The organism is Burkholderia sp. NRF60-BP8 (assembly GCF_001522585.2).
Lineage (GTDB): Bacteria > Pseudomonadota > Gammaproteobacteria > Burkholderiales > Burkholderiaceae > Burkholderia.
Map to the genome: position 1 here is coordinate 2,171,551 of NZ_CP013372.1, position 57,671 is coordinate 2,229,221.

Here is a 57,671-nt window from a genome sequence, read left to right on the forward strand (position 1 = left end):
GCTGGCCTGCAGCGACGGCAGCAGCGGCAGCAGCTTCTTGCAGACCGGGCACGTCGGCGACAGGAAGAACAGCAGCGTCGCCTTGCCCGATGCGTCGATGCCGCCGACCTTCACGTGAGAGCCGCGAATGTCGGTCAGTTCGAACGTCGGCGCGATCGCGCCGACCGCCGGCCCCTTGTCGATCATCAGCGCGCCGGCCGGCATGATGCGTTCGTACAGGATGCCGATCTGGCGCACCAGGGCGAGGCAGATCGCGCCGAGCGCGAGAACGGCCACCCACAGCAGGGCGGTGGAAACGGTGAGAGCGGTTTGCATCATGAATTCCTCAGGTGGGCAAGGCGCGGGACGTTGGCGAGCAGCACGTCGACGGTGAGCAGCGCGCAGACGATCAGCAGCACGGAAAAGAACAGCGTCAGGTAGTCGAGCCACACGACGGCGCGCGTGCCCGGCTCGACGAACGCGGTCGCGGCCAGCGCGACGAGCAGCAGCACGCGGCCGACATGCAACCAGCCGATGCCGCGCGGTGCGTCCGCACGGGCGGCGGTGAAGCCGGAACAGCCGCAGTCGATGTCGGTGTGGCCGCGCAGCAGGTTGATCGCGAGGCCGGCGGCGAACGCCAGGAGCAGCGCGATCAGCGCGATCGCGCCGGCCGTGCGCGTATCGGGAAACAGCAGCGCCGCGGCGCCGATCGCTTCTGCCAACGGAATCGCGAACGCGACCGGCGCATTTAGCGCATCGGGCAGCAGCCGGTAGCCGGCGAGCGCCTGGCGGAACGCGGCGGGCCGGCGCATCTTCGCGAAGGCGCCGAGCAGCACGACGGCGGCCGCGCCGGCCTGCGCGCTGGTGGCGAGTACGGGATCGAGGGTCATCGCGGCCTCACGGGTTGACGAGCAGCGACGACGTATTGCCGATCTGCTTCTCGACGTGCCGCAGCGCGCCGGTGCGCGCATCCATCACGACGAGGTCGGAGGTCGCCGTCAGCCCGTAGAACAGCGGCTTGTCGTCCTCGCTGACCTGGATCGACACGAGCGGATCGACCTTCTGCTGTGCGAGATCCCAGCGCGCGACGCGCTGCTTCGACTTCAGGTCATACACCCACACCTGCGTGCCGGGATCCTTGTGCGAGCCGTCGGCGCCCTTGTGCATCAGCACGTAATAACGGTTCTGCTTCGCGTGCACGGCCGTCTGCTGCATGCCGCCCGGGCGCCAGCCTTCCGCGCGCTCGGCGTCCGTCAACAGCGGCCACGGCTTGCCGAACGCCGGCTTGTCGCCGCTGAAATCGGCACTGCGCACGTTGCCGCCGTAGGTGGTGAACAGATAGTCGCCCTGGTACCGCGACGCGTTCACGAACGCCGGATCCTTGTCGACGTCGATGAACGCGTCCGACATCGTGCGCTTCGTTTCCTTGCCGTTCGCGTCGAGCGTGACGGTCAGCGCCTTGCCGCTTTCGCACAGCGCGGTGAAACGGTCGTTGCCCGACGGATACGCGAGCACGCACGCGGCCATGTCGATCTCCGACAGCACCCGCTTCGAGACGGCGTCGATCACCGTCACCGATGCGGCCGGCGTGATGTTCGCGACGTACAGCCGCTTGCCGTCGGCGCTGAACGCGGTGTTGTACGGCGACGGCACGTGCTGCGCATGCTTCGCCGGAATCACGATCTCGCCCGCGTGATCGAGGGTCGCGTTGTCGATCATCTCGACGACGTCGGTGCGCGTGCCGTGCGAGCCGCGCGAGAAGTAGGTCGTCGCGACGAAGCTGGTCTTGCGGTCGGGCGAGATCGCGAAGCCGGGGGCGAAGCCGCCGTCGATCTGGCCGAGCAGTTTCTTCGCATCGGCGTCGTATACGTAGATGCGCCCGTCGGTCATCGACGGCATCGAAATGTCGACGATGTAGAGCGCGTGCGGATGCCACGGCGGCATCTTCTGCACGACCAGTTCTTCGGGTTTTTCCGCCGCGTTCGCGCCGCCGGCCCATGCCGCCGCCAACGCCAGCGTCGCCGCGAGCGCCGCGGTTCGCCGCCTTGTCCTCATGCCGCCTCCAGTGGGGGTTCACGTGATGTGGAGCGACTGTAGTTCGACAATAAAGCCGGCCGGCACCCGGACCGGCAACGCGTGCGTGCCGATTCGGGATATTGGAAATGCGCGTGAAAGCCACGCGGGCGCGTGCCTTCCGACCCTCCGAAGCGCGGGCGCGGAATAGCGCTCCTCCGTATTGCGCCGACCGCCCGGTCGGTTTAGTCTTGCGCGGTCCGAACGATCGCCGGAGGCGCCATGCGTGTGTTACATCAGAGGTTCGACGACGCAGACCGGCATGCCGCGGCGCTGCGCGGCTGGGATCAGCGTTACGACCAGATCGGGGCCGGCCCGTATCGCAGCGTGGTCAAACACGCGGTGCTCGACGGCGTGCAACTGTTCCAGGAAACGGCGAACGTGCGCATCATCCAGCGCGGATGCTTGCCGCCCGGCCATACGGTATTCGGGATGCCGCTCGCCGGCTCGGGCGCCTTCGCCTTCGGCAATGCGCGCGTCGAGCCCGGTACGATCGTGATGGCGCGCGGCGGCGTACCGTTCGAACTCCATTCGCCCGACGACATGTCGATGATCGGCGTGGTCGTCGAACCCGAGTTGATGCAGCAGATCGAAGATGCCGCCGGCGTCCGGCTGGACGCACGCGCGCTGCGACGCGGCGTGGTCGAGGTGCCGGTCGCCGCGCGCGAGCGCGCGAGCGTGCAACTCGCCACGCTGCTCGAACGCGTGCTGTCGGCGCCCGATACGTTCGACGCGGCACGCGTGCAGCGCGCGATGCGCGCCGACATCGGCAACGTGCTGGTCGATCTCATGACCTACCGGATACCCGAGCCGCCGCACCGGCTCACGCACGCGTGCCACGCCGACATCGTGCGCCGCGTGCACGACTACGTGATCGACCACCCGGAAGCACCCGTCGACATCCTGAGCCTGTGCACGCAACTGCGCGTCAGCCGGCGCACGATGCAGAACAGTTTTCAATCGGTCGTGCAGACGACGCCGCTCAACTACACGCGCTCGCTGCGCCTCGCGCAGGTGCGACGCCTGCTGCTCGACACGCGGCAATCCGACCTGCCGATCAGCGAAGCGGCCGCACGCTGGGGCTTCATTCATCTCGGGCATTTCGCGAATGCTTACAAGGCCCAATTCGGCGAATTGCCGTCGACGACCGCGCGCCGGACGGTGCATCGTGCAAAAACGCGCTGAGCGCCCGCAAAACCCGCGATAATCCCGGCTCGAACGTCCGGCGCCCGCGAGCCGGGCGAGCCCGCGCCGGCCCGCTCGTCGCGACGCGCGGCACGCACCGATCACCTGCTTGCACCCCACACCCCGATGCCCGAGGATTTCCACTTCCTGTTGCTGCCCGGCTTCTCCGCGCTCGGCTTCATGTCCGCGGTCGAGCCGCTGCGCGTCGCGAACCGCTTTCGCACCGAGCTGTATCGCTGGCACGTGATCAGCCTGGACGGCGCCCCCGTCGCCGCGAGCAACGGCATTCCGGTCGCCGCCGAAGCCGCGTGCGCGGACGTCCCGCAGGTCGATACGGTGTTCGTCGTCGCGGGCTTCGATCCGCTCGTGTGCTACACGCGCACGCTCGGCGACTGGCTGCGCCGCCAGCACCGGCATGGCGCCACGCTGGGCGGCATCGATACGGGCAGCTTCGTGCTCGCGGAAGCCGGGTTGTTCGACGCATCGCAGCCGCTGACGCTGCATTGGGAAGCGCTGGCCGCGTTCCGCGAGCGCTATCCCGGCCTGAACGCGACGCAGGAGCTGTTCGAGATCGACGACCGGCGCATCACGTGCGCGGGCGGCACCGCGTCGATCGACATGATGCTCGACCTGATCGGCCGCCGGCACGGCGCCGACCTCGCGGCGGCGATCTCCGAGCAGTTCGTCGTCAGCCGCATCCGGCAGCGCTCGGACAGCCAGCGGCTCGAGATCGCCGCGCGCTACGGCGTGCACAACCGCAAGCTGATCCAGGTGATCGGAACGATGCAACGGCACATGGACACCCCGCTCGGCTCCGACGCGCTCGCGCGGGAAGTCTCAATCACGCGGCGCCAGCTCGAGCGGCTGTTCAGCGCGATGCTGAACGACACGCCGACGCGCTTCTACCTGAACCTGCGCCTCGATCGCGCACGCGAACTGCTGCAGCAGACCGACATGAGCATCACGTCGGTGTGCGTCGCGTGCGGCTTCGAATCGCCGTCGCATTTTTCGCGCACCTATCGCGCGCGATTCGGGATGAGCCCGCGCAGCGACCGGCGGCCGACGCGCTGATCGTCTCGGCTTTTGATCACAATCCGGCGCGGTATTGCGCGTTCCGGCGGCGTTTCCCACCGTTCGCTGAACAATGCCGGCGACTGGTCGACGAACCGAAGCGGTCATCGAAAATAATCTGGAATGTCGTTGAAAATATTCTGTAACATACCAAACAAAGTTAGATAGGCAGCCTAACGACTCGATCGACGGGCTCGACGGACGTCGGGTCACGCAGGCTGCCAACCGATATCCAATATCGATCCGAGGGGTATGACATGACGATGCTCGATTCGCCGTCGCCGCACCTGCCTGCCGTTCGCTTCTCCTCCGCTTCGCCTGCCCGCTTCTTTTCGACCTGACATTTAGGTTTCCTTAGTCAGTCGACACCCCAACACCGCTTCGCCGCACCGGTTCCATCGAACCGGCGCGCGGGCCGTGTCGTGCCTGCTCGCCACGAGCGCGCGGGCGTGTCCAACCGTTGAGATGAGGATCACGTATGCAGACATCACGCAAAGCATTGCCGCTCGCCCTGAGTCTCGCGCTCGGTTTCGGCATCGTCGGCGGCACCCTGGCCGATACGAAAGCGCCGAATCCGCAGGCCGCGAGCCTGCGCGAAAGCCTGACGCGCGGCGTCGCGCCGCCGGCCGCGAAGGCCGACACGGCCGTCGGGCAGTTCCGCGCGGACGGCGTCGCCGTCACGCTGTACAACCCGGCCTATCGCGCCAAGAAGGCCGCCGCGACGCCCGCGGCCACCGCGCGCGACTTCGTCGCATCGCAAGCGGCGCAGCTCGGACTCGACGCGACCGCGCTCGCGAGCCTCGTCGTCACGTCGGAACGCACCGACGCCGACTTCACCGTCGTGCGCCTGCAGCAGCAGGCGGCCGGCTTGCCCGTGTACGGCAGCGACATCGCGGTGACCGTCGCGAAGGACGGCCGCATCCTGTACGTCGCGAGCAACACGATCAACGGCGTGGTCGCGACGACGCGCAAGTCGCAGGCCGTCGACCAGCAACAGGCGTTCGACCGCGCCCGCGCGTATCTCGGCGCGAGCGGCTTCACGCATCTCGATGCGCAACTCGTCGCGTTCGTCGACAAGGCCGGCACGCATACCGCGTGGAAGGTGCGCGGCCGCCCGCAGGACGGCCCGAAAGGCGACTGGGAGCTGCTGATCGATTCGGGCAGCGGCGAAGTGCTGCGCGCCGAGGACAAGGCGTTCTACGCGACCGAAGGCACCGGCTTCGTGTTCCGCCCCGATCCGCTGTCGCCGACGAAGAGCAGCTACGGCAGCACGGGCTACAAGGACGGCAACGACGCCGATTCGACGCAGCTCACGGCCGCGCGCGTACGCGTGACGCTGAAGGATCTCGCGCAGTCGGGCACGCGCTACACGCTGACGGGCCCGTACGCGGCATGCGTCGATTTCGATGCGCCGCTCGACAAGGCCTGCCCGTCGCAATCCACGCCCGCGTTCGAATTCACGCGCGGCAACCTGTATTTCGAGGCCGTGAACGCGTACTACCACATCGACACGTTCCTGCGTTACGTGAACCAGACGCTCGGCATCAAGGCGCTGCCGTACCAGTACACGGGCGGCGTGCAGTACGACCCGCACGGCGAATCGGGCGACGACAACTCGTCGTACTCGTCGAGCAGCGGCCGGCTGACCTTCGGGCAAGGCGGCGTCGACGACGCGGAAGACGCGGACGTCGTGATCCACGAGCTCGGCCACGGCATTCACGACTGGATCACCAACGGCGGCCTGTCGCAACAGGAAGGCTTGTCGGAAGGCACCGGCGACTATCTCGCCGCCGCGTACAGCCGCGACTTCAACCAATGGAGCCCGACCGATGCGCAGTATCACTGGGTCTACAACTGGGACGGCCACAACGAGTTCTGGGGCGGCCGCGTGACCAACTGGAACGTCGGGCGCACCTATGCGCAGGCGCGCGGCGCGGAGATCCACACGGCCGGCCAGTACTGGGCGTCGTGCAACCTCGTCGCACGCGATGCGATCGGCGCGCAGGCGATGGACAAGGCGTTCCTGAAGGGGCTGTCGATGACCAACGGCTCGACCAACCAGAAGGCCGCCGCGCAAGCGGTGCTGACGGCCGCATCCGCGCTCGGCTACAGCAGCGCGCAGCTCGCCGCGATCGGCAACGCGTACAACAAGAGCTGCACGTACGGCGTGACCGTCCCGCAGAAGTCGTAACGCCCGCAGCAGGCGGGAGCGCATCGCACGATCTGCGGCGCGCTCCCTTCATCGACATCGCCATCCTCACGAGATCGAACATGCCTACTCTGAAATCGACCCGCCTGAGTGCCGCGCTGGGCGGCATGCTGCTGACCGCCGCCGCGCACGCGGCGCCCGTCTGGATCACGCTCGGCGACACCGCGTTGCGCCAGCTTCAACGTATCGACGCGACTGCAACCGCGCAATACAGCACGACCGTCGAAGCCGGCAAGGCCGACGACGGCGCCGCGCGTCGCGAAACCGTTCACGTCGTCGAGATCGACGATTCCCGCCTCGGCGAGCTGGCCCGCGCCGTCCACCGCACGCGCGGCCACGGGCCCGGCTACGTCGTGCACGACTCGTTCGACGACGCGCGGCAGGCGCTCCAGCCCTTGCCTGCGGCGCTCGCGAAACAGGCCGCCCCCGCGTACACGGTGTCGAACGTGCCGCAGATCGGCACGTGGGTCCAGCAACTGCAGGCCAGCAACATCGTCGGCACGATCACGTCGCTGTCGGGTTTCACGAACCGCTACTACACGACGTCGCACGGCGTCGCCGCGTCCGACTGGCTCGCGTTGCAGTGGAAGCAACTGGCGGCTTCGCGCGCCGACATCGCCGTCGAACAATTCGCGCACACGGGCTTTCCGCAGAAATCCGTGATCCTGACGATCCGCGGCAGCGATCCGGCCGCGGGCACCGTCGTGCTCGGCGGCCACCTCGATTCGACGGTCGGCCGCACGACGGAAAACACGCGCTCGCCCGGCGCCGACGACGATGCGTCGGGCATCGCCAGCCTGACCGAGGCGCTGCGCGTGCTGCTCGCGAACGGCTACCGGCCGAAACGGACGATCAAGTTCGTCGGGTATGCGGCCGAGGAAGCCGGCCTGCTCGGCTCGAAGGCGATCGCGAAGCAGTTCCGCGCGCAGAATGCGAACGTGGTCGGCGTGCTGCAGCTCGACATGACGAACTACAAGGGCGATCCGAAGGATATCTACCTGATCACCGACTACACGAACGCGGCGCAAAACGCCTACCTGACGAACCTGGCGAAGACCTACCTGCCGGAGCTTGCGATCGGCACGTCGCAGTGCGGGTACGCATGCTCGGATCACGCGTCGTGGAATGCGCAGGGGTATCCGGCATCGTTCCCGTTCGAGGCCGACCAGAACGACAGCCCGTACATCCACACGGCGAACGACACGCTGGAAAACTCGGATCGGCAAGCGAACCATGCGCTGAAGTTCGGCAAGCTGGCGCTTGCCTATGCGGTCGATCTCGGCGGCATGGCCGGTGCGACGGTCAAGCGCTGAGCGTTCCGCGTCGAGCGGCTCGCACGTTCGCAGCGAAACGGGCGCTCACCCGCACGGGTGCGCCCGTTCGAATGCCTTTTCTCCGTCCGGCTAGAATCGTCGTTCGACCACTCGCCACACGCTTTCCCACCATGACCGAACCCACCCGCTCCATCGACGACCTGTCGCCCGCCCGCGTCACGACCGCGTTCGATCTACCCGGCCATACGACCGTCCGCTCGCTCGGCGTCGCACAGGGCATCGTCGTGCGCTCGCGCTCGATCGTCGGCTCGTTCGGCGCGTCGCTGCAGACGATCTTCGGCGGCAACATCACGCTCTATACGTCGCTGTGCGAAAAGGCGCGCGAGCACGCGTTCGACAAGATGCTTGCCGATGCGCGCAAGCTCGGCGCGAACGCGATCGTCGCGATGCGCTACGACTCGACCGAGATCGGCTCGGGCGTGACCGAGGTCATCTGCTACGGCACGGCCGTGCGCGTCACGCAGGATGCGTGACGTGTGATGCGCGTCACGCGTCGCGTTCGAGCGACTTCATGTGCGTGAGCTGCGGAAACAGCCGCATCCACGCGAGCGCGACGGCGATCGTCGCCGCGCCGCCGACGACGATCGCGGCCGGCGCGCCCCACCACGCGGCCGTCACGCCCGACTCGAATTCGCCGAGCTGGTTCGACGTGCCGATGAACAGCGAATTGACCGCGCTCACGCGACCGAGCATGTCGTCGGGCGTGCGCAGTTGCACGAGCGACAGGCGCACGACGACGCTCACGACATCCGATGCGCCAAGCGCCGCCAGCGCGACCAGCGACAACGCAAAGTGCCGCGACACCCCGAACACGATCGTCGCGATGCCGAACGCGATCACGCCGCCGAACATCGCGCGGCCCGGCCGGCCCTTCAACGGGAAGCGCGTGAGCCACAGCGTGCCCGCGAGCGCGCCGACCGCCGGCGCCGCGCGCAATGCGCCGAGCCCCCACGGGCCGACCTGCAGGATGTCGCGTGCGTAGATCGGCAGCAGCGCGGTCGCGCCGCCGAACAGCACGGCGAACAGATCGAGCGACAGCGCACCGAGAATCGCCGGTTCGCGCCGGATGAACGCGATGCCCGAAAACACCGAGCGCAGCGTGACCGGCTCGCGGGCGGGTGGCGCGCCGCGCAGCGGGATCGTGCCGCTCAGCATCGCCGCGATCGCGAAGGCCGCCACGCTCGTGCCGAACGCGACGGGTGCGCCGACGCCATAGAGCAACCCGCCGAACGCGGGACCGAGAATCTGCGCGGCCTGGTTGGCGGACGTCGACAGCGCGGTCGCGCGCGGCAAATCGGTGCGCGGCACGACGGCCGGCAGCAGCGACGACACCGACGGTGACTCGAACGCGCGAGCCGTGCCGACGATCGCCGCGAGCGCATACACGGCCGGCGCGGCCAGCCACCCTTGCACCGCACCGAGCAGGAACACGCCGGCGGCCAGTGCCTCGACGCCCTGGCAGATCGTCGCGATGCGCCGGCGGTCGTAGCGGTCGGCCACCTGCCCGACGACCAGCGTCAGCGCGAACATCGGCACGAACTGCGCGAGGCCGACCAGACCGAGCGCGAACGCGCTGTGCGTGAGCGCATACACGTACCAGCCGATCGCGACCGACAGGATCTGGAAGGCCAGCGACGACATCACGCGCGTGCCCCAGAAACGCCGGAACGGCGCGTGGCGAAACAGGTTGGCGGGTAACGGGGATAACGGACTGGAATCGGGCACGGGGGTGGTCATCGGGGTCTCGGCAGCTGGCTGTGCGCCCCGCAACCGTTCGGGAAACGACGGCGCACGCGGGTGCGCGCGGCAACGGGGCGGACGCGGCCAAACCGCGATGATATGCCAACCGCCGAAAACCGGCCGGGCGCCGGCCGCGCGTGCCGTCGAGCCGGCGCCTCGCACAAAAAAAAGCGCGAACCGCGGTTCGCGCCAAAGAGAGACCTCGCTGAAGACGTCACACCAACCCGCCACTCCGCTCAGAACGAATGCCGCATCCCGATCCGTACGTCGGCCTGCGTCTGCGTCGTCGACGGCGTGAAGCTGTAGCCGATCACCGCATCGACGCCCTGCGACGCGCGCAGGTAGTCGCCGGAGATGTACACGTCCGTGCGCTTCGACAGCAGATAATGCAGGCCCGCCGTGCCCTGGTTCCAGTGATGGCCCTCGAAGCGCGTGTGCTGGTAGCCCGCGATGAAGCTCAGCGCCGGCGTGAACTGGTACAGGCCACCGCCTTCGTACACCTGCATGTGCGACGACTGGCCAAAGCCCTTGATCGTCGTGTACGAGTAGTTGGCGTCGAGCGTCAGCTTGCCGATCGTGTAGCTCGTGCCGATGCCGAACGTGCCCTGGCTGTCGACGTCCATCGGCGTGTTCGCGAACAGATCGGTGCGCGCGCCGGTCGCCGGATCGACCGTGACGGTCTGCTGGCCGAGGAACGTATGCGTGCCGATCATCGCGTACGGGTCGAACGCGTAGATGCCGTTCGGATTGTTCAGGCGCGTGTACGCGGCGCCGATCGAGAAGTCGCCCTTCGTGAAGCTCGCGCCCGCGCTCCATGCGCTGTTGCGATGGAAGTTGCCCGCGACGTTGCCGAACGAGTACATCGCGCCGAACTTGAAGCCGCTCATGTCGCTCGACAGGAACTTCACCGAATTCGGCAGGCGGTCGCCGTTGAAACGGTCGAAGTCGCCCTGGTGGATCGCATAGCCGCTGCCCCATGCCGAAATGTTGTAGATCGACACGAGTTCGTTCGTGATGTCGAGCTGGTTGCCGAACGACAGCGTGCCCCAGTCGTTTTGCAGGCCCACGTACGCCTGCCGGCCGAATTCGGCGCCGCCGAAGCCGAGTTGCCCGTTGCCGAGATGGAAGCCGCTCTCGAGCGCGAACACGGCCTTCAGGCCGCCGCCCAGGTCCTCGGTGCCCTTGAGGCCGAAGCGGTTTCCGTAGGCGACGCCGTCGTCGAACTTGACCACGTGCGACCCGCCCGTGTTATTCACGTACGTGATGCCGGCGTCAAGAATCCCGTACAGCGTCACGCTGCTCTGCGCGTGCCCGATGGCGGGAATACAGGCCGCGCATGCAAGCGCGGCGGCTACGGCGACTTTCTTTTGCTTCATTGTCGACCACCCTCCCTGAACCGTTCGATGGAAAGAACCGTGGCCTGGCGCGTGCCGCGATACGCCGGCTGATTCGAATTCGGTACGTCTGCTGGCTCCGGCATTTCGTTTTCCGCAATAACGCAGCCATTGGCGAAAAATACAAACCCATATTTCGCGTCACCCGTCTGAAGGCGACACTAAATGGTCACGATGCGACGGGTCGGGAAAACACGTAGACGGGCGGCACGGTAAAAACCGGCCGCCCCGGGGAGGGAAATCAACGACCGTCGAGGGCCGCACGCACGGCCGGCAGGCCCGGCGCGCCGGTCGCCGTCGTCACGCCGTCGAGCCAGCCGGCGACCAGCGCCGGCTCGGCCTTCAGCGCATGCTGCGCCGCGAGCGCGGGCGACGTCTTGTGGTCGAGCATGTCGGCGATCATCCGGTTCTCGACGTCGACGGAGAACGTCATCTGCCGGAACAGCCGCGCGAGGTTCGTGCACTGGCCGGCGAACCCGGCACGCGCGACCGTGTTGACCGTCGCGCCGCCGTAGTTCGGGCCGAAATACGCATCGCCGCCCGACAGATACGTCAGACGGAACTTCGTGTTCATCAGATGCGGCTCCCACGCGAGAAACACGATCCAGCGCTTGTCGCGCACCGCCCGCTCGACCTGCGTGAGCATGCCCGTCTCGCTCGATTCGACGAGCGACCAGTTCGCGGACCCGAGCGCGTGGTCGGACAGCATCCGCTTGATGTTCTGGTTCGCGGGCGCGCCGGGCTCGATCCCGTAGATCTTGCCGCCGAAGCGGTCCGCGTAGCGCGCGAGATCGGCGAACGTATGCACACCGGCGGCGGCCACGTAGTCGGGCACCGCGAGCGTGAACTTCGCGCCGCTCAGGTTCGCGTGCAGGACGTCGATCGACTTCTCGTCGACGAACGGCTTCACGAGCGGCGCCTGCGCGGGCATCCAGTTGCCGAGGAACACGTCGACCTGCCCTTTCTTCAACCCCTGGTACGTGATCGGCACCGACAGGTTCGCCACGTCCTGCCGGTAGCCGAGCGCCTTCAGCACGACGCCCGCCATCGCATTCGTCGCGTCGATGTCGGTCCAGCCGGGCGCCGCCATCCTGACGTCGCCGCACGTCTGCGGATCGGCGGCATACGCGGGCTGCGTCGCCACCCCGCACGCGGCGGCCGCAGCGAGCGCCGCGCCGATCCTTCGGATTGCTGCATTGCCTTGCCGTTTCATGGTTCGCTTCCTCCGTCGTTCTTCAATGATCGCGATGCGGTGCGCTCAGCGCCCGACGCGCGGAAAACGCGCCATCGCTTCGAGCGTGTCGAGTTCGATGTGATTGCGCATGTAGCGCTGGCTCGCGTCGGTGAACGGCTGCCAGTCCCACGCCTGAATCCGGCCCTGCGTCGTCGCCGCGTAATGGAAGCGCCGGCGCCGCTGGCTCGCGCGCACCTGACGGTCCAGTTCGGGCAGGTTCCAGCGCTGCGCGGCCTCCGCGCGGAACGCGGCGAGCACGTCGGCGGCTTCCGGCCGCCCGGCGAGGTTCGTCAGTTCGCGCGGGTCGTCCGACAGGTTGTAAAGCTGGTCGGGATCGGCCGGGCAATGCACGTATTTCCAGTCGCCGCGGCGGATCATCACGATCGGCGCGAGCGCGCCTTCCGCGAGGTATTCGCCGAGCGCGACATCGTGCGCGGGCGTGCCGTTCAGGTGCGCCACGAGGCTCGCGCCGTCGACCGGGTCCGGCCAGCCGCCGGCGGGCGCGGCGCCGGCCAGCTCGACGAGCGTCGGCAGCAGGTCGACGTGCGACACGGGCCCGCGCACGCGCGCGGCGTCGAAGCGGCCCGGCGCATGGACGATCAGCGGCACGCGGCAGCCGCCTTCGAAGAACGTCATCTTGTACCAGAGCCCGCGCTCGCCGAGCATGTCGCCATGGTCGGACGTGACGATCACGATCGTGTCGTCGGCGAACCCGCATTGCTCGAGCGCGGCCAGCACGCTGCCGAACTGCGTGTCCACGTAGGACGTCGCGCCATAATACGCGCGGCGTGCGGCGCGGATCTGCGCATCGGTCGGCGGCGTACGGTCGTTCTCGCAGACGAAACGCAGCCGCTGCGAATGCGGATCGCTTGCGGCCGCATCGAACCGCACGGCCGGCATGTCGATTTCATCGTCGTCGTAGCGATCCCAGTATTCGCGCGTGATCGCATACGGATCGTGCGGATGGGTCAGCGACACGACCATGCAGAACGGCCGTGCATCGCGGCCGGCCGCGCGCTCGCGCGCGACGTCGTACAGCTTCTGCTTCGCCGCGAATGTCACTTCGTCGTCGAAATCGAGCTGGTTCGTGCGCACGCACGGGCCGGCGTCGAGCACCGAGCTCATGTTGTGATACCAGCTCGGCCGCTCGGTCGGTTGATCCCAGTCCGGCACCCAGCCGAAATCCGCCGGATAGATGTCGGTCGTCAGCCGCTCCTCGAAGCCGTGCAACTGGTCGGGTCCGCAGAAATGCATCTTGCCGGACAGCATCGTCCGGTAGCCGCCCGCGCGCAGGTAGTGCGCGAACGTCAGCGTTTGCGCGGGCAATTCGGCGGCGTTATCGTAGGCGCCGATTCCCGACGGCAGCTTGCCGGTCAGCAGCGAGAAGCGCGACGGCGCGCACAGCGGGCTCGCGCAGTACGCGGCGTCGAACACCACGCCTTCGGCGGCGAGCCGGTCGAGCGTCGGCGTGCGGGCGACGCGGTTGCCGTACGCCGGCAGCGCGAACGGCGTGAGCTGGTCGGCCATCAGGATCAGGATGTTGGGTGTCGGGTTCGTCATCGGCGGTCGTGGGGAAAGCGGTGTTCGAATGGAACGGCTCGCCGCCCGGGCAGCGAGACGTCCGGCATGACGGAGACGGTCCGCAGAAACTGCCGCGCGCAAGGGCCGCGCTGGCTAGAATCGGGGAGTGCGTTGCGCGGCGGCGCGCGAAGTGCCTGTGCCGTACCGTCCGCTGCACTATCGCCCGCCCGAATTCGCGCGGGTAGGCGTCCGGCCCTTATGGGGCCATTAGAGGGACTTATGTCGAAATCCGAACCGTTACCGTCGATGCAGGCGCTGCGCGCGTTCGAATCGGCCGCCCGGCTCGCGAGCTTCACGGCCGCCGCGCGCGAGCTCGGCTCGACGCAGCCGGCCGTGAGCCAGCAGGTGTATCAGCTCGAAGCCGAACTCGGCGTACCGCTGTTCGAACGCAGCCCGCGCGGCGTCACGCTGACGGCCGACGGCCAGTGCCTGTACGAAGCCGTGCGGCTCAGCCTCGACACGCTGCGCGGCGCGACCGCGACGCTGCGCGCGCGCCGCGAGCACGGCGCGCTCACGATCGTCACCGATTTCGGCTTCGCGACCTACTGGCTGATGCCGCGCCTGGCCGGGCTCAAGCGCGTGATGCCGGACGTCGACGTGCGCGTCGTCACGTCGCAGGACTACGACGCCCAGCGCGACCACGGCGACATCGCGATCCTGTTCGGCGACGGCCACTGGCCGTCGTGCACGGCCGCGCGGCTGTTTCCGGAATCCGTCACGCCCGTCTGCTCGCCCGCGTTCCGCGACGCGCACCCGGGCGTCGCGCGGCCCGAGCACCTGCTCGCGCTGCCGCTGCTGCACGTGCAGCCGACGCGCCCCGAGCGCTGGCTGTCGTGGTCGGGCTGGTTCGACGCGCACGGGCTCGAACCGCCACCCGCCGCCCGCGGCGTGACCTTCAACAGCTATGCGCTCGTGATCCATGCGGCGCTGCTCGGCGAAGGCGTCGCGCTCGGCTGGTCGCCGCTCGTCGACGAGCTCGTCGCGGCCGGCCAGCTCGTGAAGCTGGTCGACGCGCCCGTCGTCACGCCGCGCGGCTACTTCCTGGTGCGCCCGCCGCAGCGGCCCGAGCCGGATGCGACCCACGTGTTCCGGCGCTGGCTGCTCGACGCATGCGCGGCGGCCTGAGGCCGCGCGCCCGCCCCGGCCCCAGCCCGCTGGCGCACCGATACCAGCCACACGGCGCGTTGGTTCTATCCGCGCCGATATCGTCCTGATTTACTTGAGCCTCCCGCTACCCGCGCGGCGCGGCGCTTCGTGCGCCGCCGCGCGGCCGTGCGCCCCTGCCATCCGAGGAGTCTCATGACCGCCGAGCACCGCCCCGATCAATTCGTCCTGACACTGTCGTGCCCGAGCGCGGCCGGCCAGGTCGCCGCCGTCGTCGGCTTTCTCGACCGCCATCGCTGCTACGTCGATGCGCTGAACGTGTTCGACGACGATCTCAGCAATCGCTTCTTCGTGCGCTGCGTCTTTCATCCGACGGATGAGACGCTGCAGATCGACGCACTGCGTCAGGAATTCGCGCCGATCGCGGCCGGACTCGGCGGCCACGACGGCGACATCCAGTGGGCGATCCACGACGTCAACGCGCGGCCGAAGGTGCTGATCATGGTGTCGAAGCTCGAGCACTGCCTCGCGGATCTGCTGTTCCGCTGGCGGATGGGCGAGCTGAAGATGGACATCGTCGGCATCGTGTCGAACCACCCCGACTTCGAGCCGCTCGCCGCACAGCACGGGCTGCCGTTCCGGCACTTCCCGATCACGGCCGAGACCAAGGCGCAGCAGGAAGCGCAATGGCTCGACTTCTTCGAATCGAGCGGCGCCGAGCTCGTGATCCTCGCGCGCTACATGCAGGTGCTGTCGCAGGAGACGAGCGCGAAGCTCGCGAACCGCGCGATCAACATCCATCATTCGTTCCTGCCCGGCTTCAAGGGCGCGAAGCCGTATCACCAGGCACATGCGCGCGGCGTGAAGCTGATCGGCGCGACCGCGCACTTCGTGACCGACGATCTCGACGAAGGCCCGATCATCGAGCAGGTCGTGGAGCGTGTCGATCATGCGCTGCGACCCGAGCAATTGCTCGCGGTGGGACGCGACGTCGAAAGCCTCACGCTCGCGCGTGCGGTGAAGGCGTTCATCGAGCGGCGGGTGTTTTTGAACGGCGATCGGACGGTGGTGTTTTCGTAAGCGGGTCGCAGCCGCACTCGAACGCGACGGAAACGAACGAGGCCCGACCGGTAAACCGGTCGGGCCTCTTTTGTCGTCGTGTTGCGACGGCGCTTCACGCGACGGCCCCGCGTATGCTCTACGAAGCCATCACGTGCTGCGACACGCACGCATTAACGCGTCACTTCACCCACGCGAAGTAATACGACAACCAGATCGTCAGCGCAGCACCGATCAGCGCCACATACGGCATCAAGCTCAGCCACGGCGCGCGCTTCGGCACTTCGAGTTCCATGTCGCGCTGCATCTGCGCGGGAAAGCGGCCGCGATCCTGCCAGTAGTGGCGATAGAGGAACACCGGCACGATCAGCAGCATCGCGATCAACCCGTTGCGCAGCGTGCCTTCGCCTTGCAGGTTCGCACCCGCGCCGACGTAGACGAGGTTCGCATAGCCGCAGATCGCGCCGCCGACGAGCAGCCACGTCGGGCAGCGGAACGGCCGATCCCAGTTGCCGCGATCCATCCGGTGGATCCAGCCGGACTGAAGATTCAGGAATACGAACAACATGTAGCAGACGTTCGAGATAGACAGCACCGTCATGTAGTCCGACATCATCAGCAGCACGAGGTTGAAGCCGAGGTCGGTCCACATCGCGCGGGTGGGCGAGCCGTGCTCGTTCACGTGCGACAGGTACTTCGGCAGCCAGCCGTCGACCGACGCCTGGTACAGCGTGCGCGACGAGCCCATCATCGACGTCATCACGATCAGCAGGATCGACAGCATCAGCATCACGACGACCGCATTCGCGACCCACGCGCCGCCGCCGACGATCTTCGCCATCGCGGCCGCGACGCCGGTGCCGTCGCCGATCGCCGGATCGAGCATCGCCTGCGTGCCGAGCGCGCCCTGGAACGCCATCGGCACGAGCGTCATCACGACCAAGCACAACGCGCCCGACCAGAAGATCGCCTTGGCGGTGTCGCGGCGCGGATCGCGGAATTCGCGCGTGTAGCAGACGGCCGTCTCGAAACCGTACGACGCCCAGCCGGCCATGAACATCGCGCCGAGCGCCATCGTCACGCCCTGCCCGTTCCACGAGCCGAACGTCGCGGCGGTGAGGTTGCCTTGTGCATCGTGACCGAGCGGCAACAGCGGCAGCAGGTTCGACATCGGCACGTCGCCGGTGACGAACGGCACGATGCCGACGATCAGGAGCGGCGTGAGCGATGCAATGCCGAGAATGCGCTGCGTGCGTGCAGCCTTCGACGCGCCGCTGTGCTGAAGCTTGAACGTGATGAGGAGCAGAATCGTCGCGATGATGAATGTCGCGTTGATCCGCAATGACAGACCGGGCTTGATGAAACCGAGATCCGCAACCTTGAGCTGCCAGTGCAGCACCGCCGCATCGGCGGGAAAGAGACTCGTGAGCGCATAGCTCGCCGCGAGCCCGCAGCCGAGCGCGAGCATCGGCGACCACGCGAGCCAGTTGCACCAAACGGAAACCGGGGCAATCAGTTTGCTGTAGCGAACCCAGCCGATCGCGCCGTACACGGACGCGCCGCCCGATTTATGAGGAAATAGCCCCGAGATTTCCGCATAAGTCGCGCTTTGAATCAGGCCCATCGTGATCGCGGCGATCCAGATCGCCCACGCGGGCTGGCCGATCGTCGCGCATACGCCGCCGATCGTGAATAGCACGCCTGCCGGCACGCCGCTCGTTACCCAAAAAGCGTCTTTCCAGGTCAGGCCACGATGCAGCGTGTGGCCCGTCGAATCATGTGAGATGGTTGCCTCGACATCACTGGTGCGATTCGCACGCAGTCCTGCTTGACTCATCCAATTCCTCCTGTCGATCAGTGTCAGCGCTTTGGCGCTTACTCTGGTCCCATGCAAAGCTGTGATGACTCCACGCAAGGGCGCTAGTGTAACAACTTACGCGCTTTTTTGCAGAATCCGCAAAAGAATTCCGGGATATGGCCGCATGACATCCTGATTATTTCGGATTCCTGCGTGCCATTCCCGGCGTGTTTTTTATGACGATTGGTGCGACATATATCGGAATGCTTACTGTGCGCCTTCCGTCCACGAATTCACGCGGTCGGCATGCGCCGCAATCCACGCATCCGCGGCCGCTTCCGGCTTCGAGCCGTTCTGGATCGCGAGCATCACGCTGTCGATTTCACCCGGCTTCCACTGGAATTTCTTCAGGAACGCGACGACCGGCTTCGCCTTGGTTTCGAGTCCCGGATTCACGACGCTGTCGACGTGCTCGGCGCCGCCGAACACCTTCTTCGGATCCTCGAGGAAGCGCAGCTTCCACTTCGCGAACATCCAGTGCGGCGCCCAGCCCGTCACGATGACCGGCTTGTTCGCATTGACCGAACGCGACAGCTCGGCCGTCATCGCGCTGCCCGAGCTCGGCATCAGCGTGTAGTTCAGCCCGTAGCTCTTGATCGCGTCGTCGGTCTTGCGCATCACGCCGGCGCCCGCATCGATGCCGACGATCCGGCCGCCGAAGCTGCCCTTCTCCGCATTGAGGTCGTCGATGCTCTTCGCCTTCACGTACGCGGGCACGATCAGGCCGATCTTCGCATCGGGAAAATTCGCGCCGAGGTCGACGACCTTGGCCTTGTACTCGTCCCAGTACGAGCCGTGCGTGACCGGCAGCCACGCGGACAGCGTCGCATCGAGATCGCCGCGCGCGACGCCCTGCCACATGATCCCGGCCGCCACCGGCACGAGCTTCACCTCGTAGCCGAGCTTCTTCTCGATGACGCGGGCCGCGACGTTCGACGTCGCGACGCTGTCGTCCCAGCCTTCGACGTAGCCGATTTTCAGCGTCGGCTTCGTATCGGCGAGCGCCGATGCGCTCAATGCCACCATCGCCGACAGGGTGCCGGTCCACAACAGTTTTCCGAACAGCTTCATGGTCGATCTCCTTGGTCTGCGCACCGTGCGCGTTGTCTCTCTAGGTTCTTCAACCACAAATCCGCGGTATCGTTGTTTTCCGACGGATGCTTGTCCGGATGCGACGCACCCGGACAGCCGACGGCGAGTTTCGACTACTTGTCGATCACGAGATCCGACAGCGGCTTGCTGCAGCACAGCAGCACCATCCCCTGATCGATCTCGCGCTGGCGGATGCCGCCGTTGTGCTTCATGTCGACCTGCCCCGACACCAGCTTCACCTTGCAGGTGCCGCACATGCCCTGCGTGCACGATGCCGGCAGCCGCACGCCCGACTGGCGCGCCGCGTCGAGCACGTGCTGCTCCGAGCCGCACGAGATCTCGCGGTTGCTCTTCGCGAAGCTGACCGTGTACTGCTTCGTGCCGGCGTCGCCGCCTTCGACCGGCGGCGCGAGATCGGCGAGCAGCTCGTCGCTCGCCGTCTGCGCGAGCGTCTCGAACGAGAAGCTTTCCTCGTGATATTGCTTGCGATCGAAGCCGGCTTCGTCGAGCAGGTCGCGCACGGCCTTCATGTAGGGCGCGGGGCCGCACGTGAAGATCTCGCGTTCCATGAAATCCGGCGCGATCAGCTTCAGCAGCGGCAGCGTCAGGAAGCCCGTGACGCCCGGCCAGTTGGTGCGCGCGCCGACGCGCTCGACGACGAACGACGTGCGGAAATTCGTGTGGTTCGACGCGATCAGATCGAGCTCGCGCGCGAAGATGATGTCGTCCGGCGTGCGTGCACTGTGCACGAACAGGATGTCGCGATCTTCCGCGAGATCATGGTGCGCGCGGCTCATCGACATCAGCGGCGTGATGCCCGAGCCGGCCGACAGGAACAGGTACTTGCGCGCCGGATGCCGCGCGCACGTGAATTCGCCGGCCGGGCCGAGCACGCGCACCGACGCGCCCGGCTGCAGGTTGTCGTGCAGCCAGTTCGACACCTTGCCGCCCGGCACGCGCTTCACCGTGATCGAGATCGTGTGCGGCCGCGCCGGCGACGACGAAATCGTGTAGCAGCGGTTGATCGTCTCGCCGTCGATGTCGAGCTCGAGCGTGATGAACTGCCCGGGCTCGAACGAGAACGTGCGGCCCTGCGGCGAACGGAAGAAGAAGCTCTTCACGTCGTGGGTTTCCTGCCGCACGTGGCAGCACACCAGCGTTTCCTCGACGTCGCTCGTCCAGCGCTCGGGCAGCGCGTTCCAGAAGGCCGGGTGCGTCACCCGGCTGTCCGCCGGCTCGAAATTGGCCGCATCTCGCATCATGTCTTGCTCCGCTTATACGCTGCTAAGTACTACGCGCCGGTTTTTTCGGCGAGCCGGCCGATGTACCAGGCCGAGAATTTTTCGACGAGACCTTCCGTGTACGGCGAATACGGGCCCGGCTCGTACGCGCTGCTGTTCGCGCCGCGCTGCGAGAATTCGACGAGCGCGCGATCCTGGTCGTTGGTCGCGTTCCACACGGCCGTGAGGTTCTTCACGTCGTAGTCGATGCCTTCCTTCGCGTCCTTGTGCACGAGCCACTTCGTGCGCACGAGCGTCTTGCCGGCCGACAGCGGAATCACCGAGAACGTCACGATGTGATCGCTCATGAAGTGGTGCCACGAATTCGGCTGGGTCCAGAACGACAGCCCGCCGAGATCGGCCCTGTCGAAACCGCCGAGCAACTTCTTCGACGCGACCTTCGCGTCGAGCGTCTGCGATTCGCCGTCGCGGTCCAGCGGCAGGCGTTGCGTGCGGAAACCCGTCACGTCGAGCAGCTTTTCGATTTCGGCGGACGGCAGGCCCATCTCGGCCCACTCCTTGCCGCGCCGCACGCAGGTTTCGGCGAATGCGTCCATGCCTTCGGCGTTCGCGTCGGAGCGCTGGTAGCCGAAGCCGTATTCGTACAGCGAGATCGTCAGCTCCGGATGGTTCGCGACGCAGTGATAGCACTCGCGGTTGTTCTCCATCGTGAGCTTCCAGTTGCCTTCCTCGATGATGTCGATCTGCGCGGCGATCTTCGTGTTCGGCAGATCGTGCGGCAGCAGGTACGGCTCCATCTCGGCCCGCATCTGCGCGAAATCGACCGGCGGCTCGTCGGCGAGGCAGATGAAGATCAGGCCCGCGAGGTTCTCGACGTGCACCGACTTCAGGCTGTGCTTGCACCGGTCGAACTTCTCGCCCATGTGCTCGGCGAACATCAGTTGGCCCGTCAGGTTGTAGGTCCAGCTGTGGTACGGGCACACGATGTTGCCGACCGAGCCTTTGTCCTCGTTGCACAGGCGCGCGCCGCGGTGACGGCACACGTTGTGGAACGCGCGGATCGCCATGTCGTCGTCGCGCACGATCAGGATCGAATCGCTGCCCAACTGCACGGTCACGTAATCGCCCGGCTCGGGAATGTCCGGTTCGATCGCCACCTGGATCCAGTGCTGGCGGAAAATCGCCTCCATGTCGAGCGCGAAGATGTCCTCGCTCGTGTAGAACGGTGCGTCGAGGCTGTGCCCTTCCTTGCGCCGCTCGATCAATGCACGAATGTCTGCCGATACTTTCATCGTTTGCTCCGGATTCCTTGCATCCCTGGGTTTCTTGCCGACAGGCATCAAAATCAGTAGTCGATGAGCTGATGCTCGCGCAAATACGCGAGGATCACTTGTGCTTTTTCGACCGAACTCCCTTCATTTACGACGTTGCCGCCGCGGCTTTCGGTCGTCGTCGCGGACAGCATCCGGGCATGCCCGGAGCGCTTCTCGGCGGCGACCAGCTTGACGGGCTTACGCTCGACCGGGCCGACCGTCCACGCGGCCGCGTCGGCGTCCGCACCGGGCGCCGCGAGCGCGGGCCGAATCGCGCCGGCGCGCAGCCGCGCATACGCATAGCGCGGCTCGACGCCGGCGAGCGGATGCACGGCGACGACGGCCGGCAGCGCCGCGTCGACACGCCGCCGCAGCCCTTTCGGCAAAAATTGCCGAACCGCCGCGCGACCGCCTTCGACCGTCACGTCGACGGCCGAGCCGACGAGCGGATAGCCGAGCGCCGCGGCGACACGGTACGGCAGCATCCCGGTGTCGTACGCGCCCTCGGCGCGCGTGCCGGTCAGCACGAGGTCGTAGCCGTCGACACGCGCGGCGAGTGCGTGCACGGCGTCGTCGCCGTCGCGGCAGGCCAGCACTTCGACCTCCCGCGCACCGAGCGCCAGATAGTCGGCAAGCGCCGCATTCGCGGGGTCGCCTGCATGGATCACGTCGAGCGTCGCGCGATGCTTGTCCGCGAGCTGGCGGCCGGTTTCGAGCGCGGCCGCATCGTTGCGGCTGTAGCGCGCGACGCCGCTGACCGGGTGCCGGCCGACGGACACGAGCACCGCGATGCGTTGCAAGGGGCGAGGGGCGTTCATGCGGCGACTCCTTCGGGTTCACGGGTACCGACCGCGGCCGGCGATTCGCCGCGCGCGGCCCGCGCGGCCTGGACCTGTTCGATCAGCGCGGCGATCGTCGCCTGCGCGTCGCCGACCACCGTCAGGTTCGCGCGCTTCGCGATCGGCGCGCTGCCGTCGAGGTTCACCGCGATCACGTGGCGGCAGTCCTTGATCCCCTGCAGGTGCTGCACCGCGCCGGAGATGCCGAACGCGATGTACACGCTCGCCTCGACCGTCTTGCCGGTCGCGCCGACCTGCTTGTCGCGCGTGAAGTGGCCGTTGTCAACCGCGACGCGGCTCGCGCCGATCGCCGCGCCGAACACGCCGGCCAGCCGCTCGAACGCGCCGATGTCGGACACGCCGTTGCCGGCCGACACGATGAAATCGGCTTCCTCGAGCGCGACCTGGGCCGCGTCGATTTCGTCGAGACCGAGATCGCGATACGGCTGCGCGGCATCGCGCGCCGGGCGGATGAAATCGGCGGCGACGCGTTCGCCCGCGCCGACGAACGGCAGCTTCGCTTCGACCGCGTTCTGCGCGAGCAGGATCACGTCGGGCAGCGCGCGGGTGGCAAACGCACGTCCCGCCTGGGCATACGCGCCGACATGCTTCGCGTCGATTTCGACGACGTGAGTCGCGACGCTCGCACCGGCGGCCGCCGCGTAACGCCGGCCGAGATCGCCGTCGCCCGTCGCGTTGTCGGGCACGAACACGTGTTTCGGCGCGAGCGCGGCCACGCAGGCCTGCAATGCTTGCAATTCGCTTTCGGGATCGAACGCGCGGCGTTCGAAGCCGGCCAGCTCGAGCAGCTTGTCGACGCCGAGTTCGGCCACGTCGTCCTTCAGTTCGCCGAACGCGAGCAGCGCGACTTCGGTTTGCGCATCGGCGAGCACGGCCGCGGCGGCGATCGCCTGCCGCGAATGGTCGTCGAGCGCGCCGCGTTCGCTATGCGCGACCACCAGCATCACGTGCTTCGGGTCCTGCAGCGCGCGGCGCGGCTTCGCGGCCGCGGCGCCACGACCGTGCGCGGACCACTGCGCGGCGTTCGCATCGGCGCTGCCTTCCTCGCCGAGCGTGATGCGCTTCAGGCCGGCGGCCGTGATGACGAACGGCCGGCGCGGATCGATTCGTTTGATCGTATTCATCGATTCACTCCAGCGAGGCGGCGACGAGTTCGGCGACGTCGAGCACGTCGGGGCGCGGGCCCACGACGCCTTCGAGCATGGCCGTGCAGTTCGGGCACGCGACCGCGACCACGTCCGCGCCGATCGTGCGCGCGTCGGCGATGCGGATGTCCGGGATGCGCTGCTTGCCCGGGATGTCGGTCAGCGGCGCTCCGCCGCCACCGCCGCAGCAGCGGCCGCGCATGCCGTTGCGCTCCATCTCGACGACCTGGATGCCGATCGTCTTCAGCAGCTTGCGCGGCGCTTCGGTCTCGCCGTTGTAGCGGCCGAGGTAGCACGGGTCGTGATAGGTCGTGCGTTTCTCCTGCAGCGCCTCGACGGCCTTCGGCGCGATCTTGCCGCTGTCGGCCAGTTCGGCCAGATAGGTCGTGTGATGCTTGACCGTCACGCGCAGCCCGAGCGCACGGTATTCGTTGCGCAGGCTGTGCATCACGTGCGGGTCGGCCGTCACGATCTGCTTGTACGACAGCGTGCCGAGCGTGCCGATCAGGCGCTTCGCCATCTGCTGGAACGTCGCTTCGTCGCCGAGCCGGCGGGCGACGTCGCCCGTGTCGGTCTCGGTCGGGCCGAGCACGGCGTAGTCGACGCCCGCCTTGTTCAGCACCTTCACGAACGCGCGCAGCGTACGCTGATAGCGCATGTCGAACGCGCCTTCGCCCGCGACGAACAGCACGTCGACCGGCTTGCCGGGTTGCGCGACGGGCGCACTCAGGTCCACCGACCAGTCGTAACGTGCGGCGGTGTCGTAGCCGCCCATCGTGCCCGTCTCGCGCAGGTTCGCGAGCACTTCCTGGCCCTTGCCCGGCACCGCGCCGTGCACGAGCGTGCGGTTGCGGCGCATGTCGACGATCGCGTCGACGTGCTCGATCAGCATCGGGCACTCCTGCACGCATGCGCGGCAGGTCGTGCACGACCACAGCGTCTGCTCCTCGATCAGGCCCGACACGATCGGGCCGTTCGGCTCGCCGCGATGCTGGCCGACCGGGATGCCCGGCGACGGGCTGCCCGCGTACGCCGCATCGGTGCCGCCGGCCATCCCGACCACGAGATCCTGGATCAGCTTCTTCGGATTGAGCGGCTGGCCCGACGCGAACGCGGGGCACGCGGCTTCGCACTTGCCGCACTGCACGCAGGCGTCGAAGCTCAGCAGCTGGTTCCAGCGGAATTCGACCGGCTTCGCGACGCCGTACTCCTGATGCTCGATGTCCGGCAGCTTCAGCGCGGTCGGCGGCGTGGCCGTGCCGTTGCCGGTGAACGATTCGCGCGTCGCGGCGAAACGCTCCTGGCGCGGGTGGAACGCGAGGTGCAGCAGGCCGGCGATCGCATGCTTCATCGGGCCGCCCTTCGCAGCACCGATCGTCATCGTGAACGCGCCGATGCCGATCAGCAGCGCGCAGAGCACCGCGAACGCCCCCGACATCGCGCCGGTCGGCACCAGCATGAACAGCACGAGGCCGAGCGCGAACGAACCGAGCAGCCAGGGCAGCGTATTCCACGGGCCGCGCGACAGGCGCGCCGGCACGTCCTTCGCCGCGCGTCGACGCCACACGAACACCGCGCCGACCAGCATCGCGAGCGCCGCGAGGAAGATCAGCTTGTCGAGCCACGGCGAGTAGATCGCGAGGCCGTAGTTGACGAACACCAGCGCGAGCGCGCCGATCGCGCCGCCGGCGGTCGCGACGTGGGTCTTCGCGATGTACGGATCGCGGGCGACCACGTGGTGCAGGTCGACGAAATAACGCTTCGGAATCGCGAACAGGTTCGCGACGCCGAACGCGCCCGGCGCCGTGGCGCGGCCCAGACGCCAGTATGACGAGCGCTTCGCGACCGCGAACGCGAGCCCCGCCACCGACAGCCACAACAGGGCGGTAATGAGGAAGGACGGGTTCATCTTTCAGAAATCCTTCACGAGACGCAGCGAGTCGTAGATGGCCCCGTGGACGTTGTGCATCGAAATGCAGTCGCCGACACGGAACAGCAGGAAACGGCCGTTGCCGAGTTCTTCCGACAGGCACGGCTGCGGCTCGGCCGCGAACAGCGTGTGCGGATCGATCTGGCCGCGGTTCACCGACTCCGGCTTGAGCTTCCAGTACAGTTCGTCGTTCGGCGACGAACCGTTCTCGATCACCACCTGGTCGACCGCGCGCTCTTCCAGCTCTTCCGTGTACTCGTTGCGCAGCACGGCGATCATCTTGCCGTTCTCTTCATAGACGCGATCGAGCATCGTGTTCGGCGTCGGAATCACGCCGAATGCGTACAGGCGGCGATAGAAGATCGGGAACGTCGTGCCGCCGCAGTCGTCGGCCACCTTCACGTCCGGCGTGACGACCTCGACCTTCGAGCCGCGGCTCGCCATGAAGTCGGCCACGCCCGCGCCCGCATGCGTGCTCACGCCGTCGAACAGCAGCACGTTCTGCTTCGGCTCGACCTTGCCGGTCAGGATGTCCCACGAGCTGACGGCGAGGCCTTCGGCCACGCCCCACGCCGGCACCTGCCACGTGAAGCTCGAGCCGCCCGTCGCGAGCACGACGATGTCCGGCTTCTCGGCCATGATCGTCTTCTCGTCGGCGGCCACGCCGAGACGCCGGTCGACGCCCAGACGCTTCGTTTCCATGTCGAACCAACGGATGATCCCCGACATCTGCTCGCGCTGCGGCGCCTTCGCGGCGATCATCACCTGGCCGCCCACTTCCGCGTTCTTCTCGAACAGCACGACGTCGTGGCCGCGCAGCTTCGCGACGCGCGCCGCCTCGAGGCCCGCGGGGCCGGCGCCGACCACCACGACCTTGCGCTTCGGACCGCGCGACTTCTCGATGATGTGCGGCATCGTCGCTTCGCGCGACGTCGCGGCGTTCTGGATGCACAGCACGTCTAGACCGTTGTACTGGCGGTCGATGCAGTAGTTCGCGCCGACGCACTGCTTGATTTCGTCCTCGCGGCCGTCGCGGATCTTGATCACCATGTGCGGATCGGCGATCTGCGCGCGCGTCATGCCGACCAGGTCGATCATGCCGTTCGCGAGCAGGCGCTCGGCCTGGCCCGCGTCGCGGATGCTCTGCGCGTGCATCACCGGGATCTTCACGACCGACTTGATGCCGGCCGCGAGGTGCACGAACGGCTCCGGCGGCAGCGCCATCGGCGGCATGCAGTTCGCGATCGTGTTGTGCGTGTCGCCGCCCGACCCGACCACGCTCAGGTAGTCGATCAGGCCCGTCTCCGACATCGCCTGCGCGATTTCCTTCAGCGCTTCGTGATCGAGGCCGTCCTCGTGGAATTCGTCGCCGCACATGCGCAGACCGACGCAGAAGTCCTTGCCGACCGCCTCGCGCACGGCCGTCAGCACTTCGATGCCGAAGCGCAGGCGGTTTTCGAGGCTGCCGCCCCATTCGTCGGTGCGATGGTTCGAACGCTTGCTCCAGAACTGGTCGATCAGGTGCTGGTGCGCGGCGGAGATTTCGATGCCGTCCATGCCGGCCGCCTTCACGCGCTTCGCGGCCGCCGCGAAATCGCCGATGATGCGGCGGATTTCCTCGATCTCGATGATCTTCGCGTTGCCGCGGTGCACGGGCTCGCGCACGCCCGACGGCGACATCAGGTGCGGCCAGTGCTCGCCGTGGAACGACGAGCGGCGGCCCATGTGCGTCGCCTGGATCATGATCTTCGCGCCGTGCTTGTGCATCGTGTCGGCCAAGCGCGTGAGCGGGTCGATGATCTTGTCGTTCGACAGGTTCACCGATTTCCACCAGCCTTGCGGGCTGTCGATCGAGACCGGGCTCGAGCCGCCGCAGATGGCCAGGCCGACGCCACCCTTCGCCTTTTCTTCGTAGTAGCGGATATAGCGGTCGCCCGGCAGGCCGCCCGGCTCGGCATACACTTCCGCGTGCGCCGTGCTGACGATCCGGTTGCGCAGCGTCAGCTGGTTCAGCTGCATGGGTTTGAACAGGTGGGGATAACGCATCGCAGGCGACCTCTGGCGTTCGAATGTCTCGTGTTGCGGGTGTTTATATGTTTCAGTGCATCGGTGCGTCAGTGCGCGAGCGGCGACACTTCGAAGACGCAGTGGTCGTGATGCTCGGCCGCGCACTGCACTTCCTTCGATTGCGCGCGCGGCGCGTTCTTGCCTTCCGGCGTCGTGTCGTTGACCCAGTCCATCGCGCCCGCGAACCAGCCGGCGAACATGTAGCAGAGCTTGCCTTCCTTGCCCGGTTGCTGGAGCACGAACGACGAGTGGCGCAGTTCGATCTTCGCGCGGGCGCTGGCCGGATCGGCCTCGATGATCGAGAACAGGCCCCAGCCGCGTTGCGACAGGCGCTTCAGGTAGTGCTCGAACACGGCCATGCCGGTCAGGCCGTGCAGCTTCGCTTCCTTGTCGCACCAGTGGTAAGCGGACTTGTAGCCGGCCTTGTAGAGGATCTCGGCATACGCTTCGACGCCGAGCGCTTCCTCGACGGCGACGTGGTTGTTCGTGAAGAAGTGGCGCGGCACGTACAGCATCGGCAGCGCGTCGGTGGTCCAGACGCCGGTATCGGGATCGACGTTGATCGGCAGTTGCGGTTGCATCGTGGTGACTCCGTGAGGAAATTGGCCGCGCGGCTCAGTGCGCAGGCGCGACATCGTCCGCGTGCCCGCGCGGCAGGCGCGGGCACGTCCCGATTTTTTTATGTTGAAACGCGGGGAGCGGTTCGGCGGGCGTGGCGCTTACGCGCCCCACACGTCCTTGAACACGCGCACCCAGTTCTCGCCCATGATCTTGCGGATCCGCGATTCCTTCCAGCCGTGGCGCTCCATCGCGGCGGTCAGGTTCGGGAATTCGCCGATCGTACGGATACCTTCCGGGTTGATCACCTTGCCGAAGTTCGTCAGTTGGCGATAGCGGCCCTTGTCGTGCGTGAGCATGTCGAAGAACTCCTTCGCATAGTCCTGCGTGAAGTCCGTGCCGATGCCGACCGCATCCTCGCCGATCAGGTTCACGACGTAGTCGATCGCCTCGATGTAGTCGTCGATGTTCGCTTCGATCCCGCGCTTCAGGAACGGCGCGAACATCGTCACGCCGACGAAGCCGCCCGCATCGGCGATCTCCTTCAGCTGCGCGTCGCTCTTGTTGCGCGGATGCTCCTTCAGGCCCGACGGCAGGCAGTGCGAATAGCACACCGGCTTCTTCGAGAATGCGATCGCTTCCGACGACGTGTTGCCGCCCACATGCGACAGGTCGACCATGATGCCGACGCGGTTCATCTCGGTGATCACTTCGCGGCCGAAGTCCGACAGCCCGCCGTCGCGCTCGTAGCAGCCGGTGCCGACCAGGTTCTGCGTGTTGTAGCAGAGCTGCACGACGCGCACGCCCATGTCGGCGAACGCCTCGATGTAGCCGAGGTTGTCCTCGAACGCATGCGCGTTCTGGAAGCCGAGGATGATGCCGGTCTTGCCTTCCTTCTTCGCGCGGAAGATGTCGTCCGTCGTGCGCACGAGCGTCAGCAGCTCGCCGTTGTCGCGGATCTTCTTCTTCATCACGCCGATGTTGTCGACGGTCTTGGCGAAGTTTTCCCACACCGACACCGTGCAGTTCGCGGCCGTGATGCCGCCCTTTCGCATGTCCTCGAACACCGGCTTCTCGAACTTCGAGATGTTCAGTCCGTCGATGATGATGCTGTCCTGATGCAGCGTGCTCATATCTGCTCTCGCTCGTGTGACTGTTCTGGTGGGGTCGATCAATAGATCGGGAAGCGCTCGCAGAGCGCGAAGATCTCGCGGCGCACGCGCTGTTCGGTGGCGGGATCGCCTTCCGGGTTCGCGCGCAGCGCGTCGAACACTTCGAGGATCAGGCGGCCGATCTCGCGGAACTCCGCGACGCCGAAGCCGCGCGTCGTGCCCGCCGGCGTGCCGAGACGGATGCCCGACGTGACGGTCGGCTTCTCGGTGTCGAACGGGATGCCGTTCTTGTTGCAGGTGATGCCCGCGCGTTCCAGCGCCTGCTCGACCGGCGCGCCCTTCAGGCCCTTCGGGCGCAGGTCGACCAGCAGCAGGTGATTGTCGGTGCCGCCCGTGACGAGATCGACGCCGCCGGCCTTCAGCACTTCGCCGAGCGCCTGTGCGTTCGCGAGCACGTTGTCGATGTAGGTCTTGAAGTCCGCATGCAGCACTTCGCCGAACGCCACCGCCTTGCCGGCGATCACGTGCATCAGCGGGCCGCCCTGCAGGCCGGGGAACACGGCCGAGTTGATCTTCTTCGCGATCTCCTCGTCGTTGGTCAGCACGAAGCCGCCGCGCGGGCCGCGCAGCGTCTTGTGCGTGGTCGACGTGACGACGTGCGCGTGCTCGACCGGGTTCGCATGGCGGCCCGCGGCGATCACGCCCGCGATGTGCGCCATGTCGACCATCAGCTTCGCGCCGACGCTGTCGGCGATCGCGCGAAAGCGCGCGAAGTCGAGCGCGCGCGGGTACGCCGAGAAGCCGGCGATGATGAGGCTCGGCTTGTGCTCGTGGGCGAGCGCCTCGACCTGGTCGTAATCGATGCGCAGCGTGTCGCGATTCACGCCGTACTGGACGGCGTTGAACCACTTGCCCGACAGCGCCGGCTTCGCGCCGTGCGTCAGGTGGCCGCCCGCGTCGAGCGACATGCCGAGCACCGTGTCGCCCGGCTTGGCCAGCGCGAGCATCACCGAACCGTTCGCCTGCGCGCCCGAGTGCGGCTGCACGTTCGCATAGCCGGCGTTGAAGATCTGCTTCACGCGGTCGATCGCGAGCGCCTCGACTTCGTCCGCGAATTCGCAGCCGCCGTAGTAGCGCTTACCGGGATAGCCTTCCGCATACTTGTTGGTCAGCACCGAGCCCTGCGCCTCGAGCACGGCGCGCGACACGATGTTTTCCGACGCGATCAACTCGACCTGCGACTGCTGACGCTCGAGTTCCTTCAGGATGGCGCTGCGCACCGGCGCGTCGCGCTCGGCAAGGGGCTGCGAGAAGAAAGGCTGGGTATTCGACATAGTGCGTCCGTGACGAAGAATGAAGGGCTGCAACCGAAGCTCAAGGGCCGCCGTGCCTGGGGTTCCCGCGCGTCCAGTGCAAGGCTGCCGACGGCTCTATTCTTGTCGTTCGGATTTTCGGCGGATTGATGAATTTAGACGCGTTCTTTGCCTTTTCCGCCATGCGCGTCCGTTTTATACAAGTGACCGGTCGTGCTTTTCGGGACGATCGCCAGAAACGGTGTCGGTGATTCACCTATGGACACGCACACCGGCAGTGCGTTTGCCGCACGTTCGCGTGCAGCTTCTCCCGGATACGGTGCAGTGCAGCAACGGCCCGATGCCCAGACAACGTATGGAGCTAGGGTTTAGCCGTATGGCACGCTTGTTGCACTCGCTCACACAATACCGCAGCCCGATTCGTGCCCCGGGCCAAAAGCTATTAGAGATTCAAGGAACGCTCCCCATGTCGCCCGACCGCACAGCGTCGCTGTCCCACTTCGCGTTCATGCCTTTACCGAACTTCACGATGATCGCGTTCACCAATGCGATCGAGGTGCTTCGGATGGCGAATTATCTGAGCGGCCAGCCGCTCTACCGCTGGTCGGTGATCAGCCCGGACGGCGGCCCGGTCACGGCGAGCAACGGCCTCACGGTCGACACGGGGCCGGCCGAATGCGTGGGGCAGCCCGACATCGTGTTCGTGTGCGGCGGCGTCGACGTGCAGCGCGCGACCACGCCTGCTCACCTGTCGACGCTGCGCCGCTTCGCGCGCTCGGGGCTGCCGCTCGGCAGCCTGTGCACGGGCACCTATGCACTCGCGAAGTCGGGGCTGCTCGCGGGCTACGCGTGCGCGATCCACTGGGAGAACATGTCGGCGCTGAAGGAGGAGTTTCCGGACACGCGCTTCCTGAAGGAACTGTTCGTGATCGACCGCGATCGCATCACGTGCACGGGCGGCGTCGCGCCGCTCGACATGATGCTGAACCTGATCGCCGCGCGCGTCGGCACCGCGCGCGTCACGCAGATCGCCGAGCAGTTCATCGTCGAACACGTGCGCGACACGAGCGCGCAACAACGCATGCCGCTCGTCGCCCGCCTCGGCTCGGCGAACAAGTCGCTGTTCGAAGTGATCTCGCTGATGGAGAACAACATCGAGGAGCCGCTGTCACGCGAGGAACTCGCGCGGCTCGCGAACATGTCGCAGCGGCAGTTGCAACGCCTGTTCCGCGAGCATCTCGGGATGACGCCGACGCACTACTACCTGACGCTGCGGCTGCGCCGCGCGCGCGAACTGCTGCTGCAGACCGACATGTCGATCATGCACATCACGATGGCGTGCGGCTTCCAGTCGGCATGCCACTTCAGCAAGAGCTATCGCGACGCGTTCGGCGTCGCGCCGACCCGCGAGCGCCGCAAGCAGGTTGCGCCGCTCGCGCAGGGTGCGGCGGCGGCCGGGCCGGCGTTTCCGACGCATCTGCTGCATGCGTGAAGCACGGACTATCTGAAGCAAAAAAAAGCGGCCTCGAAGGCCGCTTTTCCGTTTGCGCTTACGATCCCCACACCTGCATTTCATCGAGCGAGTACCCCCACTGCGTCGCCCGCTTCGTGCCGAGCATCCGCACGTAACGCCCCTGCCCGTTCAGGTTCGGCAACGTCACGTGCCCGTACGACACGCCGTTGTTGGTCGAGTAGATCGTCGTCCAGTTCGCGTTGTCGTTCGACGTCTGGATCTGGTAGACGAGCGCGCCCGCATCCCAGTACAGATCGATGCTGCTGATCGTCTTCGTCGCACCGAGATCGACGGAGATCCATTGCGGATCGACGCCCGCGCCTTCCGGCGAATCCCAGCGCGTGCTCGTCGTGTTGCCGTCGAACGCCTTGTCGGCCGTCAGCGACGCGTCGTAGCTCGCCGATGCGGCGGCCGGACGGCCTTGCGACAGCAGCGTCAACTGCCTGGCGGCCGGGCCGCCGTAGTAGTTCGCGCCGAGCTTGGCCTTCGTCGTGTCCGCATTCACGCCGAACTGCGACAGGCTCCAGCGCTGACCGGTCGTCACGTCGCCGACGTAGAGCTGATAGCCGCCCGCCGTCGTCGACGAGAAAAACAGATAGTTCGTACCACTGACAGGCGCCGGGTCCGAGTTGTTGCTCATGCAGTCGTTGAGCGCCAGCGCGCTCGGCGTCGACGCCGGGTCGGCCGTCTTCGCATAGATCTGGTCGGCTCCGCCGCTGTCCTTCCAGCGCGCGTAGTACACCATGCCGTCCGCCCGCACGATCGGGTAGTACGTCTGCAACCCGGCCGGACGATCGAACACGGCGGTCGCACCGGTCGCGATCGTGCGCTTCATCAGCCCCATGTTCGAGCCGGTGCCCGTCGCGTAGTACACGGCGCTCGCGTCCGGCGCGAGGAACGGCATCGAGTATTCGGCGCCGGCTGGCGCGTTCGTCAGGCTCACGACGGACGTGAACACCGGCCCCGCGCTCGTGTACGACAGCGTCGCCTGCTTGACGTCGCCGTTCTGCTTGAACACGAGCGTCTTGCCGTCCGCGCTGAACTTCGGGTCTTCGTTGCGGGTGGCGCCCGTGCTGTTCGTCATGTTGACGGGCGGCGTGCCGGCGCCGAGCTGCAGCATGAACACGTTCCATGCGCCGTTGCGGATGCCCATGAACGCGAGCCACTTGCCGTCGGGGCTGAAAACGCCGTTCATCGGATCGGTGATGCCCCACGCGCTCTTGCTGAGTTGCGTCAGTGTATGGGCCGAAAAATCGTAGAGGAAAAGCTGGCTCGTGCCGTCGCCGTACTTGACGTAGCTGTGATAGACCAGCTTGCCGGTCAGCGCGGCGGGAAACGTCGCGTTCGGCTGGGCGGCGGGATTGTTGACGCAGGCTGCGGCGGCCACGCCGCTGAACAGGTTGAGGGCGATGCCGGCCACGAGGACGGCGACGAGGGTCTTCGATTTCACGCTGGATGCTTCCGGGTAAGGTGGGGACGCCGCTGACGAGGACCCGCGCGGCACGCGCGGGCGTCACGGATCCGCCGTCGGGCAGCGTGAATTCCGTATCGGTCGGACATCGGGAATAAAACTTGCGGCAGTGTGCCTTCTGGTCAGACGAAAGAAAAGGATCAGAGCGCGCTTAAAACATACGGATCAGCGATTTAGGGCGCGCTTGCACGTGACGGCTGCCGTACTACTCTTTGTCATCTGGGTCCAACGCCGGGAGGACACGCATGAAGCGTTATGCGGTGCTGGCGCAGACGATTGCCGACGCGATCCGGCGCGGCGACCTGGCGCCCGGTGCGCGCATTCCTACCGTGCGCGCGGCATGCCGCGCGTATCGCGTCAGCCCGTCCACGGTGTTTCGCGCGTACTACGCGCTCGAAAGCGAGGGCCTGATCGTCGCGCGGGCGCGCTCGGGTTATTTCGTTGCGAACGTCTCGGACAAGCACGTTCGGTTCGGCCGCGATCCTCCGCGCAAGCCGGGCGCCGCGCAAACCGGCGACGACGATGCGCTGTTCCGCCTGCTCGACTCGCTCAAATGCGACGACATCGTGCCGCTCGGCTCGGCATTCGCGAGCTATTCGCTGTTCCCGATGAGCAGCCTGTGGCGCTACGTGGCGTCGGCCGCCCGCAACATGGATCGCACGAAACTGCTCGCGGGCCTGCCGCCCGGTAACGAAGCGCTGCGCCGCCAGATCGCGTTGCGCTATCTGAACGCGGGCGGGTCGTTGCCGCTGGAGGAAATCGTGATCACGACGGGGGCGACCGAAGCGCTGACGCTCAGCCTGCAGGCGCTGACGCGCCCGGGCGACATCGTCGCGATCGAACGGCCGGCATTCCATGCGGTGCTGCAGGCCGTCCAGTGCCTGCACCTGAAGGCCGTCGAGATTCCGGTCGACCCGCGCACCGGCCTCGACCTCGACGCGCTCGCCGAGGCGCTCGACACGCATCCGGTGCGGGCGTGCTGGTTCATGACGTCGTTCCACAACCCGACCGGTGCAACGCTGACCGACGAGCGCAAGCGCGCGCTGATCGACCTGCTCGCGTCGCGCGGCGTGCCGCTGATCGAGGACGACGTGTACGGCGAACTGCAGTTCGGCACGGCGCCCACGCGCCCGGCGAAACTGTACGACGACAGCGGGCTCGTCCTGCATTGCGGGTCGTTCTCGAAATGTCTCGCGCCCGGGTTCCGGATCGGCTGGGTCGCGGCCGGCCGCTTCGTGCGGCAGATCCGCCAGGCCAAGGGCGCGAGCGCGCCGGCCGCCGACGTACCGGCGCAGATGGCGATTTCGAGCTACCTGCGCGACGGCGCATACGATCGTTTCCTGCGCAAGCTGCGACGCAATCTCGCCGCGCACCAGGCGCAGATGCTCTCGGCCGTGCGCGCGTATTTTCCGGCCGACACCGAAGTGTTCGCACCGCGCGGCGGGTATTTTCTGTGGATCGAATTGCCGCCGCACATGGACGCGATGCACCTGTTCGACGACGCGATGGAAAGCGGCGTCAGCATCGCGCCCGGGCCGATCTTTTCCGCCACCGGCGGCTTCCGCCGCTATCTGCGACTCAACTACGGGCGCCCGTGGACACCGGCCGTCGAGCGCGCGCTGGAGACGCTCGGCACGCTCGCATCCCGGCAACGGCACGGCGGCTAGCATGAGACGGGCGGCACGAAACGTGCGGCACGCGACGCGCGACATGCGCCTTGCGTTTCACGCGCGAACGACCAAGAATGAAGCGGCAGGCAGCCGCGGACGAACGGGTTCCACGCGTCCGATGTTATGGAGAATCAAATGCACACCGTATCCAGACGACCGCCGATGTGTCACCCGACGATGGCACCCGTCGGTCGCTGACATGCGCGTCCTGCCCAACCGAAGCGTCCGCGCGCGCGATGCCTGGCGTGCCGTGCTGAACGCGCGCGCCGAATCGCGGCACGCGACGTGCTGTCGCTGCCGCGAATGCGGTTTCGTGGCGTTCCGCGCGCTCGAGCATTGCCCCGTCTGCGGTCAGTGGAACTGGCCGTTCGAACCGATTCGCCGCACGCCGGCCGACGCGCGTGCCGCGCATGCGCCGCGGTCGTTCCATACATGGTCGTCGCGCGTCGCCCGCGCGCTGCGCAACGCGGCTGTCCAGCGGCCGCGCGCATCGAGCGCGCCGATCCTGAGCATCCTCACGCTCGTGCTGCTGGTCGGCGGCTACGTGACGGTCGACCAGACCTGCAAGGCCGATCCCGCTTGTCGCGGATCCGCTGCGCCGGCCGCTGTCGCGACCGGAGCCGTACTTCAGGCGTCGAACGAGCCATTGATACCGGTCGTGCCGGCCCCCGTCTACCCGTTTCATTCGACCGATGAAACACGGGTGGCAGCCAATCCGCCACAGGCCAATCCGCAACCGGCCGCCCCGTTCGCCGGCAAACCCGCGCGCAGGATGGCGGTTGCGCAAGCCGCGCCGTCGTTGCGCGCGCCCGAGCGCATGCGCACCGGCGCAGTCCGCGTGGCCGACTGGAAAGGCGGCCGCGACGTCGCCCATCGCACGCGCGCGATCCGCCGCGTCGGCCTGCACACCGGGCGGACCCACCGCGCCGCAGCGAGCAACGCCGAAATCGCGAAGCTCTATCGTGGCCACTGAGCGCGCGATCCAGACCCGCGCGCCCGTCGATTCGATTTTCTAAACCGCCCGTCACAAGACCTCGTTTGTGTCGCGACGGACGCATGACGTTCAATGGATCATTCGCCCGCGCCGGCACATATCGCACGCCGACCGCCCGATCCACCGACCGGAGTCCGTCGATGAATGCACTGCAGCTCGTGACCGTGGCCGCCATCTGGGCGCGTCCGCTCGCCGCGTTGCCTCCCCCGCCTTCGCGCCCGCAATGAAAACGGGCGGCCCGTTTCCGGCACCGCCCGCTTCGTGTCGCGCGTGTCGAACGCTAGCGCATCACGCCGCCAGCAACCCGTGCGGGTCGATGACGAATTTGCGCGGCGCGCCGCCGTCGAACTTCTTGTAGCCTTCCGGCGCCTGGTCGAGCGAAATCACTTCGACGTTGACGATCTTCGCGATCGGCAGCCGGTCGAACAGGATCGCCTGCATCAGGTTGCGGTTGTACTTCAGCACCGGCGTCTGGCCCGTGAAGAACGAATGCGACTTCGCCCAGCCGAGGCCGAAGCGGATGCTCAGGCTGCCGTGCTGCGCGGCCTTGTCCTTCGCGCCCGGATCGTCCGTCACGTACAGGCCCGGGATGCCGATCGCGCCGGCCGGGCGCGTGATTTCCATCAGCGAGTTCAGCACCGTCGCGGGCGCTTCCTCCGCATGGCCCGACGAGCCGTGGCCGTGCGCCTCGAAGCCGACGCAATCGACCGCGCAGTCGATCTCCGGCACGCCGAGGATCTGCGCGATCTGCTCGCCGAGCGACGCGTCCTTCGACAGGTCGACCGTCTCGAACCCCATCGCCCGTGCGTGCGCGAGGCGCTCCGCGTTCATGTCGCCGACGATCGTCACGGCCGCGCCGAGCAGGCGCGCCGACGCGGCGGCCGCCATCCCGACCGGGCCCGCGCCCGCGATGTACACCGTCGAACCGGGCTTCACGCCCGCGCTCACCGCGCCGTGATAACCGGTCGGCAGAATGTCGGACAGGCAGGTCAGATCGCGGATCTTCGCCATCGCCTGATCGCGATCCGGGAATTTCAGCAGGTTGAAATCGGCATACGGCACGAGCACGTACTCGGCCTGGCCGCCGATCCAGCCGCCCATGTCGACGTAGCCGTACGCGCCGCCGGCACGCGACGGGTTCACGTTCAGGCACACGCCCGTATGCGTGTCCTTGCACATCGCGCAGCGCCCGCACGCGACGTTGAACGGCACCGACACGAGATCGCCGATCTTCAGCGTCTCGACGTCCGGGCCCACTTCGATCACTTCGCCGGTGATCTCGTGACCGAGCACGAGGCCGACCGGCGCGGTCGTCCGGCCGCGCACCATGTGCTGGTCGGAGCCGCAGATGTTCGTGCTGACGACTTTCAGGATCACGCCGTGGCCGATCGCGCGGCCGCTCGGGTCGACCATCTTCGGATAATCGATTTTCTGGACTTCGACCTGACCCGGCCCAAGATAGACGACACCTCGATTGCTGCTCATCGTATTGTCTCCATGTCTCGTTGGATGGCGCCGCGGCGCGCCGGCCCTTGCGGCGCACGCGCAACGTGCTGTTCGAGAGTAGTCCGGGAGGCAGGGGGGCCGATGTCTCAAACGCGACACGCGTTTGATCCGGGCCGACATCGGCGCCCCGGGATACGCCTGCATGCGGATCCCGCACGTCGCGCCCCGTTTTCGACAAAATCTGACAAGACAAATCGATAACGCAGTTGGCCTAGTACTCATCCAATATCAATACGCGGCCACGCTCCGTAGTATCCCCGACGCTCCACGCGCCATCGGCGCGCCAATTCGTCGAGGGTGAAAATTCGTCCCATCCACCGCATCCCGCACCACGCCGATTCCGATACCGCCGTCGGGTCGGCGATCTCCGGGCGGCCGCTCCCGCTACACGACACGTCTCGTCCACGGCATCGCACCGCCCGCACCGGTTGCATCGCGCACTGGGCGGGCCTCCCGGTCTGGTACATCGGCGCCGTGCTGTTGCTGCCGGGCATTGCACACGCGCTGCCGCCCAGCGCCGGGCAATCGATGCGTGACATCGAGGCCACACGCCCCACCCTGCCTGCCGACTCGCCGCCCGATCTCGCCATCGCGCCGCCGCCCGACGCGAAGCCGCCGCCGCCCGGCGACGACGCCGGGCCGCGCGTACGGGTGCAGGCATTCGCGATCGGCGGCAATCGTGCGTTCGACGCCGAACGGCTGCAGCCGCTTCTCGCGGACCTCGTCGGCCGCGAACTGAGCTTCGACGAACTCCGGCAAGCCGCCGACCGGATCTCCGCGTATTACCGCGAACACGGCTACGTGCTCGCGCGCGCCTACCTGCCGCGGCAGAACATCGACGACGGCGTCGTGCGCATCGACGTGCTCGAAGGCCGTTACGGCGCCATCGAACTGAACAACCGCTCGCGCGTGCTGGACGGCGTCCTGCGCCGGCCGCTCGCCGGCCTGCACCCCGGAGACGCCGTGCGGGGCGACGCGCTCGAGCGCAGCCTGCTGCTGCTCGACGATCTGCCGGGCGTCATCGCGAAGGGCACGCTGCGCGCGGGTGCGGAAGCCGGCACGACCGATCTCGCCGTCGACGTCGAACGCGGCCGGTTCGCATCGGGCTCGCTCGATGTCGACAACTACGGCGACCCGCTCACCGGCCGCTATCGCGCCACCGGCAGCGTCGACGTCGACGCCCCGCTGCGGCTCGGCGATCGGTTCGCGCTGCGCGGGCTCACCAGCGATTCGTGCCAGCGTTATTACCGCGCAGCCTATCAGTTGCCCGTCGGCCCCGCGTCGACCCGGCTCGGCGTCGCGTATTCCGACATGGGTTACCGGGTCGGCGGAAGCTTCGACGATCTCGACTATCACGGCCGCGCATCGGTGCAAAGCGTATCCGTCTCGCAACCGCTGCTGCGCAGCCGCCGCGCGAACATCAATGCGCAGCTGCTCTACGAGAACAAGCGGCTGCACGACGACTACGACGCATTGGACGTGCACGGCGCGAAGCGCATTCGCATGGGGTCGTTCAGCATCGGCGGCAGCAACCAGGACGACTGGTTCGGCGGCGGCCGCAGCAGTGCGTCCGTGACGTTCGGCATCGGCCGGATGAGCGGCAACGATCCGCTCGATTTCGATTCGCTCGCGAAAACCCACGGCCGCTTCGCCAAGCTGAACGTCAACGCATTGCGGCTGCAAGCGCTCACCGCACGGTTTCAGCTCTACGTGCAGTTCAGCGCGCAACTGGCATCGCGCAATCTCGACTCGTCGGAAAAGTTCAGCCTCGGCGGCCCGTACGGGGTGCGCGCATACGGGCTCGGCGCGGGCAGCGGCGACCAGGGCTGGCAAGCCAGCGCGGAGCTGCGCTACCTCGCCGCGCCGGGCTGGCAAGTCAGCACCTTCGTCGATACGGGACGCGTGCAGCTCAACAAGCAGCCGTGGAACCGGGAACGCAACACGTTGCAATTGTCGGCGGCCGGCATCGGCTTCGGCTGGTACGGCGCAAGCCGGCAGGTCAACGTCGCGGTCTCGCGACCGCTCGGCAGGTCCGACGAGGTGGCCGCGATCACGCGATCGCCAGGTGTCTGGCTCCAGGCGACCCAGTACTTCTGAGTCGCCCGGCGCCGACGGCCAGCCCGGCAGCGCCGCGGGCCGGCATTCGGGCGGCGGGCGGCGTGACTGCCCGCCGCATGAAGCGGAAAGCCGTTTCGCCTCTCAATTCGTCAGTTAGGTTTGCTGATGAACTCAAGCTACTCATCACCGAGGAAATGAAAACGATGAACAAGACCTACGCATTGGTGTGGAACCACGCACAAGGGTGCTGGAACGCGGTCGGGGAAACCGCGCGCCGCCGCGGCAAATCCGGCGGCGGCAAGCTCGTCGCGGCCGCCGCCGTGTCGCTGCTCGGCCTCGCCGCCGTGCCCGCTCACGCGCTGCCCACCGGCCAGGCCGTCGTCGCCGGCCACGCCGACATCGCCACGTCCCCCGACGGCAAGACGATGTCCATCAACCAGCACTCCGACAAGCTCATCACCAACTGGCAGGACTTCGGCGTCGCCGGCGGCGAACGCGTGTCGTTCCACCAGCCCGGCAGTTCGTCGATCGCGCTGAACCGCGTGATCGGCACCCGCGGCAGCCAGATCGACGGACGCATCGACGCCAACGGCAAGGTCTTCCTCGTCAACCCGAACGGCGTGATGTTCGGCGCCGGTTCGCAGGTCAACGTCGGCAGCCTCGTCGCGTCCACGCAGAACCTGTCCGATGCCGACCTCCTCGCCGGCAACTATCGCTTCGCCGGCACATCGGCCGCGTCCGTCGCCAACGCCGGCCACATCACCGCCGCCGACGGCGGCAGCGTCGCGCTGCTCGGCGCGCGCGTGTCGAACACCGGCGTGATCCAGGCGAAGATGGGCCGCATCGCGCTCGGCGCCGGCAACGCGTTCAAGGTCAACTTCGACGGCAGCGATCTGCTCAGCGTGCAGGTCGAAGGCGGCGCCGTCGACGCGCAGGCGAGCAACGGCGGGCTGCTGAAAGCCGACGGCGGCGAAGTGCTGATGACTGCGCGCGCCGCGGGCGACCTGCTGAACGCGGCAGTCAACAACACCGGCACCATCGAGGCGCGTGGACTGAGCAGCCACGGCGGGCGCATCATGCTCGACGGCGGCACCGTCCTGGCCGGCGGCACGCTGGACGCGAGCGCCGCGGCCGGCAACGGCGGCGAAGTTGCGACGCGTGGTGCGAACGTGCGCATCGCCGACGACGCGAAGGTCGACACGCGCGGCGCGAACGGCCGCTCGGGCACGTGGAAGATCGACACGGCAAACGCACGCGTCGCCGACGATGCGAACGCGACGATCGGCGCAGCCACGCTGTCGCGCAATCTCGACACGACGCCGGTCGAACTGACGAGCACCGACGGTGCGCTGACGACCGACGGCGCGATTGGCTGGAACGGCGATCACGGCCTCACGCTGACGTCCGTGCGCGGCGACGTGCATCTCGGCAAGTCGCTGACGGCGAGTGGCGCCAATGCGCGCATCGCAGTCAACGCCGCACGACGCATCGCCGTCAACGACAAGGTCGCGCTCACGGGCCGCAACGCCGGCCTCGCATTGAACTCGGGCGACGGTCACGCATTGAACGGCAATGCAGCTGTCACGCTGTCGGGCGCGAATGCGTCGTTCAACGCGAACGGGCAGGCCTATCGCGTGATCCGCAACGTCGATGACTTGCGCGCGGTCGATACGAACCTGAACGGCCGCTACGTGCTCGGCAATGCGATCAAGGGCAGCGGCGCGTTCCGCAGCATCGGCGGCAACGCGGCGTTCGCCGGCACGTTCGACGGCCTCGGCAACACGATTTCCGGGTTGTCCGTCTACAACAGCGCGCCGTTCGTCGGCCTGTTCGCGATCAATAGCGGCACGATCGCCAACCTGACGCTCGATTCGGTGTCGGCGCACGGCACGGCGAATTATCGCGGCAGCGCCGTCGGCGCGCTGGCCGGCGCGAACGTGCGAGGCATGCTGTCGAACGTGCACGCGCGCAATGTTTCCGTCACGACCGGCGGCTCGCCCGCCAACGTCGCCGGCGGCCTCGTCGGCCGGAACCAGGGCGGCACGATCGACCGCGCGTCGGTGTCGGGCCGCGTCGCGGGCGACCGCTACACGACCGCGCTCGGCGGGCTCGTCGGCGAGAACGTCACGTCGCCCGACGCCCGCTCCGGCACCGCGACGATCGCCCGCAGCCGCGCCGACGCGAACGTCTCCATCGATATCGCCGACACGCTCGTCAACAGCGACAAAAGCGGGATCGGCGGCCTCGTCGGCTTCAGCAACGGCGATATCCGCGATTCGTCGAGCAAGGGGCAGGTGTACGTAGCACGCTCCGGCGCAGCCGTCGGCGGTCTCGTCGGGCGCAACACCGGCACGGTCGCCGGATCCGATGCGTCCGGTCGTGTCACCGCCGGCACGGCCGGCGTCGCCGGTGCACTGGTCGGCGTCAATGCGGGCGCCATCGCCGCCTCGCGCGCAGGCGGCAGTGTCACGGCCGGCGTGCGCGGCACGGCCGGCGGCCTCGTCGGCCGCAACAGCGGCGTGGTGACGGGCGCCTACGCATCCGGCAGCGTCGCAGCCGCGACGAACGGCATCGCGGGCGGCCTCGTCGGCGTCAACGACGGCCTCGTCGACCGTTCCAGTGCGACCGGCGACGTGGCGGCGCTGGATAACGGCGTCGCCGGCGGGCTCGTCGGCGTCAATGGCGGCCGCATCCAGGCGTCGGACGCACATGGCGACGTAGCGGCGCGCAACGCCGTCGGCGCCGTGGGCGGGTTCGTCGGCATCAATCGAGGAAGAATCGACGCGTCGAACGCAAGCGGCGACGTGATGACTTTCGCCGGCGCACCGGCGGGCGGCTTCGTCGGCCGCAACGCGGCCGGCGGCATCATCGACGGATCGAGCGCACGTGGCAGCGTGGATGGTATGGATACCGAATCGATCGGCGGCTTTGCGGGCATCACCGACGCGAATTCGACGATCGGCGCGTCGTCCGCGCACGGCTCGGTGCGAGGCGAAACGAACAGCCGCGTCGGCGGCTTCGTCGGTACCAACGGCGGCCGCGTCGTGAGCGTCAGCGCATCGGGCACGGTCCAGGCCGACGAAAACGCGGAGATCGGCGGCCTGATCGGCCGGAATACCGGAACCGTCGATTCGTCACGGGCGAGCGGCACCGTCATGGCCGACGCTGCGAGCCAGGCGGGCGGACTGGTCGGCTTCAACAGCGGCACGGTACGAAGCTCGCATGCGTCGGCAGCCGTCGTCGCCGGCAACAAGAGCAACGTCGGCGGGCTCGTCGGCCACCACGCGAGCGGCACGATCGAGCTGTCCGACGCGACCGGCAACGCGACGGGCGGCCGCAACGCCAACGTCGGCGGCCTAGTGGGTCTCAACGACGGCAGGATCAGCCAGTCGGCGTCGTCCGGCACCGTGAGCGCCAGCTTGTACGCGAACCTCGGCGGCCTCATCGGGACGAACCGCGGCACCGCGCAAGCGTCGTCGACCAGCAGCCGGGTCGCCTACGAGTTTGGCCGTGGTCAGCAATACGGTGGCATCGCGGGCTTCTCGAAGACGTCGATGCGGGGCAATACGGTATCGGGCGAAGCCATGAACGTGCCGTTCGTCGGCAACCAGTTCGGCATCCACTGACTGTGACCCGGCGCAGGCGGGCAGTCCGACCGCCGGCGCCGGCACATGGCGGCGGGCAGATCGTCCGCCGCTTGAAGCGGAAATTCATTCCGCGCCATCGTTCATCAGTCATGTTGTCAGGTGGACTGATGAACTCAATATACTCATCACCCAGGAAACGAAAACGATGAACAAGACCTACGCATTGGTGTGGAACCACGCACAAGGGTGCTGGAGCGCGGTCGGGGAAACCGCGCGCCGCCGCGGCAAATCCGGCAGCGGCAAGCTCGTCGCGGCGGCCGTATCGCTGCTCGGCCTCGCCGCCCTGCCCGCCCACGCACTGCCCATCGGCCAGGCCGTCGTCGCCGGTCACGCCGACATCGCGACCTCCGCCGACGGCAAGACGATGTCCATCAACCAGCACTCCGACAAGCTCATCACCAACTGGCAGGACTTCGGCGTCGCCGGCGGCGAACGCGTGTCGTTCCACCAGCCCGGCAGTTCGTCGATCGCGCTGAACCGCGTGATCGGCACCCGCGGCAGCCAGATCGACGGCCGCATCGACGCCAACGGCAAGGTATTCCTCGTCAACCCGAACGGCGTGATGTTCGGCGCCGGCTCGCAGGTCAACGTCGGCAGCCTCGTCGCGTCCACGCAGAACCTGTCCGATGCCGACTTCCTCGCCGGCAACTATCGCTTCGCCGGCACATCGGCCGCGTCCGTCGCCAACGCCGGCCACATCACCGCCGCCGACGGCGGCAGCGTCGCGCTGCTCGGCGCGCGCGTGTCGAACACCGGCGTGATCCAGGCGAAGATGGGCCACATCGCGCTCGGCGCCGGCAACGCGTTCAAGGTCAACTTCGACGGCAGCGATCTGCTCAGCGTGCAGGTCGAAGGCGGCGCCGTCGACGCGCAGGCGAGCAACGGCGGGCTGCTGAAGGCCGATGGCGGCGAGGTGCTGATGACTGCGCGCGCTGCGGGCAATCTGCTGAACGCGGCAGTCAACAACACCGGCACCATCGAGGCGCGTGGACTGAGCAGCCACGGCGGGCGCATCACGCTCGACGGCGGCACCGTGCTAGCCGGCGGCACGCTGGACGCGAGCGCCGCGGCCGGCAACGGCGGCGAAGTTGCGACGCGCGGCACGAACGTGCGCATCGCCGACGATGCGAAGGTCGACACGCGCGGCGCGAACGGCCGCTCGGGCACGTGGAAGATCGACACGGCGAACGCACGCGTCGCCGACGACGCGAACGCGACGATCGGCGCGGCTACGCTGTCGCGCAATCTCGACACGACCCACGTTGCATTGACCGGCGCGGCAGGCGACCTGTCGGTCGAAGGCCCCGTGAACTGGAGCGGCGACCACACGCTGTCGCTCGCGTCGCAGCGCGGCGGCGTGAAGCTGCAACGCGCGTTGAGCGCGCACGGCAGCCGCGCCGGGCTGGAGGTCAACGCCGCGAAGCGTATCGACATCGCCGGTCCGCTCGCGCTGACCGGCGCAAACGCCGCCCTCGCGCTGAACTCGGGTAACGGACATGTGCTGAACGACAACGCAACCGTCACGCTGTCGGGCGCGAATGCGTCGTTCAGCGCGAACGGGCAGGCCTATCGCGTGATCCATGACGTCGATCAATTGCGCGCGGTCGATACGAACCTGAACGGCCGCTACGTGCTCGGCAATGCGATCAAGGGCAGCGGCGCGTTCCGCAGCATCGGCGGCGATGCGGCGTTCACCGGCACGTTCGACGGCCTCGGCAATACGATCTCCGGGCTGTCCGTCTACAACGACGGACCGTTCGTGGGCCTGTTCGCCGGAAACTTCGGCACGATCGCCAACCTGACGCTCGATTCGGTGTCGGCGCGCGGCACGGCGAACTACGGTATCGGGCCCGTGATGGTCGGCTCGCTGGTCGGCGCGAACATCCAGGGCACGCTGTCGAACGTGCATGCACGCAATGTCGTCGTGACGAGCGGCGGCTCGGCCGCCAACATCGCCGGCGGTCTCGTCGGCACGAACCTGAGCGGCACGATCGACCGCGCATCGGTGTCGGGCCGCGTCGAAGGCAACCGCTACACGACCGCGCTCGGCGGGCTCGTCGGCGAAAACATCACGTCGCCGGACAGCCGGCTCGGCACCGCGACGATCGCCCGCAGCCGTGCCGACGCGAGCGTCTCGATCCAGGCCGCCGGCACGTCGCCCGACAACGGACAAAACGGATTCGGCGGGCTCGTCGGCTTCAACAGCGGCGACATCCGCGATTCGTCGAGCCACGGCGCCGTGTCGGTCGCGACCGTGGGCGCAACCGTCGGCGGTCTCGTCGGGCGCAACACCGGCACGGTCGGCGGGTCCGATGCGGACGGCCGCGTCATCGCCGGCGCGGCCAGCGCCGCCGGTGCGCTGGTCGGCGTCAACGCGGGCGCCATCGCCGCATCGCACGCGGGCGGAGGCGTCGCAGGCGGTGCGCGCAGCACGGTGGGCGGCCTCGTCGGCATCAACACCGCCGTCGGCACGATCGACAAATCGAACGCCACGGGTACGGTCGCCGTCGCCGGCAACGATGCGACGGCGGGCGGGCTCGTCGGCCGCAACGACGGTCGCGTGTCGGGATCGAGCGCATCCGGCGCAGTATCGGTCCTCGGCAACAGCGACGCCGGCGGCCTGATCGGCCGCAACACCGGAACCGTCGAATCGTCGCATGCACAAGGCACTGTTTCCGCCGGCGCCGGCAGCAATGCGGGCGGGCTCGTCGGTTTCAACGGCGGCGACATCCGCGACTCGTCGAGCAGCAGCGTTGTATCGGTCGCGAGCGCCGACGCCGCCGTCGGCGGTCTCGTCGGACGCAATCAAGGCCGGGTTCTCGGATCCGAGACGTCCGGCCGTGTCACCGCCGGTACGGCCAGCGTGGCCGGTGCGCTGGTCGGCTTCAACTCGGGTGCCATCGCCGCATCGCGCGCGAGCGGCGACGTCGTAGGCGGCACGCGCAGCACGGTGGGCGGCCTCGTCGGCATTAACGCCGCCGACGGAACGATCGACAAGTCGAATGCCACGGGTACGGTCGCCGTCGCCGGCAACGACGCGGCTGCGGGCGGGCTCGTCGGCATCAACGTCGGCCGCGTCGACCACGGCAACGCGTCCGGCAAGGTATCGGTTCTCGCCGATAGCGACGCGGGCGGCCTGATCGGCCGCAACGTCGGAACGGTCGCCTCGTCACATGCGCAAGGCGCCGTTTCCGCCGGCGCCGACAGCAATGCGGGCGGGCTCGTCGGCAACCACGCGCGCGGCTCGATCGTGCTGTCCGACGCAAGCGGCAGCGTCAACGGCGGCGCACGCGCGAAGGTCGGCGGCCTGGTCGGCATCAACGGCGGCACGATCGACCGATCGTCGTCGTCAGGCACCGTGAGCGGCGGCCTGAATGCCACGCTCGGCGGCATCGTGGGAATGGACTTCGGAACGACGCAAGCATCGTCGACCACCAGCCGGATCGCCTACACGCAGGGCTACGGTCAGCGGTATGGCGGACTCGCAGGTTTCGCGATGACGTCGATGACGGGCAATACGGCGTCCGGCGACGCGGCGCGGGTGCCGCTCGTCGGCGGCCAGTTCGTGTTCTTCTGACCATGACCCGGCGCAGGCGGGGAGTATGACCGCCTGCGCGCGGGGGAACGACGATGCGTTCGTTCCCCCGCATCCGCGGCGATGCGCGCCGGGCCGCGCCGCTACCCTGCCGCTACCCTCCCCGATTCTCCCGAATGATCGCCGCAGCGGCGACCTCGGCCTCGCTCGCCACGCCGTCGTGCACGCGCGTACTGACCGCCGGCGTCGGCGGTTCGCTGTCGAGCGCATGGCCGTTGCGATCGTGCGTGTCGACCGTCACGCGCATCGACAGCCCGACGCGCAGCGGATGCGCGGCGAGATCGCGCGGATCGAGCGCGATCACAACCGGCACGCGCTGCACGACCTTGATCCAGTTGCCGGCGGCATTCTGCGACGGCAGCATCGAGAACGCGCTGCCCGTACCCGCCGAAAATCCCTGCACGCGGCCGCGATAGACGATGCGTGCGCCGTAGAGGTCCGATACGACCTCGACCGGCTGCCCGACACGCATGTGGCGAATCTGCCCTTCCTTGAAATTCGCGTCGATCCACAAGCGGTTGAGCTGCACGATCGACATCAGCGGCACGCCGGGGCCGACCTGCTGGCCGACCTGCACCGAGCGCTGCCCGACCGTGCCGTCGACGGGCGCAACGATCGTCGTGCGCTTCAGGTTCCGGTAGGCGAGCTTGAACTGCGCGGCCGCCTGCACGACGGCCGGGCTTTCGTCGACGGGCAGCCGGGTGCCGAGCGCGCGCGCCGCATCGAGCTGCGCCTGCGCGGCCGCCAGGTTGGCCTGCGCGCCGGCTACCGCCGCGCGGGCGCGCGCCAGCTCCTCGGGCGCGACGATCTCGACCGACGCGCCCGAACGCGCCGCCAGCGCGCGCTGCGCGAGCTGCAGGTCGGCCCGTCGCGCGTTCACCGCTTCGACGTACATCGTGTTCGAGATCTTCGCGTTCGCGACCTGCCGTACGGCCTGCACGAGTTGCGCCTTCGCCTGCGCGAACGCAACGGACGCCTCGGTATCGTCGAGCCGCACGAGTGTCTGCCCCGCGCGCACGACCTGCGTATCGGCGACCAGCACGTCGGTCACGGCGCCCGGAATCTGCGCGGCAACCTGCACGATGCTGCCCGCGACATACGCGTCGTCGGTGTCTTCGTAGTAACGCTGGCTCAAAAACCAGAACGCGAGCCATGCGAGCGCGGCCGCGAGCACGATCGCGAAGAACACCATGAAGCGCTTGCGGCGCGTCGCGCGGCGCGCGTCGAGCGCAGGGTCGTCACCGAGTGAGGCCGGCGGCGCGGCGGTATGAAGGTTGTCGTGATGCATCAGTCGCTTTGCGTAACGATCAGGCGGTCATGCTGAAACAGCGGAATGGCCGGCGTCGCGCGCGGGTCGGCCGCCAGGTTCGCGGACGCGGTACGGGTCGACGCGGGTGCACCGCGTGGCGTCGGGTCGTTGTTCGCCGCGGCCGCATTCGACGTACGGGTCGCCGTATCGCGCGATGCGACACCGGTGGCCGACGTGCCGCCGGATCCGGCGGCCTGCCGCGAGGCCCCGGCCGCCGAACGCGTATCGGGCGGCGCCGCCGTCGCAGTCGCCCGACTCACGCTCGCCGCCGTCGCCGGTCCTCGCTTCGCCACGCCGCCGCGCGCTTGGCGAACGGCCGGCGTCGATGCCGAAGCGGGCGCCGACGCCCCGCTCCTCGCGTCGAATCCGCCGCCCAGCGCGCCGATCAACCCGACCCGCAGCGTCCGCTGCTTGCCGAGCAACGCGATCATCTGCGCGCGCTCGTCGATCAGCGTGAGATCCGCGACATCGACGTCCTTCTGCATCAGCACGCCGCGCCGATGCCGATCCGCCGCGATCTCCACGATTTTCTGCGCGGCCGCGACCGCGTCCTGCTGCTGCGCGACGAGCGTCTGCGACGTCTGCAGCGACGTGACGAGCTGCGCGACCTGCCCGAGCGCATCGTCGACGGCCTTGTTGTACAACCCGATCGCGACGTCGGCCTGCGCGACGTCCGCGCCGAGCTTCGCCTTCAGCCGGCCGCGATCGAAGATCGGCAGCGAGATCGCGGGGCCGACGGAGCCCGCGAGCGAATCGCGCGAGAACAACGATGCGGGCGTCAACGCGAACAAGCCGCCGAGCGCGACGAGGTTCACGTCCGGATAGAACTGCGCGCGCGTCGAGTCGGCATTCGCGAACGCGGCTTCGACCCGCAGCCGCGCGGCGACGATGTCGGGCCGGCGGCCCAGCAGATCGGCCGGCAGCCGGGCCGGCAGCGCGCCGCCCGCGAACGCGCCGACGCGCGGCCGCTGCAGCGCTAGCCCGCGCTCCGGGCCACGGCCGGACAGCACGCCGAGTTGCAGTTGCGCGAGCTTGATCTGCTCGTCGTTCAGCGCGATCTGCTCGAGCAGGCGGCTGCGCTTGATCGACGCATCGCTCGCGTCGTACGCGTTGTCGAGGCCGCGCGCGGTGCGCTCGCGCAGCACGGCCGTCACGCGCTGGCTGATCTTCAGTTTCTGCTGCAACAGGTCGCGCATCGCGTACGCCTGGTCGAGCTGGCAATACACGGTGACGATCGCGACGGCGAGCGTGAGCCGCACCTGTTCGGCCTCGACGCCGGCCGCGTCGCGCAACGACATCAGGCTCTTCGTCGCCGCGCGGTTCTTGCCCCACAGGTCGAGCTGATAGTTCAGTCCGACGAAGATCGACGTCGGCGACACGTTCGGATCGCCGAAGATCTGCACCGGCACGCGATAGCCGCCGGCCGTCACGTCGGCGATGTCGCCGGGCTTCGGCATCCGCGCGCGGCTGATCGTCGCGCCGGCCGTGCCCGTCAAGCCCGTCAGCGAATCGAACTGCTGAAGCTGCGCCTGCGCGATCCGCAGCCGCGCCTGTGCGACCTGCAGATCGGGATTGTTCCGCGACGCCTCGGCGACCAGGTCGTCGAGTTGCGGATCCTGCAGCTGCTTCACCCAGTCGGGCGCCGGCCACGCGCCGTTCGCGCCCGGGCCGGCGGTATGCACGAGTGCATCGTCGGCCGGCGCGCGCAGCGACAGCGCCGGCAGGAAGCCCGACGGCACGCATCCGCCCAATGCGAGCAATGCCGCGGCCGCCGCGATCGACCAGCCGCCCTTCGCGCCACGCGGCGAACCCGCCGCTTGCCTCATCCTCCGCATCGTCACCCCTGCCGAACGTGCTGCGCCCGCGCGGCCAGACGCGGCCGCGTGCGCTCGAGCGGGCCGAGGCGGCCGAACAGACCGTCCGCGACGCCGAACAGGATGCCGGCCAGCTTCGCGCGCTTGTCACGCTCGACGAGCGCGATCTGCACGACCTGCCACACGGTCAGCAGATTCGGCACGAGCGCCACCGGAAAGCGCAGCCCGTACTGCATGCCGAGCTGCACCGCATTGCGTGCGCTGTAGTAGCGCCGTTGCCACGAGTGATTCATCGACGTCATTTCGAAAGGGCCGATCGCATGCCGCCGTTTCGCGCCGATCCGGTGCGGCAGCACCAGCGACGGCACGACATAGAGCGGCACGTTGCGCGCAAGCGCGCGGAAGCTGTACTCGGTGTCGACATGATCGATGAACAGCGTCTCGTCGAAGCGGCCGAGCACGTCGAACGCATCGCGCGACACGACGCAGCCCGACGAGATCAGGAATGCGCAGCGCTGCATCGGTGCGTCGGGGGCGAGACTCAGACGGCGCAACCCGATCCCGTTCGTCGCGAGTTCCGGCAGGAAGCTTTGCGCGTTCTCGTCGAAGATGCGCGGGCCGGCGAGGAACGCGCGCGCCGCGAGCGTTGTGCAGACGCCGCGCATCGTCGCGAAGTATCCGGCCGGCACCGACGAGTCCTGATCGAACAGCGCGACTGCATCGACGCCGTCGCCGAACAGCGCCGCGAGCCCCGCGTTGTAAGCGCCCGCGATCCCGCCGCGATTGCCGTGATGCAGCCACGCGATGCCGTCGCGCGCGCACAGCTCGCGCGCACGCGCATCCGGCTGCGGCGTGTTGTCGACGACGAGCAGCGCGTCGCACGCGTGCCGCCAGCCGCGCAGCGCGTCGAGCTGCGCGTCGCTCGGGTGATAGAGGATCACGAGTGCGCCGAGTGTCGTCATGGTCCGCTCCTCAATGCCCGAACGATGCTGCCGCGCCGCGCCTGGGCCGCGTCAGCCACATCATCGCGGCAAGCACGACGCACGTCATGCTCGCCATCCAGAACATGTCGTTGGTCGCCATCATGTACGCCTGCTGCATCACGACCTGATGCAGCGTCGTCAGTTCGCGCACGCCGTCCACGCCCATCGCGTTCAGCGTGTGCACGAAGCGCTGCGTGTTGGCGGACGCATGCGTGACCGATTGCGAGACGACGTCGTAGTGATAGGTCGCGCGGTTGTCCCACAGCGTCACGCTCATCGCGGTGCCGAATGCGGCCGACAGCGTACGCAGGAAATTCGACAGGCTCGACGCGGCGGCGAGCCGGTCGTCCGGAATGCGCGACAGCGTGGCGGCAGTCAGCGGAATGAAGAAGCACGGCAGCCCGATCCCCTGGATCAGCCCCGGCGCGGCGATCTGCGCGAACGTCATCTTCAGCGTGAAATGCGCGTCCCATGCGAGCACGGCCGCGAAGACGAGGAAACCGAACGTCGCGAGCACGCGCGCGTCGAAGCGGTGCGCATGCAGCCCGACGAGGATCGAGAACACCAGCGCGAGCACGCCGAGCGACGCGGTCGCGAGCCCCGCGTGGAACGCGTTGTAGCCCATCACGGCCTGCATCCACAGCGGAAACACGACGCCGACCACGGAGAAGCTCATCATCCCGAGCGAGATGATCAGCACGCAGAACGAGAACGTGCGGTCGCGAAACAGGCTCAGATCGACGACGGGATGCGCTTCGCCCGCCTCCCAGATCAGCAGCGACACGATCGCGAGCGCCGCGACCGCCGCGAGCGTGACGATCAGCGGCGAATCGAACCAGCCGCGGTCGTGACCGAGATCGAGCATCGCCTGCAGCGAGCCGACGCCGATCACGAGCAGCACGATGCCCGGCACGTCGATCGGGCCGGCCGCGCCGCGCTGCGCGTCGGGGCGCAGCATCGCGGTGCACACCGCGAACGAGAACAGCCCGATCGGCAAATTGATCAGGAAGATCCACGGCCACGAGAAGTTGTCGACGATCCAGCCGCCGACCACCGGCCCGAAGATCGGCGCGAGCAGCACGGTCATCGCCCACAGCGCGAGCGCGATCGTGCGCTTGTCCGGCGGGAACGTGCGCAGCAGGATCGTCTGCGACAGCGGCACCATCGGCCCCGAGCACAGGCCCTGCAGCGCGCGGCAGATCACCAGCACGTGCAGGTCGCGCGCGAGCCCGCACAGCAGCGACGTCAGCGTAAACAGCAGCACCGCGCCGACGAACAACCGCAGCTCGCCGACGCGCCGTGCGAGCCAGCCGGTCAGCGGCACCGCGATCGCGGCCGCGACCGAATACGAGCTGATCACCCACGTGCCCTGACTGTTCGATACGCCGAGACTGCCGGAGATCGCCGGCACCGCGACGTTCGTCACGGTCGAGTCCAGCACCTCGATGAAGGTCGCGAGCGACAGCGCGAACGTCAGCAGTGCGAGACGGATGCCGCGCACCGGCTGCGCGGCCGGTACGGGCGCCGGCACGTCGAACGCGGACGGCGCGACGGGCCCGTCGCGAAGCGGCGACGCGGCGCTCATGCGCCGGCCACCGCAACGTCGGCCCGCGCGGCCAGCCGCCCGCGCCTGGGCACGAACCGTTCGATGAAATCGGCGGCCGCGCCGCAGCCGTCCGGCGCGGCTGCGAGCAGCGCGCGCGTACGCTCGGCGTGTACCGCGAACGCGGGTTCTTCGAGCACGCGCGCGAGCGCCGCGCCGAGCCGCGCGCCGTCGAGCGGGCCGTCGACCCGCACGCCGCAGCCGTTCGCGACGACGCGTTGCGCGTTGTCGAACTGGTCGTGCGCGAACGGCGTGACGACCTGCACGATGCCGGCTTCGCACGCGAGCGCCGCCGTGCCGATCCCGCCGTGATGCACGAGTGCGCGGCAACGCGGCAGCAGCGCGCGCATCGGCACGAAACGGCGCACGAGCAGCCGGTCGCCGGTCTGCGCCGCATCGTCGTGCGGCGTCAGCAGGATCCCGCGCACGCCGGTCGCGCGCAGCGCGTCCGCCACCGCGCGCGCATACGCCGCGTGATCGACGAGCGTCGAACCTGCCGTGAACACGACCGGCGGCTCGCCGGCCGCGAGAAACGCATCGAGCGCCGCATCGTCGGCGGCGGCGATGTCGTTGAACAACGGAAAACCGCTTTGCAGATGGTTCGACGGCCAGTCCGGCTGCGGCGGCGCGAACCAGCGGGGAAACAGGCACAGCACGCCGTCGGTCGAATGCAGCCAGCGGCCGAGCACGCGCCGCGCGGGCGCAAGCCCGAGCTCGCCGCGCACCGCGTCGAGCGCCGGGCCGCACACGCGGTCGAGCACCTGCCGCTCGATCAGCGTCATCAGCGCCGACTTCACCGGCAACGGCCAGCGTGCGGGAATCGTCAGGCGCGGGTGGGTCGGCGGCGCATGCGCGGACAGCAGCGTCGACGGCGACACCTGCACCGACACGTACGGCGTGCCGTGCAGTTCCTGCATGAAGCGCGCGGAAAATGCCCACAGCGTGCCGACCAGCACCGTGTCGGCATCGGTCAGCGCGCGCAGGGCGTCGTAATGCGGGCGCAGCGTCGGCGCGATCACCTGCCACAGCGTACGGAACGACGTGCGGGGATCCCACAGCGCCGGGTTCGCCATCGCCGCGTCGTAGTCGGCCGCGGTGCCGACCGGCACGAACGCGAACCCGCAGCGGCGCACGGCCGCCTCGAACGGCGCATGCGTACAGAACACGACCTCGTGACCGCGCGCCGCGAGCGTGCGCGCGATGCCGAGCATCGGATGCACGTCGCCCGCCGAACCGATCGCGGTCACGATCATCTTCGCCATCGCGCGCCTCGCGGAGATCAGTAAAAGCCGGGAATCAGCGCCGCCACTTCGCGGCGATACTGCACGTAGGCCGGCCCGAAATATCCGGTCAGCCAGCTTTCTTCGACGCGCACCTTGTACGCAAGGGACGCGAACACGAGCAGCACGCCGATCGCGCCGCGCCATTCGCCGCCGATCAGCGCGGCGCCGACCAGCGCGATCAGGCAGCCGGTGTAGATCGGGTGACGCACGAGCGCATACGGCCCCGTGCGCACGAGCTCGTGATCTTCCTTCAGCGTGACCGATACGCTCCAGTTCGTGCCCAGATGCAGCCGCGCCCACACCGAGAACAACAGGCCGGCCACCAGCACCGCGAGCCCGCACTGCGCCTGCAGCCCGAAGCGGTGCCAGTCGGGCGCGAGCGCCTGCCACGACGGATCGGGCAGGATGATCAGCGCGCCGCCGACGATCAGCGGAATCGACTGCAGCGTGCGCGAGCGCGACGCTTCCTTGCGCACGGTCGCCTTGACGCCCTGCGACGTGGCGATCCAGTACGCGAGCCACGCGGCCCACGGAACGACGATGGCGATGGTCTGAACGATATTCACGGCTGGCCTGCCTCGTTGGGATGGGAATTCGGATGCGCGGGACGAGCCCGATGCACGACGGACGACGTCACGACGACAGCGCAGGCATCGGCGCGGGCACGCACGCGTGCGCGGCAGCCCGTGCGATGCCGTTCGCGGCGGGCGCGTCGCCACAGAAAAAATCGAGCAGCGCGGCACGGGTGCATTCGCGCTGCGCACGGCCTTCGATGTCGAGGAAATGGCCGGCGTCCGGCACCGTCGCGAACCGCGCGCGCGCCACGTGCGCGCCGAGTTGACGCACGTCGGCCGGCGTCGTGTATTCGTCGCGTTCGCCGTTCAGGAACAGCAACTCGCAGCCGATGTTCGAGAACTCGCTGAAGTAGCGCTCGGGCTGCAACGACAGGATCTGATCGACGTGGAACGCGACCTGGTCCTGCTCGTCGCGCGGCAGGCGCGTGAGATACCGGTAGTTGTACAGCTTCATGATGCGCGGCAGATAGCGGCCGACGGTGTCGTTCAGCAACTGCGCGGCCTTCAGGTTCTCGCCGGCCGCGATGTGGTCGCGCGCACGCGTCACGTAGTCGACCATCGCATCGTTCAGGAACGGCGAGAACGAGCAGATCGCCGCGCGCCGCACGCTCGGGCAGCCGCGCGCGAGCGCGAACAGCGACGCGACGCCGCCCCACGACACCGACACGAGGAACGCCGGCGCGAAGCGCTCGACCAAGTACTGGAGGATCGCGGCTTCGTCGTCCTTGGTCAGGATGGAGCAGCCGGGATTGTGCTGGCGCGACTGCCCCGCATACGGCAGGTCGAAGCAGATCGTGTTCATCCGCTCGCCGAGATACTGGACGGTCTGGCCGAACGACGCGGTCGTCGCGAGCGCGCCGTTGACGAGCATCGCCGTATCGAAGGCCGGGTCGAACACGTTCCGTTCGACGTAGACCTTCAGGCCATTCGGTAGCGGGACCACGTGTTTTTCGGTCGGCATCGTCGTTCTCCGGTGGATGCGGCGTCTCGACGTCGCGGCATGCTGCAAGTGCGCAATGGCTGACGCCGACCCCGCGCGCGGTCGTTCGACGCGCTCATTGCCGACGCACCGCGGCAATTGCCCGCGGCGCCATTCATTCCTCGTGGTGCGGCGCCATACTAATACGGTCGATATTACTTACTCAAGTCGTTCCAAAAATACCCTCTACTCGAACCGGAAATACGTCGGATTCAAATTCATTTATCTATTTCCGTGGTATGAGGAATTCAGGAAGAGATGATGGCAATCGTTTGCGAGCCACCCTTTTTGAAGCTCGAAAGCACAAACTTATCTTTTATATTCAATGGCTTAATCAATATCATTCGGTCGATTGAAACGGATTTTTGAAAGCCAGCCGCCTTCACGATCCGGTTTGACGATTTCACATCGTGAATAATGTTGCAGATTTCGACATTCTTTCGTTTCGTAATGGAATCAGGCAGGGAAACGGTGCTTCCGATTACGTCGAATTTTCGTGAACCGTTTTAAACATATTCAAACTTAGTTAACCTTCTTTCAGCTCGTTTTTCCGCACCTGCACATGGGCTCCAGGCGTGACGAATCCTCCCGTTTGGAACACGTCACTCCGTTCGCCCCCGATTTTTTGTTGATTGATCGTTCAATAAAAAACCGCTAAGCTGCCGACTTCCATGGACGGCCCACCCGGGCGAAGGGAGTCACGATGCCGAAAGTCGGAATGCGGGAAATCCGCCGCGCACAGTTGATCGACGCCACGTTGCGCTCGATCGACGAAGCGGGCCTGCCCGGCACGACGCTCGCATCGGTCGCGCAACGCGCGAACATCTCGACGGGCATCGTCAGCCATTACTTCGGCGACAAGGACGGCCTGCTCGAAGCGACGATGCGGCACGTGCTGCGCGACCTGTGGTCGGCCACCACGCGCCGCCGCGTCGCCGCGCGCAAGGATCCGCGTTCGCGGCTGCGCGCGATCGTCGCCGCGAACTTCGACGACACGCAGGTCAGCGCGCCCGTGATGAAGACGTGGCTCGCGTTCTGGTCGCAGAGCATGCACGACCCGATGCTCAAGCGCCTGCAGCACGTGAACACGCGGCGCCTCCATTCGAACCTGTGCGCCGAGTTCGCGAAGGCGTTGCCGCGCACCCAGGCGCGCGAAGCCGCCAGCGGCCTCGCCGCGCTGATCGACGGCCTGTGGCTGCGCGGCGCGCTCGCCGGCGGCCCGATCGACACCCGAGCCGCGTTGAAGCTCGCCCACGATTACATCGACCTGCTGCTCGCGTCCGACTGACGCGTCACGCAGTCGCCCTCAAGGAGATCCTCATGTCCGTATACGGTTTGCAGCGCCTCTACATCGGCGGCGGTTACGTCGACGCCACGAGCGGCAAGACTTTCGACACCTTCGATCCGGCCACCGGCGAGCTGCTCGCGCAGGTGCAGCAGGCGAGCGCGGCCGACGTCGATCGCGCGGTCGCGTCCGCGCAGGAAGGCCAGCGCGAATGGGCGGCGATGACCGCGATGCAGCGCTCGCGCATCCTGCGCCGCGCGGTCGACCTGCTGCGCGAGCGCAACGACGCACTCGCGGCCATCGAGACGCGCGACACCGGCAAGCCGATCGGCGAGACGCTCGCGGTCGACATCGTCACCGGCGCGGACGTGATCGAGTACTACGCGGGCCTCGCGACCGCGATCGAAGGGCTGCAGGTACCGCTGCGCGCCGAATCGTTCGTCTATACGCGCCGCGAGCCGCTCGGCGTGTGCGCGGGCATCGGCGCGTGGAACTACCCGATCCAGATCGCCTGCTGGAAGACCGCACCGGCGCTCGCGGCCGGCAACGCGATGGTATTCAAGCCGAGCGAAGTCACGCCGTTGACCGCGCTGAAACTCGCGGAAATCTATACGGAAGCCGGCGTGCCGGCCGGCGTGTTCAACGTCGTGCAGGGCGACGGCTCGGTCGGCGCGTTGCTCACCGGCCACCCGGACATCGCGAAGGTGTCGTTCACCGGCGGCGTCGAAACCGGCAAGAAGGTGATGTCGCTGGCCGGCGCATCGTCGCTGAAGGAAGTGACGATGGAGCTCGGCGGCAAGTCGCCGCTGATCGTGTTCGACGATGCGGACCTCGACCGCGCGGCCGACATCGCGGTGACCGCCAACTTCTTCAGCTCGGGCCAGGTCTGCACCAACGGGACGCGCGTGTTCGTGCACCGCTCGATCAAGGACGC

42 protein-coding genes (2 of these 42 only partly in view) are annotated in these 57,671 nt (G+C 67.7%); 15 read left to right on the plus strand and 27 right to left on the minus strand.

Going from position 1 to position 57,671, the window contains the following annotated elements; genetic code table 11:
• The 3 genes in view from mauD to WS54_RS10115 are tightly spaced (at most 7 nt apart) and all read right to left on the minus strand, a layout consistent with a single transcriptional unit that may run on beyond the window.
• Positions 1-318, minus strand: partial view of a methylamine dehydrogenase accessory protein MauD gene (mauD, locus tag WS54_RS10105; RefSeq protein WP_034204284.1) — the 5' end (the start) only. It extends 318 nt beyond the left edge of the window; 318 of the gene's 636 nt are visible here — the first part of the coding sequence; its start codon is at positions 316-318; its stop codon lies off the left edge, out of view.
• Entirely contained in the window at positions 315-869 is a 555-nt protein-coding gene (locus WS54_RS10110; RefSeq protein WP_059786163.1) for a MauE/DoxX family redox-associated membrane protein, read from the minus strand. The genes mauD and WS54_RS10110 overlap by 4 nt, the downstream gene beginning before the upstream one ends.
• Positions 870-876: 7 nt before the next feature.
• Entirely contained in the window at positions 877-2,034 is a 1,158-nt protein-coding gene (locus WS54_RS10115; RefSeq protein WP_059786166.1) for an amine dehydrogenase large subunit, read from the minus strand.
• Between the two features lie 240 nt (positions 2,035-2,274).
• Here WS54_RS10115 and WS54_RS10120 point away from each other — a divergent pair, with 240 nt between their 5' ends.
• The 5 genes from WS54_RS10120 to WS54_RS10140 all read left to right on the plus strand — a co-directional run bounded on the left by WS54_RS10120 (position 2,275) and on the right by WS54_RS10140 (position 8,324).
• The gene (locus WS54_RS10120; RefSeq protein WP_034204281.1) at positions 2,275-3,237 is read left to right on the plus strand and encodes a helix-turn-helix domain-containing protein; all 963 of its coding nucleotides are present in this window, start codon (positions 2,275-2,277) and stop codon (positions 3,235-3,237) included.
• A gap of 126 nt (positions 3,238-3,363) precedes the next feature.
• Positions 3,364-4,308 (plus strand): GlxA family transcriptional regulator, encoded by a 945-nt coding sequence (locus tag WS54_RS10125; protein WP_034204280.1) that lies wholly within the window; start codon positions 3,364-3,366, stop codon positions 4,306-4,308.
• Between the two features lie 478 nt (positions 4,309-4,786).
• Positions 4,787-6,499, plus strand: coding sequence for a M36 family metallopeptidase (locus WS54_RS10130; protein ID WP_059786168.1), 1,713 nt, complete (start codon positions 4,787-4,789; stop codon positions 6,497-6,499).
• Positions 6,500-6,579: 80 nt separating this feature from the next.
• Positions 6,580-7,830, plus strand: a complete 1,251-nt coding sequence (locus WS54_RS10135; protein WP_059786171.1) for a M20/M25/M40 family metallo-hydrolase — start codon at positions 6,580-6,582, stop codon at positions 7,828-7,830.
• Positions 7,831-7,961: 131 nt separating this feature from the next.
• Entirely contained in the window at positions 7,962-8,324 is a 363-nt protein-coding gene (locus WS54_RS10140; protein ID WP_034204277.1) for a YbjQ family protein, read from the plus strand.
• A gap of 13 nt (positions 8,325-8,337) precedes the next feature.
• On the opposite strand, the gene WS54_RS10145 is transcribed toward WS54_RS10140, so the two are convergent.
• The 4 genes from WS54_RS10145 to betC form a co-directional block, all read right to left on the minus strand.
• Positions 8,338-9,588, minus strand: coding sequence for an MFS transporter (locus WS54_RS10145; RefSeq protein WP_059786175.1), 1,251 nt, complete (start codon positions 9,586-9,588; stop codon positions 8,338-8,340).
• Positions 9,589-9,827: 239 nt separating this feature from the next.
• A complete protein-coding gene (locus tag WS54_RS10150) occupies positions 9,828-10,967 on the minus strand; it encodes a porin (RefSeq protein ID WP_034204275.1) in 1,140 nt (379 codons plus the stop codon).
• Positions 10,968-11,226: 259 nt separating this feature from the next.
• The gene (gene choX / locus WS54_RS10155; RefSeq protein WP_059786177.1) at positions 11,227-12,198 is read right to left on the minus strand and encodes a choline ABC transporter substrate-binding protein; all 972 of its coding nucleotides are present in this window, start codon (positions 12,196-12,198) and stop codon (positions 11,227-11,229) included.
• A gap of 45 nt (positions 12,199-12,243) precedes the next feature.
• Positions 12,244-13,779 carry a choline-sulfatase gene (gene betC, locus WS54_RS10160; RefSeq protein WP_059786180.1) on the minus strand — a complete coding sequence of 512 codons (1,536 nt, stop codon included), beginning with the start codon at positions 13,777-13,779 and terminating at the stop codon, positions 12,244-12,246.
• 240 nt (positions 13,780-14,019) lie between these two features.
• On the opposite strand from betC, the gene WS54_RS10170 reads away from it, so the two are divergent.
• Both WS54_RS10170 and purU read left to right on the plus strand, forming a co-directional pair.
• Positions 14,020-14,925: a choline sulfate utilization transcriptional regulator gene (locus WS54_RS10170; RefSeq protein WP_059786183.1), complete on the plus strand. Its 906-nt coding sequence runs from the start codon at positions 14,020-14,022 to the stop codon at positions 14,923-14,925.
• A gap of 174 nt (positions 14,926-15,099) precedes the next feature.
• On the plus strand, positions 15,100-15,984 hold the full coding sequence (gene purU / locus WS54_RS10175) for a formyltetrahydrofolate deformylase (protein WP_059786185.1): 885 nt from the start codon (positions 15,100-15,102) through the stop codon (positions 15,982-15,984).
• Positions 15,985-16,144: 160 nt separating this feature from the next.
• Here the strand turns inward: purU and WS54_RS10180 are convergent, their stop codons facing one another.
• The 11 genes from WS54_RS10180 to WS54_RS10230 form a co-directional block, all read right to left on the minus strand.
• Positions 16,145-17,800, minus strand: a complete 1,656-nt coding sequence (locus tag WS54_RS10180; RefSeq protein ID WP_059786188.1) for an APC family permease — start codon at positions 17,798-17,800, stop codon at positions 16,145-16,147.
• A 228-nt stretch (positions 17,801-18,028) separates the two neighbouring features.
• On the minus strand, positions 18,029-18,892 hold the full coding sequence (locus WS54_RS10185) for a glycine betaine ABC transporter substrate-binding protein (protein WP_034204269.1): 864 nt from the start codon (positions 18,890-18,892) through the stop codon (positions 18,029-18,031).
• Between the two features lie 134 nt (positions 18,893-19,026).
• Positions 19,027-20,175 (minus strand): hybrid-cluster NAD(P)-dependent oxidoreductase, encoded by a 1,149-nt coding sequence (locus tag WS54_RS10190; protein WP_034204268.1) that lies wholly within the window; start codon positions 20,173-20,175, stop codon positions 19,027-19,029.
• Positions 20,176-20,204: 29 nt separating this feature from the next.
• Entirely contained in the window at positions 20,205-21,446 is a 1,242-nt protein-coding gene (locus tag WS54_RS10195) for an aromatic ring-hydroxylating oxygenase subunit alpha (RefSeq protein WP_034204267.1), read from the minus strand.
• 53 nt (positions 21,447-21,499) lie between these two features.
• Positions 21,500-22,285, minus strand: coding sequence for a drug:proton antiporter (locus WS54_RS10200; RefSeq protein WP_034204266.1), 786 nt, complete (start codon positions 22,283-22,285; stop codon positions 21,500-21,502).
• Positions 22,282-23,451, minus strand: a complete 1,170-nt coding sequence (locus WS54_RS10205; RefSeq protein WP_059786189.1) for an electron transfer flavoprotein subunit alpha/FixB family protein — start codon at positions 23,449-23,451, stop codon at positions 22,282-22,284. The genes WS54_RS10200 and WS54_RS10205 overlap by 4 nt, the downstream gene beginning before the upstream one ends.
• Before the next feature lie 4 nt (positions 23,452-23,455).
• Positions 23,456-25,381 (minus strand): (Fe-S)-binding protein, encoded by a 1,926-nt coding sequence (locus WS54_RS10210; protein WP_059786192.1) that lies wholly within the window; start codon positions 25,379-25,381, stop codon positions 23,456-23,458.
• 3 nt (positions 25,382-25,384) lie between these two features.
• On the minus strand, positions 25,385-27,448 hold the full coding sequence (locus WS54_RS10215) for an NADH:flavin oxidoreductase (protein ID WP_059786195.1): 2,064 nt from the start codon (positions 27,446-27,448) through the stop codon (positions 25,385-25,387).
• A 68-nt stretch (positions 27,449-27,516) separates the two neighbouring features.
• Positions 27,517-28,050 (minus strand): DUF5943 domain-containing protein, encoded by a 534-nt coding sequence (locus WS54_RS10220; RefSeq protein WP_034204262.1) that lies wholly within the window; start codon positions 28,048-28,050, stop codon positions 27,517-27,519.
• Positions 28,051-28,188: 138 nt separating this feature from the next.
• Positions 28,189-29,160, minus strand: coding sequence for a dipeptidase (locus WS54_RS10225; protein ID WP_034204261.1), 972 nt, complete (start codon positions 29,158-29,160; stop codon positions 28,189-28,191).
• A 38-nt stretch (positions 29,161-29,198) separates the two neighbouring features.
• Positions 29,199-30,473 carry a serine hydroxymethyltransferase gene (locus WS54_RS10230; RefSeq protein ID WP_059502295.1) on the minus strand — a complete coding sequence of 425 codons (1,275 nt, stop codon included), beginning with the start codon at positions 30,471-30,473 and terminating at the stop codon, positions 29,199-29,201.
• A 355-nt stretch (positions 30,474-30,828) separates the two neighbouring features.
• Between WS54_RS10230 and WS54_RS10235 the strand changes: the two genes are divergently transcribed.
• Positions 30,829-31,944: a GlxA family transcriptional regulator gene (locus WS54_RS10235; protein WP_080747627.1), complete on the plus strand. Its 1,116-nt coding sequence runs from the start codon at positions 30,829-30,831 to the stop codon at positions 31,942-31,944.
• A 58-nt stretch (positions 31,945-32,002) separates the two neighbouring features.
• On the opposite strand, the gene WS54_RS10240 is transcribed toward WS54_RS10235, so the two are convergent.
• Positions 32,003-33,415, minus strand: coding sequence for a discoidin domain-containing protein (locus WS54_RS10240; RefSeq protein WP_059786197.1), 1,413 nt, complete (start codon positions 33,413-33,415; stop codon positions 32,003-32,005).
• Between the two features lie 266 nt (positions 33,416-33,681).
• On the opposite strand from WS54_RS10240, the gene WS54_RS10245 reads away from it, so the two are divergent.
• Positions 33,682-35,103, plus strand: coding sequence for an aminotransferase-like domain-containing protein (locus WS54_RS10245; RefSeq protein ID WP_059786200.1), 1,422 nt, complete (start codon positions 33,682-33,684; stop codon positions 35,101-35,103).
• 202 nt (positions 35,104-35,305) lie between these two features.
• Positions 35,306-36,079: a hypothetical protein gene (locus WS54_RS10250; protein WP_059786203.1), complete on the plus strand. Its 774-nt coding sequence runs from the start codon at positions 35,306-35,308 to the stop codon at positions 36,077-36,079.
• 309 nt (positions 36,080-36,388) lie between these two features.
• Here WS54_RS10250 and fdhA read toward each other — a convergent pair whose 3' ends face one another.
• Positions 36,389-37,585 carry a formaldehyde dehydrogenase, glutathione-independent gene (fdhA, locus tag WS54_RS10255; RefSeq protein ID WP_034204255.1) on the minus strand — a complete coding sequence of 399 codons (1,197 nt, stop codon included), beginning with the start codon at positions 37,583-37,585 and terminating at the stop codon, positions 36,389-36,391.
• 549 nt (positions 37,586-38,134) lie between these two features.
• On the opposite strand from fdhA, the gene WS54_RS10265 reads away from it, so the two are divergent.
• The 3 genes from WS54_RS10265 (at position 38,135) to WS54_RS10275 (ending at position 46,888) form a co-directional block, all read left to right on the plus strand.
• The gene (locus WS54_RS10265) at positions 38,135-39,703 is read left to right on the plus strand and encodes a ShlB/FhaC/HecB family hemolysin secretion/activation protein (protein WP_082725198.1); all 1,569 of its coding nucleotides are present in this window, start codon (positions 38,135-38,137) and stop codon (positions 39,701-39,703) included.
• A 77-nt stretch (positions 39,704-39,780) separates the two neighbouring features.
• Positions 39,781-43,290: a two-partner secretion domain-containing protein gene (locus tag WS54_RS10270; protein ID WP_335670983.1), complete on the plus strand. Its 3,510-nt coding sequence runs from the start codon at positions 39,781-39,783 to the stop codon at positions 43,288-43,290.
• A gap of 166 nt (positions 43,291-43,456) precedes the next feature.
• Positions 43,457-46,888 (plus strand): two-partner secretion domain-containing protein, encoded by a 3,432-nt coding sequence (locus WS54_RS10275; protein ID WP_108041827.1) that lies wholly within the window; start codon positions 43,457-43,459, stop codon positions 46,886-46,888.
• A gap of 112 nt (positions 46,889-47,000) precedes the next feature.
• Here WS54_RS10275 and WS54_RS10280 read toward each other — a convergent pair whose 3' ends face one another.
• The 7 genes from WS54_RS10280 to WS54_RS10310 form a co-directional block, all read right to left on the minus strand.
• Entirely contained in the window at positions 47,001-48,194 is a 1,194-nt protein-coding gene (locus WS54_RS10280) for an HlyD family secretion protein (RefSeq protein WP_034204253.1), read from the minus strand.
• Positions 48,194-50,050, minus strand: coding sequence for an efflux transporter outer membrane subunit (locus tag WS54_RS10285; RefSeq protein ID WP_442861308.1), 1,857 nt, complete (start codon positions 50,048-50,050; stop codon positions 48,194-48,196). The genes WS54_RS10280 and WS54_RS10285 overlap by 1 nt, the downstream gene beginning before the upstream one ends.
• 2 nt (positions 50,051-50,052) lie before the next feature.
• Positions 50,053-50,991: a glycosyltransferase family 2 protein gene (locus WS54_RS10290; protein ID WP_034204251.1), complete on the minus strand. Its 939-nt coding sequence runs from the start codon at positions 50,989-50,991 to the stop codon at positions 50,053-50,055.
• A gap of 10 nt (positions 50,992-51,001) precedes the next feature.
• Positions 51,002-52,597: a DHA2 family efflux MFS transporter permease subunit gene (locus WS54_RS10295; RefSeq protein ID WP_059780830.1), complete on the minus strand. Its 1,596-nt coding sequence runs from the start codon at positions 52,595-52,597 to the stop codon at positions 51,002-51,004.
• Positions 52,594-53,877, minus strand: a complete 1,284-nt coding sequence (locus tag WS54_RS10300) for a glycosyltransferase (RefSeq protein ID WP_059780829.1) — start codon at positions 53,875-53,877, stop codon at positions 52,594-52,596. The genes WS54_RS10295 and WS54_RS10300 overlap by 4 nt, the downstream gene beginning before the upstream one ends.
• Before the next feature lie 17 nt (positions 53,878-53,894).
• Positions 53,895-54,464: a methyltransferase family protein gene (locus WS54_RS10305; RefSeq protein WP_034204248.1), complete on the minus strand. Its 570-nt coding sequence runs from the start codon at positions 54,462-54,464 to the stop codon at positions 53,895-53,897.
• 67 nt (positions 54,465-54,531) lie between these two features.
• Positions 54,532-55,434 (minus strand): alpha/beta fold hydrolase, encoded by a 903-nt coding sequence (locus WS54_RS10310; protein WP_034204247.1) that lies wholly within the window; start codon positions 55,432-55,434, stop codon positions 54,532-54,534.
• Between the two features lie 721 nt (positions 55,435-56,155).
• On the opposite strand from WS54_RS10310, the gene betI reads away from it, so the two are divergent.
• Both betI and betB read left to right on the plus strand, forming a co-directional pair.
• Positions 56,156-56,740: a transcriptional regulator BetI gene (gene betI, locus WS54_RS10315; protein WP_021160333.1), complete on the plus strand. Its 585-nt coding sequence runs from the start codon at positions 56,156-56,158 to the stop codon at positions 56,738-56,740.
• Positions 56,741-56,772: 32 nt separating this feature from the next.
• Positions 56,773-57,671, plus strand: the 5' portion of a protein-coding gene (gene betB, locus WS54_RS10320; RefSeq protein ID WP_034204246.1) for a betaine-aldehyde dehydrogenase. The gene runs 571 nt beyond the window's last position; only the first 899 of its 1,470 coding nucleotides appear in the window; it begins with the start codon at positions 56,773-56,775; its stop codon lies beyond the right edge, outside the window.

Excerpts from the sequence above, each read along its gene's own strand:
- WS54_RS10125 (WP_034204280.1), top strand. The coding sequence starts at position 3,364 with ATGCCCGAGGATTTCCACTTCCTGTTGCTGCCCGGCTTCTCCGCGCTC.
- purU (WP_059786185.1), top strand. The coding sequence starts at position 15,100 with ATGACCGCCGAGCACCGCCCCGATCAATTCGTCCTGACACTGTCGTGC.
- WS54_RS10290 (WP_034204251.1), bottom strand. The coding sequence starts at position 50,991 with ATGACGACACTCGGCGCACTCGTGATCCTCTATCACCCGAGCGACGCG.
- WS54_RS10145 (WP_059786175.1), bottom strand. The coding sequence starts at position 9,588 with ATGACCACCCCCGTGCCCGATTCCAGTCCGTTATCCCCGTTACCCGCC.
- WS54_RS10150 (WP_034204275.1), bottom strand. The coding sequence starts at position 10,967 with ATGAAGCAAAAGAAAGTCGCCGTAGCCGCCGCGCTTGCATGCGCGGCC.
- WS54_RS10280 (WP_034204253.1), bottom strand. The coding sequence starts at position 48,194 with ATGCATCACGACAACCTTCATACCGCCGCGCCGCCGGCCTCACTCGGT.
- WS54_RS10270 (WP_335670983.1), top strand. The coding sequence starts at position 39,781 with ATGAAGCGGAAAGCCGTTTCGCCTCTCAATTCGTCAGTTAGGTTTGCT.
- WS54_RS10215 (WP_059786195.1), bottom strand. The coding sequence starts at position 27,448 with ATGCGTTATCCCCACCTGTTCAAACCCATGCAGCTGAACCAGCTGACG.
- WS54_RS10200 (WP_034204266.1), bottom strand. The coding sequence starts at position 22,285 with ATGAACGCCCCTCGCCCCTTGCAACGCATCGCGGTGCTCGTGTCCGTC.
- fdhA (WP_034204255.1), bottom strand. The coding sequence starts at position 37,585 with ATGAGCAGCAATCGAGGTGTCGTCTATCTTGGGCCGGGTCAGGTCGAA.
- WS54_RS10115 (WP_059786166.1), bottom strand. The coding sequence starts at position 2,034 with ATGAGGACAAGGCGGCGAACCGCGGCGCTCGCGGCGACGCTGGCGTTG.
- WS54_RS10285 (WP_442861308.1), bottom strand. The coding sequence starts at position 50,050 with ATGCGGAGGATGAGGCAAGCGGCGGGTTCGCCGCGTGGCGCGAAGGGC.
- WS54_RS10210 (WP_059786192.1), bottom strand. The coding sequence starts at position 25,381 with ATGAACCCGTCCTTCCTCATTACCGCCCTGTTGTGGCTGTCGGTGGCG.
- WS54_RS10130 (WP_059786168.1), top strand. The coding sequence starts at position 4,787 with ATGCAGACATCACGCAAAGCATTGCCGCTCGCCCTGAGTCTCGCGCTC.
- WS54_RS10265 (WP_082725198.1), top strand. The coding sequence starts at position 38,135 with ATGCGTGACATCGAGGCCACACGCCCCACCCTGCCTGCCGACTCGCCG.
- WS54_RS10250 (WP_059786203.1), top strand. The coding sequence starts at position 35,306 with ATGCGCGTCCTGCCCAACCGAAGCGTCCGCGCGCGCGATGCCTGGCGT.
- WS54_RS10110 (WP_059786163.1), bottom strand. The coding sequence starts at position 869 with ATGACCCTCGATCCCGTACTCGCCACCAGCGCGCAGGCCGGCGCGGCC.
- WS54_RS10230 (WP_059502295.1), bottom strand. The coding sequence starts at position 30,473 with ATGTCGAATACCCAGCCTTTCTTCTCGCAGCCCCTTGCCGAGCGCGAC.
- WS54_RS10135 (WP_059786171.1), top strand. The coding sequence starts at position 6,580 with ATGCCTACTCTGAAATCGACCCGCCTGAGTGCCGCGCTGGGCGGCATG.
- WS54_RS10180 (WP_059786188.1), bottom strand. The coding sequence starts at position 17,800 with ATGAGTCAAGCAGGACTGCGTGCGAATCGCACCAGTGATGTCGAGGCA.
- WS54_RS10205 (WP_059786189.1), bottom strand. The coding sequence starts at position 23,451 with ATGAATACGATCAAACGAATCGATCCGCGCCGGCCGTTCGTCATCACG.
- betC (WP_059786180.1), bottom strand. The coding sequence starts at position 13,779 with ATGACGAACCCGACACCCAACATCCTGATCCTGATGGCCGACCAGCTC.
- WS54_RS10220 (WP_034204262.1), bottom strand. The coding sequence starts at position 28,050 with ATGCAACCGCAACTGCCGATCAACGTCGATCCCGATACCGGCGTCTGG.
- WS54_RS10195 (WP_034204267.1), bottom strand. The coding sequence starts at position 21,446 with ATGAAAGTATCGGCAGACATTCGTGCATTGATCGAGCGGCGCAAGGAA.
- WS54_RS10225 (WP_034204261.1), bottom strand. The coding sequence starts at position 29,160 with ATGAGCACGCTGCATCAGGACAGCATCATCATCGACGGACTGAACATC.
- WS54_RS10170 (WP_059786183.1), top strand. The coding sequence starts at position 14,020 with ATGTCGAAATCCGAACCGTTACCGTCGATGCAGGCGCTGCGCGCGTTC.
- WS54_RS10300 (WP_059780829.1), bottom strand. The coding sequence starts at position 53,877 with ATGGCGAAGATGATCGTGACCGCGATCGGTTCGGCGGGCGACGTGCAT.
- WS54_RS10310 (WP_034204247.1), bottom strand. The coding sequence starts at position 55,434 with ATGCCGACCGAAAAACACGTGGTCCCGCTACCGAATGGCCTGAAGGTC.
- choX (WP_059786177.1), bottom strand. The coding sequence starts at position 12,198 with ATGAAACGGCAAGGCAATGCAGCAATCCGAAGGATCGGCGCGGCGCTC.
- WS54_RS10120 (WP_034204281.1), top strand. The coding sequence starts at position 2,275 with ATGCGTGTGTTACATCAGAGGTTCGACGACGCAGACCGGCATGCCGCG.
- betI (WP_021160333.1), top strand. The coding sequence starts at position 56,156 with ATGCCGAAAGTCGGAATGCGGGAAATCCGCCGCGCACAGTTGATCGAC.
- WS54_RS10235 (WP_080747627.1), top strand. The coding sequence starts at position 30,829 with ATGGCACGCTTGTTGCACTCGCTCACACAATACCGCAGCCCGATTCGT.
- WS54_RS10275 (WP_108041827.1), top strand. The coding sequence starts at position 43,457 with ATGAACAAGACCTACGCATTGGTGTGGAACCACGCACAAGGGTGCTGG.
- WS54_RS10295 (WP_059780830.1), bottom strand. The coding sequence starts at position 52,597 with ATGAGCGCCGCGTCGCCGCTTCGCGACGGGCCCGTCGCGCCGTCCGCG.
- WS54_RS10245 (WP_059786200.1), top strand. The coding sequence starts at position 33,682 with ATGAAGCGTTATGCGGTGCTGGCGCAGACGATTGCCGACGCGATCCGG.
- WS54_RS10140 (WP_034204277.1), top strand. The coding sequence starts at position 7,962 with ATGACCGAACCCACCCGCTCCATCGACGACCTGTCGCCCGCCCGCGTC.
- WS54_RS10190 (WP_034204268.1), bottom strand. The coding sequence starts at position 20,175 with ATGATGCGAGATGCGGCCAATTTCGAGCCGGCGGACAGCCGGGTGACG.
- WS54_RS10185 (WP_034204269.1), bottom strand. The coding sequence starts at position 18,892 with ATGAAGCTGTTCGGAAAACTGTTGTGGACCGGCACCCTGTCGGCGATG.